Below are 42,047 nucleotides of genomic sequence, written 5' to 3' on the forward strand. Positions count from 1 at the left end.
CCCCGATCGCCATGGAAGAAGGTCTGCGCTTCGCTATCCGTGAAGGCGGCCGTACCGTCGGCGCCGGCGTCGTGGCAAAGATCCTCGACTAAGCAGTAATACTGGCGAACACGGCACCAACCGGCCGTGGTCGTCTGCCAGAGGGGTTGGCGGAATCGTCGACCCCGAAGTTGTTTTTAGGGGTATAGCTCAACTGGCAGAGCGTCGGTCTCCAAAACCGAAGGTTGGGGGTTCGATTCCCTCTGCCCCTGCCAAATCAATCAGCCGCGTCGCGAGAATGAATCGTGACGCGGCTTAGTCTCGTTTGCGAAACATGGCCAATCCCAATGTCGAAACCGTAGGCGCCTCGAGCGGCAAATGGCTGCTCGTCGTCGCGGGGCTCCTGGTGGTTGCGGGAGTGATCGGCTTCTACGTACTCGCGCAGCAGCCGTCGTACGTGCGTGGCGCGGCGCTGTTCGCCGGTCTCGCACTGGGCGTCGTCGTGGCGCTCGTGTCCGCCCCCGGCAAGGATTTCGTGGGGTTCGCCAAGGAATCGTATCGGGAAGTCAAAAAGGTCGTCTGGCCGACGCGCAAGGAAGCCGGTCAGATGACCGGGCTCGTGTTTGCCTTTGTAGTGATCATGGCGTTGTTCCTGTGGTCGGCCGACAAGCTCATCGAGTGGGTGATTTTCTCCCTCGTGCTGGGCTGGAAATAAGAGGTAACACATGACGGATAACGCTCAGCAGGAAACCACGGCAGCCGAATCGCCTTCGTCGAAGAAGCGCTGGTATGTGGTGCACGCCTACTCCGGCATGGAAAAGAGCGTGCAGCGCGCGCTGCAGGAGCGCATCGAGCGCGCCGAGATGCAGGACAAGTTCGGCCGCATTCTGGTGCCCTCCGAAGAAGTCGTGGAAATCAAGGGTGGTCACAAGTCCGTGACCGAACGCCGTTTCTTCCCGGGCTACGTGCTCGTGGAAATGGAAATGACCGACGAGACGTGGCATCTGGTGAAGAACACCAGCAAGGTCACCGGCTTCGTCGGGGGCGCGCGTAACCGCCCGAGCCCGATTTCGCAGCGCGAAGTCGACAAGATCATGACCCAGATGCAGGAAGGGGTCGAGAAGCCGCGTCCCAAGACGCTGTTCGAAGTGGGCGAAATGGTGCGCGTCAAGGACGGCCCGTTCACCGACTTCAACGGCAACGTCGAGGAAGTGAACTACGAGAAGTCGCGCCTGCGCGTCTCGGTCACGATCTTCGGTCGCGCAACGCCGGTCGAGCTCGAGTTCGGTCAGGTCGAGAAGGTTTAAGGATTTGACCGCCGCGGCGCGCGAGTGCCGGGGCGGACAGAGAGGGCAGGCTGAGAGGTCCGCCCAAAGAGGAGCGTGAGGCTGTGCCGACAGGCATGGCGATAGCGCGTTACGACTCAACAGGATCCGTTTTCCCGAGGAATCCGGATCTGGATTGGAGTAGAAATGGCCAAGAAGATCATTGGCTTTATCAAGCTGCAAATTCCGGCTGGTAAGGCAAATCCCTCCCCGCCCGTTGGTCCCGCACTGGGTCAGCGTGGTCTGAACATCATGGAGTTCTGCAAGGCGTTCAACGCCCAGACCCAGGGCATGGAACCTGGTCTGCCGGTGCCGGTGGTGATTACCGCCTTCGCCGACAAGAGCTTCACCTTCGTGATGAAGTCGCCGCCCGCGACCGTGCTGATCAAGAAGGCAGCAGGCATCGCCAAGGGTTCGCCGAAGCCCCATACCGACAAGGTTGGCAAGATCACCCGCGCCCAGGCTGAAGACATCGCCAAGGCCAAGAACGCTGACCTGACCGCCGCCGATCTGGACGCCGCCGTGCGTACCATCGCCGGTTCGGCTCGCTCGATGGGCATCACCGTGGAGGGTCTGTAAATGGCTAAGGTTTCCAAGCGCGTCGCCGCCAACAAGGCGAAGATCGAGCGTACCAAGTTCTACCCGATCGACGAGGCCCTGGGCCTGGTGAAGAGCTGCGCTTCGGCGAAGTTCGACGAGTCGATCGACGTGGCCGTGCAACTGGGCATCGACGCCAAGAAGTCGGACCAAGTGGTGCGTGGTTCCGTGGTGCTGCCCGCCGGTACCGGCAAGTCGGTGCGCGTGGCCGTGTTCGCCCAGGGCGAAAAGGCCGAGGCCGCCAAGGCTGCTGGCGCTGACATCGTCGGCATGGAAGACCTGGCCGAGCAAGTGAAGGCCGGTAACCTGAATTTCGACGTCGTGATCGCTTCGCCGGACACGATGCGTATCGTCGGTACGCTGGGCCAGATCCTCGGCCCGCGTGGCCTGATGCCGAACCCGAAGGTTGGCACCGTGACGCCGGACGTGGCCCAGGCTGTGAAGAACGCCAAGGCTGGTCAGGTGCAATTCCGTGTCGACAAGGCCGGTATCATCCACGCCACCATCGGTCGCCGTTCGTTCGAAGACACCGCGCTGAAGAGCAACCTGTCCGCACTGCTGGACGCGCTGGTCAAGGCCAAGCCGGCCACCAGCAAGGGTGTGTACCTGCGCAAGATCGCCGTGTCGTCCACGATGGGCGTTGGCGTTCGCGTCGAACAGACTTCGCTGTCGGCCTAAGCCCGACGGCACTCACCTGACCGGTTCCCGATAACGCCGGCCAGGGCAGGAATGAAGGATCCCGGCATCGCCGGGGTCGGTTTCGGCGCCGAAGGGCGACGAAGCAAGGCTTTGGGCAGTGGTGCCCGCCAACCGCGCAGCGGCAACGCAGCGCGACGGCAGGTACCGCTGGTTATCAAAGACCGCTGGTGTTCATGCCGCAGCAATCAGGCAGCGTGGACTTAATCGGTCGGCACATGGGGGCATCGCCCGATGGCAGCCGTCCCGCCAGCGCAGATGGCGCACCCGAAGGGATTGATGAATCCGGGCATGTCCCGGGTGATTCGGGCCAATCGGACGCCGTTCGTTTGGACTGATGCGATTGCAGAGGAGATTTCCCGAGCACCGCATCGTTTTGGAGCTTAACCGTGCCACTCAATATTGAAGATAAGAAGGCCGTCGTTGCTGAGGTTTCGGCGCAAGTCGCCAAGGCCCAGACCATCGTCGTGGCCGAATATCGCGGCATTGCGGTTGGCGATCTGACCAAGCTGCGTGCCAACGCTCGTCAGCAAGGCGTGTACCTGCGCGTTCTGAAGAACACGCTGGCTCGCCGCGCCGTCGAAGGTACGCCGTTTGCAGGCCTCGCAGAGCAAATGACCGGTCCGCTGATCTACGGGATTTCCGAAGATGCAGTGGCCTCGGCCAAGGTTCTGAACGACTTTGCCAAGACCAACGACAAGCTGGTCCTGCGCGCTGGGTCGTATGACGGCAAGGTGCTCGATGCTGTGGCCGTCAAGGCACTGGCTTCGATCCCGGGCCGCGAAGAACTGATTGCTCAGCTGCTTGGCGTCATGCAGGCACCGGTTTCGGGCTTCGCCCGTCTGCTGGCCGCCCTGGCTGCCAAGAAGAGCGAAGGCGCTCCCGCGGAAGAAGCGGAAGCCCCTGCTGCTTAAGCTGTCGCAGGCCTCGCAAAGACAGATCGCATTACCGATACCGAATCACATCTAGTAGGAGTATTCCAAATGGCAATCACTAAAGACGACATCCTCGAAGCCGTAGGCTCGATGTCCGTGATGGAACTGAACGACCTGGTCAAGGCGTTCGAAGAGAAGTTCGGCGTGTCCGCCGCTGCTATGGCCGTGGCTGCTGCCCCGGGCGCTGGCGGTGCTGCTGCTGCTGAAGAGCAGACCGAATTCAACGTGATCCTGGCCGAAGTTGGCGCCAACAAGGTCGGCGTGATTAAGGCTGTTCGCGAAATCACCGGCCTGGGCCTGAAGGAAGCCAAGGATCTGGTTGACGGCGCTCCGAAGGCTGTCAAGGAAGGCGTGGACAAGGCTGCTGCTGCCGACGCCAAGAAGAAGCTGGAAGACGCAGGCGCAAAGGTCGACGTCAAGTAAGTGGTACCGCGCGTGCCCTCGTGGCACGCGGATGGGGCTGGCAAAGGGAAATCCCGGCGCCAGCCTTTTTGCGCTTCTGTGGGTGTGTTTGATTGGGCACCCGGCGGATCGAAGTACCGGCCAGGGCGCAAATAAAGTGATGGATAGACTGCTTGGCGAGCGAAATCATTCGCTGCCTTAGCAGAAGCCAAACATCAGTGGCACACTAAGTGGTTGCTGATGTTTGTCTTCTGAACCGACTGCAGAAGACAAGTTTGGTCGGGTGTCCCCCGGGCGAGTACAGGCATTGCGCCGTGCAATGACCACACCGCCCGCAGCGTGCGGACACCGTCAGCCAGAGGTTGGTAGCGGCCAACCGCCAAATCCCCTCCCAGTCGCTGAACACCTCAGGTGCCGGCCAGGTCCAGCCTGCCCTGCGATGATTCGGAGATCCCATGGCGTACAGCTTCACCGAAAAGAAGCGCATTCGCAAATCCTTTGCGAAGCGCGCGACGGTTCATCAGGTTCCATTCCTGCTTGCCACCCAGATTGAATCCTACACCCAGTTCTTGCAAGCGGAAACGCCGACCGCGCGTCGCAAAACAGAGGGTCTGCAGGCCGCTTTCAGCGCGATTTTCCCAATCTCCTCCCATAACGGGCTTGCCCGTATGGAGTTTGTCTCGTATCACCTGTCCAACCCGCCGTTCGACGTCAAGGAGTGCCAGCAGCGTGGCCTGACGTTCCACTCGGCGCTGCGTGCCAAGGTTCGCCTGATCATCAACGATCGCGAGAACCCGGGCAAGGTCAAGGAAGTGAAGGAGCAGGAAGTCTACATGGGCGAAATTCCGCTCATGACGTCGACCGGTTCTTTCGTGATTAACGGCACCGAGCGTGTCATCGTTAGCCAGCTGCACCGTTCGCCGGGCGTGTTCTTCGAGCACGACAAGGGCAAGACGCACAGCTCGGGCAAGCTGCTGTTCTCGGCACGGATTATTCCGTACCGTGGCTCGTGGCTGGACTTCGAATTCGATCCGAAGGACATCCTGTACTTCCGTGTGGACCGCCGCCGCAAGATGCCGGTGACGATCCTGCTGAAGTCGATCGGCCTGACGCCGGAGCAAATCCTGGCGCACTTCTTCGTGTTCGACAACTTCACGCTGCAGTCGGAAGGCGCGCAGCTGGAATTCGTGCCCGAGCGCCTGCGTGGCGAAGTGGCGCGTTTCGACATCGCGGACAAGAACGGTCGCGTGGTCGTGGAGAAGGACAAGCGGATCAACGCCAAGCACATCCGTGACCTGGACTCCGCCGGTACCAAGCTGATCAGCGTGCCGGAAGACTATCTGCTCGGCCGCGTGCTGGCCAAGAACATCATCGACCCGGACACGGGCGAGGTGATCGCCAACGCCAACGACGAGCTGACCGAGACGCTGCTGGAAAACCTGCGCGAAGCCGGTGTCAAGCAGATCCAGACGCTGTACACGAACGACCTGGACCAGGGCCCGTACATGTCGCAGACGCTGCGCGTGGACGAGACCGTCGACCAGACCGCCGCGCGTATCGCGATCTACCGCATGATGCGCCCGGGCGAGCCGCCCACCGAGGAAGCCGTGGAAGCGCTGTTCCAGCGCCTGTTCTACAGCGAAGAGTCGTACGATCTGTCGCGCGTTGGCCGCATGAAGGTCAACAGCCGTCTGTCGCGCCCGAGCGGCGAGGGCAGCATGGTGCTGCAGGACGAAGACATCCTCGAGACGATCAAGATCCTGGTGAACCTGCGTAACGGCAAGGGCGAGGTCGATGACATCGATCACCTGGGTAATCGTCGCGTGCGTTGCGTGGGCGAACTGGCGGAAAACCAATTCCGCGCCGGTCTGTCGCGCGTGGAGCGTGCCGTCAAGGAACGTCTGGGCCAGGCCGAGACCGAGAACCTGATGCCGCACGACCTGATCAACTCGAAGCCGATTTCGTCGGCGATTCGCGAGTTCTTCGGTTCGTCGCAGCTGTCGCAGTTCATGGACCAGACCAACCCGCTCTCGGAAATCACCCACAAGCGCCGTGTTTCCGCACTGGGCCCGGGTGGTCTGACGCGCGAGCGCGCCGGCTTTGAAGTCCGTGACGTGCACCCGACCCACTATGGCCGCGTGTGCCCGATCGAAACGCCGGAAGGCCCGAACATCGGCCTGATCAACTCGCTGGCACTGTACGCCCGCCTGAACGAATACGGCTTCCTGGAAACGCCGTACCGCAAGGTGGTGGACAGCAAGCTGACCGACCAGGTGGACTACCTGTCGGCCATCGAGGAAGGCAAGTACGTGGTGGCCCAGGCCAACGCGACCGTGGATGCCGATGGCACCCTGATCGATGAACTGGTCTCGTCCCGCGAAGGCTCCGAGCGCGAAACGCGCATGGTGACTCCGGACCGCGTGCAGTACATCGACGTGGCGCCGTCGCAGATCGTGTCGGCCGCTGCCTCGCTGGTGCCGTTCCTGGAACACGATGACGCGAACCGTGCACTGATGGGCGCGAACATGCAGCGTCAGGCCGTGCCTTGCCTGCGTCCGGACAAGCCGCTCGTGGGTACCGGCATCGAACGTACCGTGGCCGTTGACTCGGGTACCGCCGTGCAGGCCATGCGTGGCGGCGTGGTGGACTACGTCGATGCCATGCGTATCGTGATCCGTGTGAACGACGACGAAGCCGTTGCTGGCGAAGTCGGCGTGGACATCTACAACCTGATCAAGTACACGCGTTCCAACCAGAACACCAACATCAACCAGCGTCCGATGGTGAAGGTTGGCGATATCGTCGCGCGTAACGACGTGATCGCCGACGGCGCCTCGACCGACCTGGGCGAGCTGGCACTGGGCCAGAACATGCTGGTGGCGTTCATGCCGTGGAACGGCTACAACTTCGAAGATTCGATCCTGATCTCCGAACGCGTGGTGGCCGAAGACCGCTACACCTCGATCCACATCGAGGAACTGTCGGTCGTCGCCCGTGACACGAAGCTGGGACCGGAAGAAATCACGCGCGACATCTCGAACCTCGCCGAAGCGCAACTCGCGCGTCTGGACGAGTCCGGCATCACCTACATCGGTGCCGAAGTCGAGGCTGGCGACGTGCTGGTGGGCAAGGTCACGCCGAAGGGCGAGACCCAGCTGACCCCGGAAGAGAAGCTGCTGCGCGCCATCTTCGGCGAGAAGGCATCGGACGTGAAGGACACCTCGCTGCGCGTGCCGTCGGGCATGAGCGGCATCGTGATCGACGTCCAGGTCTTCACCCGCGAAGGCGTGACGCGCGACAAGCGTGCCCAGTCGATCATCGACGACGAACTGAAGCGCTACCGCCTGGACCTGAACGACCAGCTGCGTATCGTGGAAGGCGATGCATTCCAGCGTCTGGAACGCCTGCTGCTCGACAAGCCCGTCAACGGCGGTCCGAAGAAGCTGGCGAAGGGTGCCAAGCTGACCCGCGAGTACCTGGCCGATCTGGACAAGTACCACTGGTTCGACATCCGTCCGGCCGACGAAGAAGTGGCGGCCCAGCTCGAGGCAGTGAAGGAAGCCATCGAGCAGAAGCGTCACGAATTCGACCTGGCCTTCGAAGAGAAGCGCAAGAAGCTCACGCAGGGCGACGAACTGCCGCCGGGCGTGATCAAGATGGTCAAGGTGTACCTGGCCGTGAAGCGTCGCCTGCAGCCTGGCGACAAGATGGCAGGTCGTCACGGCAACAAGGGTGTGGTGTCGAAGATCGTGCCGATCGAAGACATGCCGTACATGGCGGACGGTACCCCGGCCGACATCGTGCTGAACCCGCTGGGCGTGCCGTCGCGGATGAACGTGGGCCAGATTCTGGAAACCCACCTGGGCTGGGCCGCGCGCGGTCTGGGCCAGCGCATCGGTGACATGCTCAAGGCGCAGACCAAGGCACAGGAGCTGCGCAAGCTGCTGGCCCAGGTCTACAACGAGAGCGGCAAGCCGGAAGACCTGGACAGCCTGACCGACGCCGAAGTGCTGGAACTGGCTTCGAACCTGAAGAAGGGCGTGCCGTTCGCAACGCCGGTGTTTGACGGTGCGCATGAGGATGAAATCCGCCGCATGCTGGACCTGGCCTACCCGGACGAGATCGCCAAGGAGAAGGGCCTGACCCCGTCGAAGCAGCAGGTCACGCTGTACGACGGCCGCACCGGCGAAGCGTTCGAGCGTCCGGTCACGCTGGGTGTGATGCACATGCTGAAGCTGCACCACTTGGTCGATGACAAGATGCACGCGCGCTCCACGGGTCCGTACTCGCTCGTGACGCAGCAGCCGCTGGGCGGTAAGGCCCAGTTCGGTGGCCAGCGTTTCGGTGAGATGGAAGTGTGGGCACTGGAAGCCTACGGCGCGTCGTACGTGCTGCAGGAAATGCTGACGGTCAAGTCCGATGACGTGAACGGCCGTACCAAGGTGTACGAAAACATCGTCAAGGGCGAGCACTCGATCGACGCCGGCATGCCGGAATCGTTCAACGTGCTGGTGAAGGAAATCCGCTCGTTGGGTATCGACATCGATCTCGATCGTTACTGATCGGCGTGATGACGGCGTCCCGCTGCGGCGGGCGCCGGCCCGGTAGACCCGGCAGAGAAGATTTCCCACAGGATGAATGCCGTGGCCCCGAACAGACTTCGGTGCCGCGGCGAAACAAGGAGTTGCAATGAAAGCATTGCTCGATCTCTTTAAGCAGGTTCAGCAGGAAGAGCAGTTCGACGCGATCAAGATCGGCCTCGCCTCGCCCGAGAAGATCCGTTCGTGGTCGTACGGTGAAGTGAAGAAGCCGGAAACGATCAACTACCGGACGTTCAAGCCGGAACGCGATGGCCTGTTCTGCGCCAAGATCTTTGGCCCGATCAAGGACTACGAGTGCCTGTGCGGCAAGTACAAGCGCCTGAAGCACCGTGGCGTGATCTGCGAGAAGTGCGGCGTCGAAGTCACGCTGGCCAAGGTGCGTCGCGAGCGCATGGGCCACATCGAACTGGCTGCGCCGACTGCGCACATCTGGTTCCTGAAGTCGCTGCCGTCGCGTCTGGGCATGGTCCTGGACATGACGCTGCGCGACATCGAACGCGTGCTGTATTTCGAGGCATTCGTGGTGCTGGAACCGGGCATGACCCCGCTCAAGAAGAGCCAGATCATGTCCGAGGACGACTACATCGCGAAGTGCGATGAGTACGGCGAGGGCGAGTTCGTCGCCATGATGGGCGCCGAAGGCATCCGTGAACTGCTGCGCGGCATCGACATCGAGAAGCAGATCGAACAGATCCGCGCCGAGCTGCAGGCCACCGGTTCCGAAGCCAAGATCAAGAAGTTCGCCAAGCGCCTGAAGGTGCTCGAGGCGTTCCAGCGTTCGGGCATCAAGCCCGAGTGGATGATCCTGGAAGTGCTGCCGGTGCTGCCGCCGGAACTGCGTCCGCTGGTACCGCTGGATGGCGGCCGTTTCGCCACCTCGGACCTGAACGACCTGTATCGTCGCGTCATCAACCGGAACAACCGCCTGAAGCGCCTGCTGGAACTGAAGGCGCCCGAGATCATCGTGCGCAACGAAAAGCGCATGCTGCAGGAAGCGGTGGATTCGCTGCTGGACAACGGCCGTCGCGGCAAGGCGATGACCGGCGCCAACAAGCGTCCGCTGAAGTCCCTGGCCGAGATGATCAAGGGTAAGGGCGGTCGTTTCCGTCAGAACCTGCTGGGCAAGCGCGTCGACTACTCGGGCCGTTCGGTCATCGTGGTGGGCCCGACGCTGAAGCTGCACCAGTGCGGCCTGCCCAAGCTGATGGCGCTCGAGCTGTTCAAGCCGTTCATCTTCCACAAGCTGGAAACGATGGGCATCGCCACCACGATCAAGGCGGCGAAGAAGGAAGTGGAAAGCCAGACGCCGGTGGTGTGGGACATCCTCGAAGAGGTGATCCGCGAGCACCCGGTGATGCTGAACCGTGCGCCGACGCTGCACCGCCTGGGGATCCAGGCGTTCGAGCCGGTGCTGATCGAAGGCAAGGCCATCCAGCTGCACCCGCTGGTCTGCGCGGCATTCAACGCCGACTTCGACGGTGACCAGATGGCTGTTCACGTGCCGCTGTCGCTGGAAGCACAGATGGAAGCCCGCACGCTGATGCTGGCCTCCAACAACGTGCTGTTCCCGGCCAACGGCGATCCGTCGATCGTCCCGTCGCAAGACGTGGTGCTGGGTCTGTACTACACGACCCGCGACAAGATCAACGGCAAGGGTGAAGGCATGACGTTCGCTGACATCAGCGAAGTCATCCGCGCCTACGAGAACAAGGAAGTCGAACTCGCTTCGCGCGTGAACGTGCGGATCACCGAGTACGTGCTCGTCGACAAGGACGCCGTGGGCGATGCCCGCTTCGCGCCCAAGATCACGCTGCAGGCCACCACGGTCGGCCGCGCGATCCTGTCCGAGATCCTGCCGAAGGGCCTGCCGTTCTCGGTGCTGAACAAGCCGCTGAAGAAGAAGGAAATCTCGCGCCTGATCAACACCGCATTCCGCAAGTGCGGTCTGCGCGAGACCGTGATCTTCGCCGACAAGCTGCTGCAGTCGGGCTTCCGCCTGGCGACGCGCGCCGGTATCTCGATTGCCATCGACGACATGCTGGTGCCGCCGCAGAAGGAGAAGATCATCTCCGACGCCGCTGCCAAGGTGAAGGAATACGACAAGCAGTACATGTCGGGTCTGGTGACGGACCAGGAGCGTTACAACAACGTCGTGGACATCTGGGGCGCCGCCGGCGACCAGGTGGGCAAGGCGATGATGGAGCAGCTCCAGCACGAAGACGTGGTCGACCGCGAAGGCAATACGGTCAAGCAGGAATCGTTCAACTCCATCTACATGATGGCCGACTCGGGCGCGCGGGGTTCCGCAGCGCAGATCCGCCAGCTGGCCGGTATGCGTGGCCTGATGGCCAAGCCGGATGGCTCGATCATTGAAACGCCGATTACGGCGAACTTCCGTGAAGGCCTGAACGTTCTGCAGTACTTCATCTCGACCCACGGCGCGCGTAAGGGCCTGGCCGATACGGCACTGAAGACCGCGAACTCGGGTTACCTGACCCGTCGTCTGGTCGACGTGACGCAGGATCTGGTCGTGGTCGAAGACGATTGCGGCACCACCAACGGCGTGGCCATGAAGGCCCTGGTCGAAGGCGGTGAAGTGATCGAAGCGCTGCGCGACCGTATCCTCGGCCGTGTGACCGTGTCTGACGTGGTGAACCCGGAAACGCAGGAAACGGCGATCGAGACCGGCACGCTGCTGGACGAAGACCTCGTCGACCTGATCGACAACCTCGGCGTGGACGAAGTCAAGGTCCGCACCCCGCTGGCGTGCGACACGCGTTACGGCCTGTGCGGCAAGTGCTACGGCCGCGACCTGGGCCGCGGCGTGCTGGTGAACTCCGGCGAAGCGGTGGGCGTGATTGCCGCGCAGTCGATCGGTGAGCCGGGTACGCAGCTGACCATGCGGACGTTCCACATCGGTGGTGCGGCATCGCGTGCGGCAGTGGCCTCGAGCGTGGAAGCCAAGGCGACCGGTACGGTCCGCTTCACGGCGACCATGCGCTACGTGACGAACGCCAAGGGCGAACTGATCGTGATCTCGCGTTCGGGCGAGACGCTGATCACGGACGACCACGGCCGCGAGCGCGAGCGCCACAAGATCCCGTACGGCGCCACGCTGCTGGTGCAGGACGGCCAGGCCATCAAGGCTGGTACGCAGCTGGCCACGTGGGATGCGCTGACGCGCCCGATCGTGTCGGAATACACCGGCATGACGAAGTTCGAGAACGTCGAAGAGGGCGTGACCGTCGCCAAGCAGATGGACGAAGTCACCGGCCTGTCGACCCTCGTGGTGATCGATGCCAAGCGCCGTACGGCTGCCACCAAGGGCCTGCGCCCGCAGGTGAAGCTGCTCGACGCGAACGGCCAGGAAGTCAAGATTCCGGGCACGGACCACTCCGTGACCATCGGCTTCCAGGTTGGCGCGCTGATTACCGTGAAGGACGGCCAGCAGGTGCATGTGGGTGAAGTGCTCGCACGTATCCCGACCGAATCGCAGAAGACTCGCGACATTACCGGTGGTCTGCCGCGTGTGGCTGAACTGTTCGAAGCGCGTTCGCCGAAGGACGCCGCCGTGCTGGCGGAAGTCACCGGTACGACATCGTTCGGTAAGGACACCAAGGGCAAGCAGCGCCTGGTTATCACGGACCTGGACGGCAACGCCCATGAGTTCCTGATCGCCAAGGAAAAGCAGGTGCTGGTGCACGATGGCCAGGTGGTGAACAAGGGCGAAATGATCGTGGAAGGTCCGGCGGACCCGCACGACATCCTGCGCCTGAAGGGCATCGAGGAACTGGCGCACTACATCGTGGACGAAGTGCAGGACGTGTACCGTCTGCAGGGCGTGAAGATCAACGACAAGCACATCGAAGTGATTGTTCGTCAGATGCTGCGCCGCGTGCAGATCCAGGACGTGGGCGACACCCGGTTCATCCCGGGCGAGCAGGTGGAGCGTTCGGAACTGCTGGACGAAAACGACCGCATGATTGCGGACGGCAAGCGTCCGGCCACGCACGAGAACCTGCTGCTGGGTATCACGAAGGCGTCGCTGTCCACGGACAGCTTCATCTCGGCGGCATCGTTCCAGGAAACGACGCGCGTGCTGACCGAGGCCGCGATCATGGGCAAGACCGACGACCTGCGTGGTCTGAAGGAAAACGTGATCGTGGGTCGTCTGATCCCCGCCGGTACCGGCCTGGCCTACCACCGTGCCCGCAAGGCACGCGAGGCGGCCGAGCGCGAACGCGCCCAGGCGATCTCGGACGAAGAGCAATCGCTCTTCATCGAGCCGCCCGTGGTGCAGGCCACCGAGGGCGACAGCGACGCGGTCTGATCGCGATCGTTGCTGCACTGGAAGTGAAAAACCCGGCTTTCGAGCCGGGTTTTTTTTCGTCTGCGCGATCCGCAGCCATTGACTGCTCACGACAGGGCCAGCACGGCGGCCTCCATGCCTTGGGGCAGATGCAGGGTTAGTACGGACAACGCGGGAGCGACGCGCCGGCACAGATTCGTCAATACCTCCCCGGGTCCTGATTCCACGATGTGCGTGACGCCGTCGGCCTCGAGGTGCCGAACCATTACCGTCCAGCGCACCGGGGCAGTCAGTTGCGCCACCAGCGCCGGCTTGATCGACGCCTCCGTGGCGACTTCAAGGCTATTGCCGTGCAGCACGCGCAACGAAGGGGCCGTGACGCGGATGTCGTCGAGGCACCGGGCGAGCGCCTCCGCCGCTGGCTGCATCAGCGAGCTATGGAACGGGCCACTGACTGGCAGCACGAACACCATCTTTGCGCCGGCCTCCCGGGCGGCCATCTTGAGACGCTCGATGGCCGGCATATGGCCGGCCACCACCACTTGCCCGGGCGCATTGAAATTCACCGGCTCAAGTACGCCGCCACCTCCGGCGCAGGCGGAACAGAGTCGTTCCACTGTCAGGTCATCGAGACCGATGACCGCTGCCATGCCCCCAACGCCGGGCGCCACCGCCGCCATCATCGCCAGCGCCCGTTGGCGCGCGATGTGCAGGGCATCCGGCAGCGCCAGGGCACCGGCGGCAACCAGCGCTGAAATTTCCCCAACACTGTGTCCGATCGCCCATGGCACGGCTACTGGAGACTGGGCCTGCCAGGTGCGATAGATCGCGATCGACGCCGCCACCACCAATGGCTGCGTGTTGACCGTGCGGGCGAGTTCCGCTGGATCGGCATGCTGGCTAAGGTGCCAGAGGTCCAGATCAAGCACATCCGAGGCTTCGTCGATCGTCTCGACGAACACACGCTCACCCCGCCACGCGGAAAGCATGCCGACGGATTGCGACCCCTGACCAGGAAACACGCAGGCGGGAACGATGCGAATCATTGCCGACGCCCCTTTAGCGCGCCGTCTCGACAGCATCGGTCGCTGCGAGCCAGCACCAGGCGGCCGCGCAGTGAAGGAGCCCGATAGCCAGAGATGCGAACGAGGATTGGATGTCGAACGTGGACAGGGGTTGCCGGAGCACCCATCCCACTACGATGAGGCCGCCCCGCAGCGTATAGATTGCTGCAATGCCGATCACCGCAATGCGCATCTGGGGGAGCGTCGGCAGCAACCCGGCCGCCGCCGCATAGTAGGCAGCAAAGACGAAGAACACCCCCGTGATGCCCGCTGTCAGCAATCCCGGCACCCAGGAGCCGCGCTCCGCCATGCCTGCGAGGGCCTCGCCGGCGCCGAAGGCACGGTACGCCTGCGGCCCTTTGGCGATGATGTAGATATGCAGGAAGGCGACAAGCGCGCTGCAAGCTGCGGCGGAAGTGGCGAGAATTGGCGTGATCATCATGACCTCGGATAGGGTTGGGATCAAAAGCGTAGGGCTAAAAGTTGTGGGTCAGATTGACCTGCAACATGCTGTCGCGACACAGCGCCTCAAAAACGCTGTCGCCGTTGCAACTCGCCTTACGGGCTACCAGACGCAGCCGCGCGGATTTGCCGAACCGACGGCTGAACTCGAGTTTGTGCATCAGGATGCGGGTCGCACGGTCGTGCAGCACGCCGTATTGCAGTTCCGCATCACCGGACTCGTTGAGGCGAATACGCACGCCGGCGAAGGGGCCGTGTGTGAACGGCGTGAACGGCGCGCTGGCGTCGCGGTGGTCGCGCAGGTATTCGAACAGCAGTGAAAGGTCGCCGTCGGGCCTGGCGAATGTGTATTCCGCACCGACGATGTAGGCACCGAAAGGCGCACCCTGCCCCCAACGAAAGATCGCCTCGCCCTTCCACAGCATGCTGCCAGCGGGCAACACACCGGTCACCCCCAACTGTCGGATGCGCTGGTAGGCCGTCGTCAAGTCGGAGGCGATGGTGGGCTCGCGTGACAAGCCATCGAAGTAGTAGGCACCGACGTCGGCATCCGCGATGGTCCCCGACCAGCGTACGGCGATATCGTTGGTCCGCTGCCAGGGCGCCAGGCCGTGGGAGGGGGCCTCCGGTGCCAGCGGCCCCATGCGTTGCCGGCTTCGAAGGCCCAGTTGGGGGCGGGGCCGGAACCACGGCATCCAGTACACGGCGAGACGTCCGTACGCCTCGCTGAAGCGGGTGTAAGACAGCATCGGCTGGCCGAGCTTGGCCTCCAGATCGATGTCCGCGCGGGTATCGATCTGGTTGATGATGTTGACCGGATGGCGTGACTCCATCACGCTCCAGTCCAATGTCTCCATCCCGGCTTGCCAGAGGTTGTCGCCGCGCTCGGCACGGACGGTGGCTTCGCGAAAATCGAAGTAACGCATGTCCGGATCGGAAACGTCCAGGCGGACGTAAGGGGTCAGCCGGCCGGTGACGCCCGGGTACATGGGGTGTGTGACAATCCAGCCGAGATTGAGGACCAAGGCCGCGGCATGTTGGTGCTGTGCCTGAAATGCGGGGGGGCGATTGAACAGCCAGACTTCCGGACCGATACTCCCGCTTGTCTCGACGACTGGCATCGCGTGGCCAGTGCCCGCATGCCAGACGAGACACAGGGTAGCGAGCCAACGGACGCATCCCCGTTTAGCGAACATACTCCAGCCGCTGCGGCTCGAAATCCCGCTTGTCGACGCCGCCATCCCGGAACTTGTAGCCGGACATACTGATGCGGGTCGACTTGCCGGTCTGATGGTTCACCATGTTCATCCACCCTGGCTTTAGCAACTGCTGTCCGTAGGCGGCAAAGTCGCCGCTCTCCAGCGTTTTCTGCAAGGCCCCGCGACGGTCGTACAGTTCCGCTTTCAATGTCACGTACCGCTCGCGGTCGATCCACAGCACCTGCTTCGTATAGCCGGAGCCCTCGTAGCGGGGCGTGCGCTCGACCTTGAAGCACGGTGTCCCGCCGGTGTCTTCGTCGCCCAGATAGCGGTGGCTGAACTTGCGTGGCAACTGCGAGGTCAGGTCTTCGAACGAGAACTCGCTGCCCATGAACGAGCCCGACTTGCTGTCCGAGGCGATGCGCCGCGTGCGCTTCAGGGCCGGCAGGTATAGCCACTGATCGTCGGGCTTATCGGCATGCGCAAAACTCAGGAAAGCCGTGTGCCGGATGTCGGCCGGAGACTCGAACAGCATCAGGTGCTTGTCACCGTCGCCGTCCGTCTCGAGCACGGCGCCACGCATCTTGCGCACGCTTTGCTGGCCATGCCGGTCACGCAGGATCATTTCCATATCCATGCGATAGCTGCTGAACCCGCGTTCGCGCGCGTACATCTCCGCGACGATGGCTTCGCCGCGGGTGGCGTCTTCCGCCGCCGCAGCCACGGGCGATACCGCGATCAGACAGAACACAAGCGCCACAAGGCGCATCCGGAGCTTCATCATGTCAAATGCCTTTCAACGGTTGGGAGTGGGGGGCGGAAGCCGGCTTCGGGGTGTCCCGGTCGATGGCAAATAGCAATGGCGGCAGCAGCACAAGGTCCACGATGGCGGCAATCGCGATCGTCAGCACGGACATGATTCCCATGTCGGCGTTCAGGTCGAAGTGCGAGAAGATCAGTACGCCGAAGCCGGCCACCAGGACCGAAGTGGTGAACAGCACCGCCATGCCGGAAATGCTGTACGCGTTCTCCACCGCCGCCCGAGGTGACAGACCCAGCACCGTGCGGGCGCGGTGGTACTTGAAGACGCTGTGAATCGTGTCGTCGACGATGATCCCGTAGGTCAGCACCCCCACCACCGCCACCGACAGGCCGACTTGCCCGACAAACGCTCCCCAAAGCCCGAAAGCCATCAAGGACGGCAGGACGTTCGGAAGCAGGCTGGCGAAGCCCAGTCGGACACTGCGCAGCACCAGCCCGATGACGACGGAAACGAGCAGGATCTGCAGCACATACCCCTGCAGCGTACCGGCGACATTCATCTCGCCGATATGCGAGAACATGATGGACGGCCCAGCGCCCGACGCCTGCATGCCGGCCGGCAGGTTTGCGCGCATCCACGCCTGCACGCGCTGGTCGAAGGCCACCAATGCCGTGGACGTGATGTCGCGCAGGACCACGGTCAGCTTGCTGGCCGAGCGGTCGATCCGAATCTGATCGTTCAGATCCAGCCCGGGTGGCAGGGACAGCTCGTACACGAGTAATACCTGGGCCGCCGCCATGTCATCATCAGGCACGCGATATGCGGTCGACGCATCGCCATGCAGCGTGCGGTGAACGCGCTTGACCACGTCGGCGAGCGAGCTGACCTGGAAGACTTCGGGCTGCGCGCGTAGCCAGTCGGCAAGCCTGTCCAGATCCCGCAGGTACGCGGCCGAACCCACCGTACCCCCGACACCTGACGGCACCGCGTAGTACACGGTATGGACGCCGGATAGATGCGACTGGATGAAGTCCGTATCGCGGCGGAACTCGACGGCCGGACTGAAATAGTCGACGAAATTGTCCTCGAGTTGATTGCGCGTGACGAACCAGGCGGCAGCGAGGTTGAGCAGCGCCACCCCGATGAACACCGGCTTTCGCCACGCCACCACGGCGCCCGCCATGCGGCCGATGGCATGCCCCTGCCGCAGCATCCGCTGCTGCCCGGAGATCGGCAGCACGGCCAGGCACGCCGGGAGGAACGACGCTGACAACAGCAGCACCACGATGGCACCAATGCCCAGCATCACGCCGAAGTTGGCGACCGGTGGAACGTCCGACAGGCACATGCTGAAGAAGCCGAGCGCGTCCGTGCCACAGGCCACCAGCATGATGGGGGCGTTTGCTGCCACGGCATCCCGTACGGCCTCATGCCGTGACGCGCCGGCCCCCATCCGCCGGATCGTGTAGACAATTACGTGCAAGCAATTCGCGACGGCGATGGTGGTGAGGATGGTCGGCGTAGAGACGGAGATGGCCGTGAGCTTGACGCCAAGCCAGCCGACCATGCCGAGCGCGGCGAAGATCGCCAACGTCATCGTCAGCAACGCAGCCGCCACGCCGCACGCACTGCGCAACGCCACGAACATGACGACGAGAATCAGCGCGTACATCAGTGGCGTCAGCGTGGCCAGGTCGGCCTTCGCTTCCTCGTCGAAGGCGTTGTCGAGCAATATGCCGCCCGTGGCCATAACGCGGATATCGGGGTCCAGCGCGCGCGCCTGATCCATCAGGGCGCGCAGTGCATGCACGGCCTCCGGCAAGGCTGTCTCCGTTGGCGCGGGGAGTGTGAAGCTGATACTGATTCCCGCCACAGACCCATCGGGCGAGACCAACCGCTTTACCAATAGCGGCTCGCTGAGTGCGATGGCGCGGATGGCCGCGATCGCTTCGGGTGTCTGGCCCGTCCCCGGCTGGTATAGGGGGCGCACCCGGAGGTCATCGTCGTGGGCTTCGGCATGCTGATGGTTCGTGAGACTGTCCACGCGTCGCACATGGGGCAGCTGCCATGCCAGTTCGGTGAAGCGCGCCATTGCATCCAGCGCGCGAGGCGTAAACACCGTCCCGTCTCGGGGGACAAAGGCCACCAGCGCCTGGTTGTCGTCTGCATAGGCGTCTTGGAGTGCCTGATTGGCGAGCAGTTGCGGATCGTCCGAACGGAAGAAATCGCGATAGTCACTGCTGAAGGCGATGCGCTCGAGTCCCGCACTGGCCGCCACGCAAAGTAGCACCGTCGCGACGATCACCATCCATCGCCGCCTGACCAGCCATGCTGCATAGCGTATGGCCAAGGCGTGATGGGACGCGTCCGGGTCGCGCAGGCGGGGTTCAGTCGACGAAGAAGCCATCGCGTTTCATCTCGGTGAGTGATTGGCGGAACGCCTCGCAGACCTGTTCCAGATCGGCGGGCATGTGGGCGTCGCTCAGGGCGAGAAAGTGCAGCTCCGGCATATAGACGCCATGCGTGCGCATGTAATAGGCCAGTGCGATGCTGGCCTTGTAGTCGCTGCCGCCCTGGATCTCGCGATAGAAGCGCGTTTCCCGATGCGAAAAGCTCACCGTGAAGATCGAGCGCATGGACTTGATGCGGGCCGGCACTTGCAGCGCGCGGGCGATGCTTGTCAGCTGCTCGAGCAGCCATTCACTCTTCGCATGCAGCGTCTGATAGACCTCGGGATGGTCGCGGAGATATGTCAGCATCGCGGCGCCAGACGCGGCGCTCAATGAGTTGCCGCTCATGGTGCCGCCCAGGAAGACCCGCGTCTCGTAGTCGCGGAAGGGGTCGGCAGTACTGCGGGCGATCTCCATCAGCTTCCGGCTCCCCACCACGGCGCCGCACGGCATGCCGCCGCCAATGATCTTGCCCAGTACCGTCAGGTCCGGCGTGACGTTCGCCAGGGTTTGGGCGCCGCCGTAGCAGACGCGGAAGCCGCTCACGACCTCATCGAACACCAGCGGGATGTCGAGCTCGGAGCAGGCCGCACGCAATTGTTGGAGGAATTCGGTGTCGAGCCTCCCCACGGAAAACGGCAGGGGTTCGAGAATGACGCAGTCGATTTCCTCGGCACGCTCGCGCAGCACGCGCAGACTTTCTGGATGGCCGTACTGGAGGACAACGGTGTTGTTCACCGTTTCGTCCGGGGTGCCGGGACAGCCTGCCACCGGCTCGGGCCGCTCTACCGGTCCGCGTTGCTGAAACCACGAGCTGACCATGGCCTGGTCGGAGAAGCCGTGGTACTGGCCCTCGCATTTCGCCACCTTTCCGCGTTGCCGGTAGGCGCGGCAAATGCGCAGCGCCTGGATGACGGCCTCCGTTCCCGAATTCGAGAGGCAGGCGTAACCGCTACCCGGGAACGCATCCACCAGCAGCCGGGTAAGTTCAACCTCCGACGGGTTGCCGACAGCGTTCAGGCAACCGTCCGCCATGGCCGCCTGCTGTGCGGCGACAATTGCCGGATGCGCGTAGCCGAGGATGTGCGGCCCGTAGCCACCGGTGAGATCGATATAGCGATTGCCGTCGACGTCTTCGATCTGGCATCCCTGGGCCCGGCGCGCGAACATCGGATAGGTGCAGGGGAAGAAGTAACGGTTCATGTGGATGGACGCGATCATGAACCGCTGCGCGTCGTCACGCATCGCCAGTGTCTTTGGCGTTGCCCGGTGGAAATGGCCGTCGAAGCGCTGGCGCACATCGTCATTCATGTAGGGCGAGTATTTGTCCGAGAACCGTCGGGAATTGGCCCAGACGTCGATGTCCGGATCGATCTGCTTGCCGAAGCCCTCGCAGGTGGTTAACGTCAATTCGACCTTGGTGAAGTTCGGGGTGTAGTTGGCACCGTGGCGGCGCAGTGCCTGGCTGATGTCCCAGAAGAACTCGTCGGTCTTCCACTGATCCGCGATCTCGTAGAAGTGCCGCAGGATCACCGCCTTGACGTCCTCGAAGAACTGGCGATGGTCACGCACAGCCTCCTTGTCTACGACGAAGTGACTCAGGAAGCGGGTGGTGGCGAGGTCCCATTCATGCCGGATCGACGCGAAGAAGAACGACGCCAATCCCCATTTCTCTGCCTCCGTCACGTAGACCGTGATGCCGAAGTCGAGAAAGATGATCCTGCCGTCCGCCGTGAAACGCACGTTGCCGGGATGGGGGTCGCCATGGGCGACGCCATGCATGTAGAGCATGGTGTAGATGGCATCCTGGAAGCGGCGCGCCAGTTGCGCCCGGGGGATGCCCACTCGTTCGAAGTCCCGGCCCGGAATGCCCTCCATATATTCCATGGTCAGCACGCTCCGGCGGGTCAGTGCGGTGTGCACCCGTGGGATGATGACAAAGGGGTGATTGGCGAAATTCCGCGCGAGCGCCGTCATGTTGCGCGCCTCCACCTCCATGTCGACCTGTGGCAGCAGTAACTCGCGCAACTCGGCCACGCGTACCGGCATGTTGAAATGGCGCAACGAGGGCACCATGGCATGTGCCAGTGCCGCGAGCCGGGCAATCGATCGCAGGCTCTTGCGCAGGCGGCGCGAGACGCCAGGCTTGACCAGCTTCACCGCCGCGCGCTCGCCACCCTCGAGCCGCACTTCATGGACTTGCGCAATGGACGCGCTGGCAAGCGGAACATAGTTGAAGGATTCGAAGACGGATTCATACCCGCTGCCGAACGCCTCGGCGAGGAGCTTTCGCACGGCCGGCTCGTCAGCTGCCGGGACATCGTCCTGCAGCCGTTGCAGCGCGGCGATGGTGTCAGGCCCGAACAGGTCGGAGCGGGTCGAGAGGATCTGCCCGATCTTGATGTACAGCGGGCCCGAGGCGATGCAGAAGCGGGCGATGCATTCGCCAAGCAGGCTGGCCCGGTCGGCGGGAGGGCGGCGTGCGGCGCGAAGCCGGTACGAGGCGGCGAACCAGGCCATCGAAGGCAGCAGGGTCATGGCGTAGAGCATGGTCGGGCTCCGATCTAGTAGATGAACGTCGAGGATGCGAATGACATGCCGGCGCTGCCGATCCAGAATCCGATCCGGTCGCCGCGTGCCAGCGACCCATCGCCCGCGTGCAGGGCAATGGCGGCGGGAATGGAGCACGCGCCCACGTTGCCGTAGTCCGGAAAGATGTGGCGGATGCAGTGCCCGAACCCGGCCTCGTCCGCCCAGCCCTGGAATGCGGGGACAGAGCCGCCGGTATGCGGAAAAAGCAGGCGGATGCTGTCGCGATAGGGCGCAAGCAGTTTCAGCGAGTCCGTCATGTGCTGGCTATAGCCGAAGACCAGCGAGCTGAAGGATGTGAAGGCGCCAAGGCCATTGAGGCCGATGCGCTCGCTGGGCCGGGCGCGCCCGAGGTGGCCCGGCAGCGGAATGGTGCAGAGATCGACGCCCCGCTTCGTCGACAGGTAGTGAAAGACCCAGGGTTGTTCTGTATCGGCGCGCAGCAGCGTGGCGGTTGCCCCGTCCCCCCCGCAGTAAGCGGAGAAACAGTGCGCGATGTCGCGCAGGGAACCCAGCGTGAAGTTGCTCGGATACGAGACGCCGCCCGGTACGTAGTACGACTCGGCATTGACGATTAGTGCGGTGCGGTAACGTCCGGACAGGAAATGGCTCTGCGCCACGTCGCACGCGCGCGTCCACGCCATGCAGGCGTCGACGATGTCGAAGCAGTCCACGCTGTCCATGCCCAGCGCGTCCGCAACGAAGTACGCATCGCCGGGCTCGATGAAGCCCCGGGTGTTGCCCGCGTAGATCAGCAGATCCACGTCATCCGGGCCGCAGCCGGCCTGCGCCATCGCCTGTTCGGCGGCACGGACCATGTGGTCCAGCGGCCGCTCGCCCTCGTCGAACCAGTAGCGCGTCTTCACCTGCGTCTCATTGAGCTTCCAGCGGATGTAGGTAAGCGCGTGCTCGACGTTGCCGTCGAATCCGGGTGTGCTGTGACGGCGGATCTCATCCAGCACGGCCTCGTTGTCCATCCTGCGGGATGCCGGAAGAAAGGAAATGCCATCGATGCGCATGGTTGGGGCCTCCTGGTGAGCGCGGTCGGGAAAAGGGGGTCATGTCGGCGCGTGACGCGGGTCGATCATCGCGACCAGGCTGCCGACGCGAATCACTGGCGTGGGGCCAATACGGACTTCACCACCGAACACCACCGCATTGGGCAGTAGCCGGTCTATCCGGGCGTCCAGCGTCAGCACGGAGTCGAAGGGCACGTCGTGGATCAGTTCGATGCCGGTCATGGCGCCGAGTACCACCTCCCTCGGTGCCCCGCCGGCCTGGCCAAGGAAGAAGAGCGCGATGCCGGCTTGCCCGAGGGATTCGATAGCCAACCCCGCCGGGTACACGGCCGGTGCCTGTGCGGCGAACAGCGGTGATTGGCGGGTAGCGAGTTTGCACGCGCAGATCTGGGCGCCGGCGGTGTAGCTCTGGACCGCATCGACCAACAGGAAGGGGTAGCGATGCGGCAGCAGTGCCGCGACCTGGCGGTGTGTCAGGACCGGTGGCGCCTGAGACGGCGCCACGGCAGGATGTTCGATGGCGGCACACGGCGCGCCACAGGCGAAGTTGGCCCGCGCACAAGGCTTGCCGCGAACACTCGCGGTGGCTGCCAGGGAGAGTCCGTCCGGCCCGGACGTCCGGACAGTTGCCTCGAGGTTGACGACGTCACCGGGCAGGATCGCGTCGAGGTACTGAACCCGCGCCATCGTCCGGACGCGCATGGGATGCCCCGCCGTGCGCGTGGCGAGGCGTTCCGCCAGGACGAGCAACTGGTCCAGCAGCAGGACGCCGGGATAGATCGGGGCACCGGGATAGTGCCCCAGCGCGAAAAGGTCCGTGCCGCTGACCAGCAGCGCTTCGCCCAGTGTGGCGGAAGGGGAGGAGGGTGGCATCGTCACCAGTACCAGACGTTGTTGAAGTGATGAATGAGGGTCGGCATGTCCGCCTCGTCGACGGACTCGACGCCGTCGATGAGGTCCGCAGGAGAAAGACGCAGGCGGTGCAGGTCGGGTCGCCATGCGTACACCGGGACGTTGGCGGCGACCAACGCGGCGACGCCGGACTCGTGGTGGGAAAGTCCGTCTATCGTCAGGCCACCCAACGTCAACAACGGCGCCGGCTGGTCGCGTCGCGCGAACAACACGGTATCGGCCTTGAGCAGGAGGGCATGGTCGGCCCCCATCTGCCGCATGACCCGGCTCAGCCATACGATGTGCCCGTACTGCTCCTCCAGACTGCCGCGATAGGCTTGCTCGACAATGGCGAGTGAACTGCGGGAGCGGCGCCTGCCCCGGCCGGCGGTGGCCGTCATGACTTGACTCCGAGGACCATCGCGCTGTCTGCAGCGCTGAGGTAGTGCTGGAAGCTGAAGGGAATCTTCACCATCGCCTCGGGGATCTGCTGGGTGTTGCCGCGCTCTTCCATGCAATAGCGGCATACCAGCCACTCAAGCTGGTCGCCGTAGCGACGCTTCAGCGTCTGGACCAATGTGGCGGTTGTCGTGCCCGCCGGTGCGTCCGGCGCGAAGAGGTCCGGTGGGCGGCACAGCGAGATCTGCGACAGCCCGGTTGCGTGGCCGCAGTTCCACACAGTGACGTGACGGCCCTGCCGCAAGGCCGCATCCACCATCCGGAACAGGGAGGTCACGGTCTCGGACCGGAACGGTGTGCCCATCATGCCGAAGAAGACGGAGCCCGGCGCGGCGTCCGGGGGGAGAGATGCGGTCATGTCAGGAGTGCCAGATGGTCTTGGTCGACGGCTCGCAGATAGCGCGCACGAGGGTGTCTGCATCGATGACGGTGGCAACGCCACGGCTGACCGTCGCCGCCACGCCGCGCAGGGCCAGCGAGACATCGTCCACCGTGATGCGCAATTGCCCGCCATGCCGGCGGCTGAGTGTGCGGATCGTGTCCGGGTCCTGCTGCAGCCAGGTCGCGCCGTCCTGCATCAGGTGCAACTGCACCGAATCGCCGGCTTTCAGCAGCGCCTCGGCCAGGCGGATGCACTCCGTGCCGCCGGGGTTTGCGGGGGAGTGCGTCTCGATGAGCAGGACGGTAACGGTAGGGGTTGCTTCCATGACGAATGCTCCTAGCCGCAGCCGCCGGCATGGTCGAGGATTGCCGCCGGCGGGCTGTCCTCGCTGCACAACGGGTCGGACAGATCGATGGCAGGCATGCCCGTGGCGGCGGCCATGAAGTCCCGGAGGCGATCGACGCCCCAGAACTTCTCCCTGCCGACAGTGAAGAACGGCACGCCGAACACGCCCGTGTGGATGCAGTCCTGCAGCCGGGTCAGTCCGACCTCCCGGACGGCTGCATCCGTGTGGGCCGACGAGAGCGCGTTGGGGTCCATCCCCAGCGCACTGCCCAGCCGTGCGATGACGTCGGGATCGCAGATGTCCGCGCCTTCCTGCCAGCGCGCCAGCGTGACCCGCTCGAGGAAGGCCAGCCCCTGCCCGTGCATGTCGGCGACGATCCATGCGAGGTGCGGCACCTCCCAGCGCGGCGCGCGATCCAGTGGCCACATCGGCCGGAGCCCGCGCCGCGCCGCAAGGCGCCGCACATCGGCGAGGATGTAGAGATGCTTCTCGCGCGACATCGGGTGATACAGGAACGTGCTGCCGACCATGCTCAGTTGCGCCTGGTAGTCCGCGTCCGGCTCCCAGAAAGGCACCAGTTGGACGGCGGCGAGAAGATCGGGCCGTGTCTGCCTGAGATCGTGCAAGGCCAGCCACGAGTAGGGGCTGCGCAGCGAGAAATAGAAGACGGGATGTGCTGCCTGCATGCCGCCTCCTTCAGTCCGCGCACTGCCTGCCGCGCAGGGCGGCCGAGACCTCGGCGTCGAAGGTCACGAGCGACCAGTCACGGCGGTTCTCGACCACCGCGTAGCCGTGGGTGATCAGGCCAGTCGCCGTATGAACCAGTCCGCCATGCCGTTCGACATAGCAATCCATGCGCGACCGATAGGTGGTGTCCTTGAAAATATCCTCGACGGTGAAGACGGTGTGGATGGTCTCCTCCATCATCGCTTCGTCGAGGATCTGGAGGCTCGCCTGCGGTACGACGGGAATCCACTTCTTGTTCTCCAGCAATGTGCGGATAGAGATTCCACGCTCGGCGACAAAGAGATCCAGCACCTCCTCCATCAGTCTCAGGTAGCCCGAATGCTGGAGGCGATCGTTGAAGTGGCAGTAGAAATAGGGCACCCGCCATTGCCAGACGAAGCGGTTGCCTTCATCGGCAGCCAGCGCGCGACGCACGTCCAGCGGCGGGTTACCGGCCTGGCGCGCCGTGGCCAGGCCGGCATCGGGAATGGAGCGCTGCGGCCCTCGCCGGATCCGGGTACAGGTGTATGGCGCGAGGCGCGGCTCCCCGCTGGCTGGCTGTGGGGTTACGACGCTGTCGTCCAGGCGGAACAGCACGTCCACGTAACCGGTGACGGCCTTCAATGGTTTGCCGTCGCGCGGCACCGTCAGTGTCACGGCGACGCGCAGCACCCCGTCCGGTGCCTTCGGCGACGGCACGACCTCGATATCTACCGTATCGTCAATGTGAAGCGCATGGAGGATCCGTACGCTCGAATCGACGATCTCGAGACAGAGACCTTTCTGCTCATAGAGTTCGCGCGGTCCGAAGCCGTGCGCGCGGAAATGATCGACAACGGCTTCCTCGATGCAATACATGACGTGCTTGAAGCCGATCCAGGTGCAGATGTTGCAGCCTTCGAAGCGGGGCCGGACCTTGGTGTGGGTGCGGTCGAAGCCAGTCGTGTCGGAGTGATGCAAGGTCATGGCGTGGATTCCGTGGAGTGGAAGGAAGGGGTGGCGCCAGCACAAGTCTGGCGAGGCGTGGCCGGCATTGGATCGCCGCGCACCTGCAGGAACTGCGCGATGGCGCCGACAGCGTCGTGCCGGAGATCGTTCAGCAGAAAATGGCCGGCATCGCGAAAGACACGGAGCCGGCCTGCCGGCAGGGTGTCGACCATCGCGCGGACGTCGGGCAATCGCGCAAACTGGTCATCGCCGCCGGCCAACACGAGAAGTGGCTGGCGCACCTCGTGCAGGGGAAGGAAGGGCATCCCGGAGTACAGGCGCCAGAACTCGGTCCAGACGTAGCAACCGAAGTGCTCGCAGGCAGTGCGTGTCATGCGCTGCAGGACGTCCGGCGCCAGCGGGCGCGCGGTGCGGGCGCGGATGCTCTGTTGGACAAAATCCGGGAATGCGTTGACGTGCTGCTGGAACAGGGACCAGGTCACCTCCCGGTGTAACGCCTTGTAGAACGGCGAGACCAGCGCGGCGGGCGCGGTGGCCCCGGGTGTGGCCGGGTGCTGGGCAAGCAGCGTCAGCACGGTGTTGGCGCCGAACGAGTGGGCAATCCAGACGTCCGGGCACAGTTGAAAGCGCTCAAGCGCAGCGGATAACCACCGCTCGGGTGGCAGCACCCGGCCCCAGAGGCCAGACTGCAACCCGTTCCAGGGCAGGTCCAGCACGACGCACCGATGCGTGGCGGCCAGGCGCGGCAGCAGCGGTTCCCAGACGCTGCCTGCTTCCATCATCCCGTGGACCAGCACGGCCAGCGGGGCGCCGACGGGCCCACACACCCGCGCCTGAAGCGTGTAGCCGCCCAGTGATGCCAGCAGCGTCGTCATTGCCCGACGCCGCCCGCTTCAATGACGATGGCTCCGGCGCGGCGGTCCCCCCAGCTGCCACCGCCGAGGACGACCGCCCCGCGAGCCGACTCCGGCTCCGCGGCGCGTGCCTGTTCGCAATGATGGATCAGCGCATACAGCGTGCCGGCCCCATAGGCCGGGCCGGACAATATGCCGAGATCGCGCTGCGCGCCCTCGCGCTGATGGAGTGCGGTGACCGCGTGGGCGGCAAAGCTGTCGCCGGCGACGTAACAAGGCTTGCTCGCATGATCGGTCAGCAGGGCGTCCAGGGCGGGCGAACGTGCCGCATCGGCATGGCAATAGGCGTAGCCGGCCAGGGCACCATGGTGGCGTGCGCCACGGGCGTTGGCATCATCGGTCCGCTCGAGCACCAAGGCGCCTGCGCCTTCCGGCAAGGCGGGCAGCCCGCCGCCTTCGGCAAGCCGGCGGCCGGCCAGCAGGCTGCGCGCCGCCGGGCCATCCACTTCCACCGCGACAACCACCATGCGCCGGGCGCGGCCGTTGCGGATGGCATTGGCGGCCAGCACGATGGCATCGAGCGACGACGAAGCCCCGGTACAGACGGTGAGGTTGAGCGCACGCAGTCCGAAGCGAATGGCGATGGCGGCCGAGACGACATTGCTGGAGGCGTTGGGTAGATCCATTGCGCTGGTGGCATTGACGTGCTGGCGATGGATGGTCTCCGCTGCCTGGCAGACCGTATCCAGATTGCACGTGTTGGTAGCGACCACCACACCGAACCCGTCATCGTGCAAGGACACGGTGTCCGCCTTCACGAAGCCGGCGTCGGCCAGCGCCTTGGATGCTGCGCAGAGGGCCAGCAACGTGGAGCGCTCCTTGTAGCGAAGCCCCTTCCTGCCCAGCAGTCGCTCGGGCGTGAAATGCGGCGCGGCGGGACCGGCCCGCAACCCCTCCGCGAGGCTGTCGTGGGCGGAGAAGGCCGGGATCTCCCATCCATGACCCGAGATGAGGATGGCCTGCGTGCGGGGATTCATGATTCGCACTCCAGGATGGCCACGGCATTGACGCCGCCGAAGCCGAACGCATTCACCTGGGCCAGCCGCGCATTGACCGGGGTGGCCTCGTTGACGATATTCATGGCGCGCGCCTCCGGCATCAGGTGCTCGAGCCCGACGGTGGGCGGCAGCATGCCGCACTCGATGGCTTCGATCGCCGTGACCACGCCAACCAGCCCCGACGCCCCCGAGGTATGCCCAGTCATCGATTTCATCGCACAGATACGTGGATGCGAGACGTGCTGCCGCATCACGCGCTGCATGGCCTCGGCCTCGGCCTTGTCGTTGAGCGGCGTACCGGTGCCGTGGGCCATGATGATGTCGATGTCCTCCGGCGCCAGACCGGCGCGTTGGTAGGCATCCTCGATGGCACGGGCGATGCCCGCCGGATCCGGGGCCGTCTCGTGCGCCGCATCGCAGCTCGTGCCGACGGCCCGCAACGTTGCCAGCACCGGCGCGCCGCGCGCGTTGGCGCTCGCGCGGGATTCCAGTACGACGGCGGCGGCGCCATCGCCCATCAGTACGCCGCGCCGGTCTCGATCGAATGGCCGGACTGCGTCGGGGTGCGAGGGATTCACGCGATCCAGCAAGCCGAACATGCTCTTCGTGATGGTGTCGCAGCCGCCGACGATCGCGAAGTCGAAGGCGCCGTCGCGCAGGAAGTCCTCGGCAACCGCGAGTGCGAAGCTGGAGGCGGAGCAGGCATTGGCGAGCGTGATGACCGGAAAGCTGGTGTGCAGCCTTCGGTTCAGTGCGCGCTCGAAATGCAACTGGTCGATCGTCATCGGCGTGCCGACCGTCCAGAACAGTTCCAGCGTGCGTAGCTCCCGCAGGCCGGTTCCCACCACGACGACGCAACGGGCGTCCGGCGGCAGTGCGGCCTCCCGCACGGCGGCCTGTACCGCATCGCAGAGCAGTTCGGTGGCGCGCAGCGCCCGGTCGATGCCGCCGGGGCGGTCGTCAATCTCATAGGCGTTGCGCACGTTGAAATGGTCGGCGGTAAATGCTTGCAGGCGCTTGCGGCCGGAGTGCCCTGAGCACAGGCTCTCGAAACACGTGCATTTGTCTTCGCCGAGGCTGGTCTTCATGGCCGAGCCGGTGATCGCATATGTCATGGAAGTTCCTTAGCCGCAGGCGCGCGGCGCACGATGAGGCAGCCCGCGTGCCCGTCGTCGGTGGTGGCCAGGACCATGCCCGCCGCACCGGCGGGGGCCTGTTCGAGACAGGCAAGCAGATGGCAGAGCGCGAGCACGAAGGTGGCGCTGTAGGTGTCGCCGAACCGATCGACGAGCGCCGTCTGGTGGACGGTCATGCTGGCGCCGGGCAGCCGCGCGATGGCGCGCCGTTCGATGTCGGCAATGCGAGGCTCGGCCGCGCCGCACAGGCAACAAGCGACCACCTCGGACGCATCGAGGCCGGCTTGCGTCAGGGCTTCGCCGATGCAGGCCAGTGCGCCCTCCACCGCGTGGTCCAGCGCCAGATCCCCGGCCGGGCCGTCGACGGGTTCGCTGTAGCGCCCGTAACGCAAGGCCAGGATGGCCACCCCTTCATGCTGCGGCGTGGTGCGCTCGAGCGAGAACATCGCGCAGCCTTCGCCCAGGGGCACGGCTTGCCGCTTGCCCAGCTGGATCAGGCCGCGATGTGCCCAGGCCGTCTGCACGCAAAGCTCCTCGACGGCACCTGTCAGAAGCCGGTCCGCATAGCCCCGGCGCAGCATCTGCGAGGCGTACTGCAGCGCGAGCAGTCCGGACAGCCGCCCTCCCGAGATGGTTGCGTTCACCGCGCGCGCCTTGAAGCGAATGGCGCACTGGCCCGCCGCGCAGTTCATCACGGTGTTCGGGAAGTGGGCGGGATTGACCAGGAATGGCCGCTCCTGGACCAGCGAGTCGCGCGTGAAATCGCTGGTGCTGCGGATACTGCCGGTACTGGTGCCCAGCACGAACCCGGTTCGTTCGGCTTGCTCCCCTTCATAAGGCGGCTGGTCGCCATGCAGCAGGCGCGCCGTGCAAAGCGCGAGCGCCGTGGTGCGGTCGATGGAACGGGTTCCCTTGGCGCCAATCAGTGCGGAGACGTCGAAGTGTGCCGGGCGATAGGCGACGTCCTGCGGATACGGGTCGGTCGATTGCGGCAGTTCAGTCACCGGGGGTGCCGTTGGGTCAGCCGTGCGCAACGCATCCGCCCCCACCCCCAGGGCCGATATCGCCTGCCAGCCAACAATCGAGATGCCATGGGCGGTCATGCGCTGCTCCTCATTGGGGGTACCTCGCGTACACGGTGATGGCGTTGTTGCCGCCGAAGGCAAAGCCGTTGTTCTGCACCACGCGCAGGTCGGCGGCGCGCGAGTGGTTGGGTACGCAATCGAGCGGGCAGCGGGGGTCCGTCTCACCATGGTTGATGGTCGGCGGCAGGAATCCGTCCCGGACGGCCACCGCGCAGGCGATGCTGGCCAGTGCGCTGGCGGCGCCCATGGTGTGTCCGATCATCGACTTGATGGAGGAAACCGGCGGCTTGGTGGCGCCGAACACCTCGGCGATGGCACCGGATTCCGTGATGTCGTTGGCGATGGTGCCGGTGCCGTGGGCGCAGATGTACTGGATCTGCGCCGCGCTGACGCCCGCGTTACGGTGTGCGAGCCGGATGCAGCGCACGATGCTGTCCCGATTCGGCGCCACCATGTGGTCCGCGTCGCAGGTCAGTCCGTAGCCCAGGACCTCGGCGTAGATCCGCGCGCCACGGGCCAGGGCGCTGTCGAGCGACTCGAGCAGAAGCAGACCGGCCCCTTCGCCCGTCAGGATGCCCTTGCGGTCCTTGTCGAATGGCTGGCAGACCTGCGGCGCGATGGTGCCCAGCCGGTAGAAGCCGGCGAATGTCTTGCGGCATACCGAGTCCGCGCCGCCGCACAGCATGGCGTCCGCATCCCCGAGCCCGATGCAGTCATAGGCATAGCCGATGGCGTAGTTGCCGGCCGAGCATGCCGTGGGGAGGGTGATGGCGCCGCCGCGCAAGCCCAGCGCGCGCGCCACCGCGAATGAGATGTGGTGCGAAGGCACCTGCTGGAGCAGCGCGGGGTCAATGCCGGCATAGCCATGGCGTACCGCCTGCTCGGTGAGCTGGTCGATCACCTGCGATTCGCCGTCGGTCGTCCCGATGGACACGCCGCAGCGGGCCTGTTTGAGCTGGGCTGTATCGATCCCGCTGTCACGTATCGCCATGCCGGCCGCCGCGACCGCGAACTGTGCACTGCGGCCCAGTGTGCTCGGATCGATCCCGGCGGTCCAGGTGGCGGGGTCGAAATTCCGGACTTCGCATCCGCGATGGCTGGCGAAGCCCGACGTGTCGAAGGAGCGAATCTCGGACACGCCGCACGCCCCGGCACGGAGCGCGTCGGTGAACGCCTTCACGCCAAGACCTATGCTGCTCACGGCACCAATGCCGGTCACGACGACACGTCGCATGATGATGGCTCCGGTGCGTGACTCAGGACTTGACCGAGGCGGCTTCATCCACCACCTGGCAGACGCCCTCCAGGTTCACCATGCGAGCCAGCCCGTCCTGCGAGATGGTCACGCCGAAAGCCTTCTCCAGGCTGGCGAGGATTTCGATGGCGCGCAGCGAATCCGCGTCATGGTCTTCCTTGAAGCGGCTGGTCATGGTCATGTCGGTCGGCTCGATCTCAAGGATTTCGGAAACGATCTGCTTGATGGCGGCGATGCGGTCGGGGGAAGTCATGATGGATGTGCTCCTTCTTGGGTGGAAAGCGGTCGGCATTGGGAAACAAATGCCATGTAGCGGTGCTCGTGTATGGCGACGAGGATGAAGGGGGAGTCGTCACGCAGCGTCGGCAGGGCGCACAGCAGCGGTGCCAGGGCGCCTGCGTCGTCGCACGTGAGGATGTCTGGGGGCGGAAGGCCTTTGGGCCAGCTGAGCGGCGTGCGGGCCGGGACAACAAGCCGCGTCGGTCCGGGAAAGCCGGAGGCGGTGCGCGTCAGCGCGTGGACCAGCCGCCGCGGCAGTTGTCCGGTCGTTTCGACCCGGCCCCAACCGAGGGGCCGCAGGCAATGACCGTTCTCCGTCGCGCGCCTGCCCAGCCGGAGCGCGACGGCGCCCGGCAGGATGGCTGCGCCGGCACCCTCGGGGATCGCCTCTTCGGCGGCAATGACCAGCGATTGGTCGGCGCGACCGGCCTGGATCGCCTGGATGCCCAGCATCAGGGCTTCGAAGCCGGCCAGGAACGGCGACGTGACGGTGCTGCATAGCGCGCGGGCCTGACAGTCGATGGCGACGTGGGCGGCGGCAATATTGGCCGAGATATTGGGTGCGCTGACGGTGCTGACGGCATCCAGTCCGCCGTGGGCCACGGCCTGATCGAACAGGTGCCGGACTGAGACATCCGCGACACTTGTACCGAAACAAAGCGCGAGCCGCTCAGGGGCGACGCGGCCATCCGTGCATGGATCGGGACACCGGCGCGCCGCGGCCAGCGCGTAGCGCGTGGTGTCGTTGAGGTAGCGGTGCCGCGTACCCGGCAGCCACAGGGCCGGATCGAACCAGTCCGGGTCGACGATCGCAAGCGTGCCAGGCGAGCACGGGAGAAGATCTTCCCCGATGCCGGGCGCCACGGCCGCGCAGGTCAGGAGATTGACGGCGCTCATGGCGTCCCTTCCTGCAAGACCAGGGACACGTTGTTCCCACCGAATCCACAGGCATTGATGAGTGCCCGAAGCGGCCGTCTTGCCCGCAGTGGCGTTTCACGGCTGGGCAGCCGGATGCGCGTGGCCGGATCAGGGCGCTCGCAGTAGGCTGCCGGCACCTTCCGATGTGCCAGTGCAAGCGCGGCCGCGAGCAGGGAGAACATGCCGGACGCGCCTGCGGTGTGTCCGATATGCGCCTTGGCGGACAGCACCGGTGGCATGACGACGCTTGGGCCAAGCACTGCCGCCAGAATGTTGCCTTCGATGCGGTCGTTGGGGGGCGTGCCGGTGCCGTGTGGCACGATGACGTCGATGCCGTCGATGCCGACATTCGCATCGCGCAGCGCCTCGCGCAAGGCCCGGGAGATGTCCCGGCCGCCGGGTTCTGGGGCGGTCGGGTGGAAGGCGTCGCAGCTCACGCCGATGCCTCGGATGCGTCCGGCGGATCCGGCGTGCGCGGCAGCTTCGCTGTCGGCCACGAGTACCAGCGCGGCGGCGCCTTCGCCAAGCACGGTGCCCAGGCGGCGGACGTCGAAGGGCATGCACCGCTGCGGATCGAGCGCCGTCATGCGTTGAAAGCCCGCTTGGGTGACGTGGGAAAGCAGGTCGGCGCCGATCACGATCATCGCGTCGGCCATGCCGGCCCGGATGATGTCCACCGCATGGACCAGGGCATGAAGGCCAGCCGAGCAGGCGTTGGCGGCGACGAAAGCCGGTCCGGACACCTGGATGGGCAGCACGTGCGGCAGCGTGTCGATGGCGCGGTACGGGTGGCTCGCGGCATACGGCGCCACGGCGCCTTCTAGGCGGTGCCGTTCGGCACGGCGGCTGTCCCCGGCCGCCGTGCCAAGCACCAGACCGGTGTGCAGGGTGTCGAGTGCATGGCCGCGTCTGCGGGCGTCATCGAGGGCTTGCAGGGCAACATCTGCGATCAGGCTGTCGAAGTCGGCATGCACATGAGAGGCCGACGCGGGCAGGCAATGGCCATGGCGCCACGTCCGCCCATCGGTACTCCGCGGGACGATGGCGTTCGGTGACGGCGCCTCGGGTGCGCGTTGCAGGGCACGCCAGAAGGCTTCGACATCCGGACCTGCGGCGGAGCAGGCGCCAAATCCGGCCAGCAGGACATCGCGCCGCTGTGTCATCGCTGGCCTCCAGCGGCGCCGAGTGTCGTCGCGCCAATGGAGAAGGCCATCAGATCGTCGAACAGGGCGACAGTGCGTCCCCCGACGCTGGTCTGTCCCGCCAGGTGGGCCACGTTGCGCCCACATTCCAGGAGATGGACGTCGTGGCGAAGCTGGTCCCCCGGCAGGGCTCGGCCAAGCAGATGGATGCCGCGAAACTCGCCGAACACGGTCAGCGAGGCGGCGCCGCCAGCGTCCGCAAAGAAGCCGCGCCGGGATAGCAGCAGCCCCGCGCCCTGGGCGAAGGACTCCACCAGCAGCGCCAACGGATATGCCAGTTGCGCCTCGTCCATGCCGCGATGCGCGGCGCCGAAGCAAGGCTCATTGAGCGTGATGTTCTTGTAGGCGACTGCGCGAGCAGTGCCATCCAGCGCCACACGATCGATCAGCCGCATGGGATGACCATGCGGTAGCACCTTGAGGGCGACGGTCGGATCGCGCGGCAAATCCGCCGCGGATACTTCCGGGGCGCCTGCATGGCGTGGCACCGGGCCAGTGCCGAGGATGCCGTGGGCCACCGCGCTACCAGGCTTGGTAAAGCGGATCTGCACCGCATCGAGGTCATCCCAGGCGACCTGCAATGTGCAGGTGTCCCCCGGCAGGACCGGGTTCTGGAAGCGCAGGCGCGTCACACTGGTGACGCGGCGCCCCGTCTGGCCGCTCTGCGCGAGCGCATGGTTGGCGGCATGCTGCGCCATCTCCAGCAGGAATGCCCCGGGCAGGATGGGGTACGTCGGAAAGTGGCCCTGAAAGCTGTCGTCGTCGTCCGCAAAACGCCAGTCGAATTCCCATTCGCGGAGGCCGGGCCGGCGACAGTCCGAGAAGCCCCGGACGCTGCGGGCCATGATGAGAGGCGGGAGGATGTCGTCCACGATATCGCCCTGGCGCCTTAGAGGACGAGCCCGCCGTCGATCTGAAAGACCTGGCCCGTGACGTAGGCCGCGTCGGCGGAGGCCAGGAAGCGGACCAACGCCGCGACTTCCTCGGGCCTGCCAAAGCGGCGCAGCGGCACGCGGGCCAGTGCGGCCGACGCGACGCTGTCGGAAAGGCCTGCCGTCATGTCGGATTCGATGAAACCCGGCGCCACGGCATTGACGCGCACGCCGTAGGGCGCAACCTCCTTGGCCAGCGCCCGGGTGAAGCCGATCATGCCGGCCTTCGATGCCGAATAGTTGGTCTGGGTAGCGTTACCGTAGACGCCCGCAATGGACGCCACGTTGACGATGACGCCGGTGCGCCGCTTCATGAAGTGGAAGGCGGCGGACCGGCTCAAGTGGAAGGTGCCGGTGAGATTGGTGTCGATGACCGCGGCCCATGCATCGGGTCGCATTGTCGCCAGCGGCGCATCGCGGGTGATGCCGGCGTTGTTCACCAGCACGTCGACCTGGCCGAGATGTTCGATGGTCTCGGCAAAGAAGCGCTCGCAGGCGCCCGCGTCGGCAACGTTGCATTGCAGGGCCAGCGAGGGGATGCCTGCGGCGCGCAGCTGGGCGAGTGTCTCGAGGCCGGCATCGCCTGATGCGTGATGGCAGTAGGAGATTGCGTAGCCAGCGTCGGCCAGTGCCAGGCATATCGCCCGGCCGATCCCGCGTGAGCCGCCGCTGACCAGTGCAACCGGGCGCTGCGGCGATGCCATCGATGTCATCTGCCATTCCTCGCAATGTCGATGGCGCATTGCAACAGACATGGCGAAGTGCAGTAACTACCAAATCTGATAGGCGCGTGGGCTACGTTTGCGCCAAGTCAACTCACCCGTTGAGCCACCCCTGCAAGGCAGCGCACACGGCTGCCGCCGTCTTGTTCCTGGCCTGCAGCTTGAGCATTGCATTGCGAATGTGGAAGTTGACGGTGTTGCCGGAGACCATCAGCAATGCGGCGATTTCCGACGAGGTCTTGCCCTGGGCAGTCAGTTTCAGGACTTCGAGCTCGCGCTCGGTCAGGGGCGACTGTCCTTGCCCGGTCGGGCGCGCCATGCGTTGCTGGTCCAGCACGAGATGAACCACGAAGGCGAACCAGCGCATGCGAATTTCGCGACGGCCAAGCTTGCCGTTGACCGGCGGGGTTGGCGACGGGGCGGAGGGTAGGGGCCCACCGCGCATGGCCAGGGTGAAGTCCTCCTCCGACAGACCGTGGCACAGGCCCAGCAGCCTTGCCTCGCTCCACAGCTGGCTCGCCGAGAATGTCATGCTGCGGTTCCCCATATCGAAGCCGAGCATCGCGGCGGTCGTCTCGATGCTCTCGAGTACTTCACGCTCCGAGGCTGCCGGCTTGCTGATGCGATTGAGTCGATCCTGCCAATTGCCCATTGCATCGCCCCTTGTTGAGAGTCTGGCAATGCCCATGGAACTCTGCAACCGTCGAGAACGCAATCGCCGTTATCCGAAATAGCGATCTCGGCAGCATCGGCGCCGAGCCCGGGCGCCTTAGTGGTAAGGTTACGGCTTTCCCGAATTCCGCTGTCCATGTCGCGCGCACTGGCGATCCTCAAAGAAGTCTTCGGCTACCACGCCTTTCGCGGCCGGCAGGCAGAGATCATCGACCATGTGGCCGAGGGCGGCGACTGTCTGGTGCTAATGCCCACGGGCGGCGGCAAGTCGCTCTGCTACCAGATTCCGGCGCTACTGCGCCAGCAGGCGGGGCAGGGGGTCGGTATCGTCGTCTCGCCGCTGATTGCGCTGATGCAGGATCAGGTGGCGGCGCTGACCGAGGCTGGTGTGCGCGCCGCGGTGCTTAATTCCACGCTGACCAGCAGCGAAGCCTCCGCCGTGGAGCGCGACCTGCTCGCGGGGCGGCTGGAAATCCTCTATGTGGCGCCCGAGCGGCTGATGACGCCGCGCTTCCTCGACCTGCTCGAACGTACCCGCGTCGGGCTGTTCGCGATCGACGAGGCGCATTGTGTGTCGCAATGGGGCCACGACTTCCGGCCCGAGTACATCCAGCTGTCGGTGCTGCACGAGCGCTTCCCGCAGGTGCCGCGTATTGCACTCACGGCCACGGCGGACACGCAGACGCGCGAAGAGATCGTCGAGCGGCTGGCGCTGGACGACGCGCGCGTGTTCATCTCCAGCTTCGACCGGCCGAACATCCGCTACCGCATCGTCGAGAAAGACAACGCGCGCAACCAGCTGCTCGCCTTTATCAAGGCCGAACACATGAATGGCCACGGCGGGCACGACAGCGGCATCATCTATTGCCTGTCGCGCAAGAAGGTCGAGGATACCGCCGCCTGGCTGGCCGGCCACGGCATCCAGGCGCTGGGGTATCACGCCGGCATGGATGCCCAAGTGCGGCAGCGTCACCAGGCACGCTTCCGGGAAGAGGAGGGCATCGTGATGGTGGCGACGATTGCCTTCGGCATGGGCATTGACAAGCCGGACGTCCGGTTCGTCGCCCATATGGACCTGCCCAAGAGCATGGAAGGCTATTACCAGGAAACCGGTCGCGCTGGCCGCGACGGCCTGCCCGCCAATGCCTGGATGGCCTACGGCCTGGGCGACGTGGTGCAGCAGAAGCGGATGATCGACGAGTCCGAAGCGGACGATGCCCACAAGCGCGTGTCGTCCTCCAAGCTCGACGCCCTGCTGGGTTTGTGCGAGACGGCCGGATGCCGGCGCGTGCGCATCCTGGCGTATTTCGACGAAAACGCTGAGCCGTGCGGCAATTGCGACACTTGCCTTGAGCCGCCAGCGACCTGGGACGGCACGCGCGAGGCGCAGATGGCCCTGTCCTGCGTCTACCGCACGGCCCAGGCGAGCCGCGTCCACTTCGGCGCGACCCATCTGATCGATATCCTGCGCGGCAACGCCAACGAGAAGATCCGGCAGTGGGGCCATGACAAGGTCTCGACCTTCGGCATCGGCAAGGACCGGTCGGTCTCGGAGTGGCATGCGATCTTCCGCCAGCTGATTGCCCACGGGCTGCTGGTGATCGACCATGGCGGCCATGGCGCGTTGCTGCTGGGCGAGTCGGCCCGGGCCGTGCTCAAGGGCGAGCAGCCGATCACGCTGCGCCGGCAGGTCAGCAAACCGGCCAAGTCCGGCGACCGCGCCGCACGTGGCACGCGTACCGACCATACCGCGACGATGGACCCCGACGCGCTGGCCCACTGGGAGGCGCTGCGCAGTTGGCGCACGGCGGCGGCGCGCGAGCACGGCGTGCCGGCCTACGTCATCTTCCATGACGCGACGCTGGCCGAACTGGCCCGCAGCGCGCCCGAATCGCTCGGCGAACTGGCTGAAGTGCCCGGTATCGGTGCATCGAAGCTCGAGCGCTACGGCGAGGAAATCCTCGAGACGCTGCGCGCGGTCCGAGTCTGACCGGGGCGCCCACCCAAGGCGTATACAGAGCGGGTATACCGCTTGACCATTGTCAACACCCCTGCTAGGATGCCAGATTCGAGTTTTTGGCTTTGGATTTCGCTCGTCCGTCGGACGCGCGCCCGCGGAGTGATCCTTGCGGCGCAGCCGGCAGGATAGCCAAGCGGGATCCGGGCGAGCTCGCGCTCTTTGGCAAGTCTGTCACTTCACAGCCCTTCCTTTCGAGCGCCCGCTCTCCATTCCCGTCCGAAACCCGTAGTTGCCCCTCAGGCCGAATTCATTGATATGGAGCCGGCGGAGGGGTGTTTTTGTAAAACCAAGCTGGATTGAACAATGCCAACTATCAACCAACTGGTTCGCAAGCCGCGTGTCTCTGAAGTCGTCAAGAGCAAGAGCCCTGCGCTTGAGAACTGCCCGCAGCGTCGCGGCGTGTGCACCCGTGTGTACACCACGACGCCGAAGAAGCCGAACTCGGCACTGCGTAAGGTCGCCAAGGTGCGCCTGACCAACGGTTTCGAGGTCATCTCGTACATCGGCGGTGAAGGCCACAACCTGCAGGAACACTCGGTCGTGCTGATCCGCGGCGGCCGTGTGAAGGATCTGCCGGGTGTGCGTTACCACATCGTCCGTGGCTCGCTCGACTTGCAAGGCGTGAAGGACCGCAAGCAAGCTCGTTCGAAGTACGGCGCGAAGCGTCCGAAGGCTGCCTGATCGTTTTCAGGGCAGCTGGGCAAGCGATTGCCCGCAGCAGCAACAAGAAGATGGCCTGTGGCGCGAGTCATGGTGCTGTCACCAGGCGGCGGTACAACGGAGAGTTATGCGCCGTGCCGTCGAGTAAGTGGTCACCCGGCGAATTTGCCATGCAGGCAAGCTAGTTGGTGGCCGGAGAGTCGCGATAAGTAACGCGCTCTCAACTGAATCTAAAGGAAAGAAGATGCCACGTCGTCGTGAAGTCCCCAAGCGGGAAGTTCTGCCTGATCCGAAGTTCGGTAACGTTGAAGTTGCCAAGTTCATGAACGTGCTGATGCTGGACGGCAAGAAGTCGGTTGCCGAACGCATTGTGTACGGCGCGTTCGACCAGATCGAAAAGAAGGCAGGCAAGGCCCCCATCGAAGTGTTTTCCGTTGCCATCAACAACGTGAAGCCGGTGGTGGAAGTGAAGAGCCGTCGCGTGGGCGGCGCCAACTATCAGGTTCCGGTCGAAGTCCGTCCGTCGCGTCGTTTGGCATTGGCGATGCGTTGGCTGCGCGAGGCCGCGAAGAAACGCAGCGAGAAGTCGATGGCGCTGCGCCTGGCAGGTGAGCTGCTGGAAGCATCGGAAGGCCGTGGCGGCGCGATGAAGAAGCGCGATGAAGTGCACCGCATGGCCGAAGCCAACAAGGCGTTCTCGCACTTCCGCTTCTAAAGCGAGCGAGACACGTTGTTGGTTGCCGGGCGGGCTGTGTTGCTACACATCTCGCCCGTTTGTGTTAGGGGCGCGGGCGATGAGATGCCGGCGCCTCACGGACGAATAGAGGATTAAAGTGGCTCGTAAGACTCCCATTGAGCGCTACCGCAATATCGGTATTTCGGCTCACATTGACGCGGGTAAAACCACCACGACCGAGCGGATCCTGTTCTACACCGGTGTGAACCACAAGATCGGTGAAGTGCACGATGGCGCGGCCACCATGGACTGGATGGAGCAGGAGCAGGAGCGTGGCATCACGATCACCTCCGCTGCCACCACCGCTTTCTGGAAGGGCATGGCCGGGAACTATCCCGAGCACCGCTTCAACATCATCGACACCCCGGGCCACGTGGACTTCACCATCGAGGTGGAGCGCTCCATGCGCGTGCTGGACGGTGCCTGCATGGTCTACTGCGCAGTGGGTGGCGTGCAGCCCCAGTCGGAAACCGTGTGGCGCCAGGCTAACAAGTACGGCGTGCCGCGTCTGGCCTTCGTGAACAAGATGGACCGTACCGGCGCCAACTTCTTCAAGGTCTACGACCAGCTGAAGAACCGCCTGAAGGCCAACCCGGTGCCCGTCGTGGTGCCGATCGGTGCTGAAGACGGCTTCCAGGGCGTCGTCGATCTGCTGGAAATGAAGGCGATCATTTGGGACGAAGCCAGCCAGGGCGTGAAGTTCGAATACCAGGACATCCCGGCCGAGCTGCAAGCTATCGCTGAAGAATGGCGCGAGAAGATGGTCGAGTCCGCCGCCGAAGCCAGCGAAGAGCTGATGGAAAAGTACCTGGGCGGCGAAGAGCTGACCCGTGCCGAGATCGTCAAGGCGCTGCGTGACCGTACCATCGCCTGCGAAATCCAGCCGATGCTGTGCGGCACCGCGTTCAAGAACAAGGGTGTGCAGCGTATGCTGGACGCCGTGATCGACTTCCTGCCGTCGCCGGTCGATATTCCGCCGGTCACCGGCGTGGACGAACGCGACGACGAAAAGAAGCTCGAGCGCAAGGCTGACGACAGCGAGAAGTTCTCGGCGCTGGCGTTCAAGATCATGACCGACCCGTTCGTTGGCCAGCTGATCTTCTTCCGCGTGTACTCGGGCAAGATCAATTCGGGCGACACCGTGTACAACCCGGTGAAGCAGAAGAAGGAGCGTCTGGGCCGTATTCTGCAGATGCACGCGAACCAGCGCGAAGAAATCAAGGAAGTGCTGGCCGGCGACATCGCCGCTGCGGTGGGCCTGAAGGACGCCACCACGGGCGATACGCTGTGCGATCCGGCTGCCCCGATCGTGCTCGAGCGCATGATCTTCCCGGAGCCGGTGATCTCGCAGGCTGTCGAGCCGAAGACCAAGGCTGACCAGGAAAAGATGGGCATCGCCCTGAACCGCCTGGCCGCTGAAGATCCGTCGTTCCGCGTGCGTACCGATGAAGAATCGGGCCAGACCATCATTTCGGGCATGGGCGAGCTCCACCTGGAAATTCTGGTCGACCGCATGAAGCGCGAATTCGGCGTGGAAGCCAACATCGGCGCGCCGCAGGTGGCTTACCGCGAAACCATTCGCAAGAAGGCCGAAGACGTCGAAGGCAAGTTCGTCAAGCAGTCGGGCGGCCGCGGCCAGTACGGTCACGCCGTGATCACGCTGGAACCGCAAGAGCCGGGCAAGGGCTTCGAGTTCATCGACGCCATCAAGGGCGGTGTGATTCCTCGCGAATACATCCCGGCAGTCGAGAAGGGTATCGTCGACACGCTGTCGGCCGGTATTCTGGCTGGCTTCCCGGTGGTGGACGTGAAGGTTACGCTGACGTTCGGTTCGTACCACGATGTGGACTCGAACGAAAACGCGTTCCGCATGGCCGGCTCGATGGCTTTCAAGGAAGCCATGCGCAAGGCCAGCCCGGTTCTGCTCGAGCCGATGATGGCCGTGGAAGTGGAAACGCCGGAAGACTACACGGGTACGGTGATGGGCGATCTGTCGTCCCGTCGCGGCATCGTGCAGGGCATGGACGACATGATTGGCGGCGGCAAGATCATCAAGGCCGAAGTCCCGCTGTCGGAAATGTTCGGTTATTCCACGTCGCTGCGCTCGGCCACGCAAGGTCGCGCCACGTACACCATGGAATTCAAGCATTACGCCGAGGCACCCAAGAACATCGCCGAAGCCGTGATCACGGCCAAGGGCAAGTAATTGGAAGTTTGCCGCCGCGCCTGCCGGTGCGGCGGCGCGATGAAACAACAAGATTGCATTCCATTAGGAGCTGAAAAATGGCAAAGGAAAAGTTCGAGCGGACCAAGCCGCACGTGAACGTAGGTACGATTGGTCACGTTGACCACGGCAAGACGACGCTGACGGCAGCA

General features: G+C 64.5%; 37 protein-coding genes, 1 tRNA gene and 1 pseudogene. 15 read left to right on the plus strand and 24 right to left on the minus strand.

Annotation, left to right across the window (positions count from 1 at the left end; genetic code table 11):
• The 10 genes and pseudogenes from BM115_RS26340 to rpoC all read left to right on the plus strand — a co-directional run.
• A pseudogene (locus tag BM115_RS26340) lies at positions 1–92 on the plus strand (elongation factor Tu); the annotation flags it as partial.
• Between the two features lie 86 nt (positions 93–178).
• Positions 179–254: transfer RNA gene (locus BM115_RS26345), tRNA-Trp, on the plus strand.
• 59 nt (positions 255–313) lie between these two features.
• On the plus strand, positions 314–694 hold the full coding sequence (secE, locus tag BM115_RS26350; RefSeq protein WP_092301702.1) for a preprotein translocase subunit SecE: 381 nt from the start codon (positions 314–316) through the stop codon (positions 692–694).
• Between the two features lie 10 nt (positions 695–704).
• A complete protein-coding gene (gene nusG / locus BM115_RS26355; RefSeq protein ID WP_017511590.1) occupies positions 705–1,286 on the plus strand; it encodes a transcription termination/antitermination protein NusG in 582 nt (193 codons plus the stop codon).
• A 165-nt stretch (positions 1,287–1,451) separates the two neighbouring features.
• The gene (gene rplK, locus BM115_RS26360) at positions 1,452–1,883 is read left to right on the plus strand and encodes a 50S ribosomal protein L11 (RefSeq protein WP_092301705.1); all 432 of its coding nucleotides are present in this window, start codon (positions 1,452–1,454) and stop codon (positions 1,881–1,883) included.
• Entirely contained in the window at positions 1,884–2,579 is a 696-nt protein-coding gene (rplA, locus tag BM115_RS26365) for a 50S ribosomal protein L1 (protein ID WP_092301708.1), read from the plus strand.
• Between the two features lie 407 nt (positions 2,580–2,986).
• Positions 2,987–3,511, plus strand: a complete 525-nt coding sequence (rplJ, locus tag BM115_RS26370; RefSeq protein ID WP_092301711.1) for a 50S ribosomal protein L10 — start codon at positions 2,987–2,989, stop codon at positions 3,509–3,511.
• Positions 3,512–3,580: 69 nt separating this feature from the next.
• Positions 3,581–3,955 (plus strand): 50S ribosomal protein L7/L12, encoded by a 375-nt coding sequence (rplL, locus tag BM115_RS26375; RefSeq protein WP_092301713.1) that lies wholly within the window; start codon positions 3,581–3,583, stop codon positions 3,953–3,955.
• Between the two features lie 434 nt (positions 3,956–4,389).
• Positions 4,390–8,496, plus strand: coding sequence for a DNA-directed RNA polymerase subunit beta (rpoB, locus tag BM115_RS26380; RefSeq protein ID WP_092301715.1), 4,107 nt, complete (start codon positions 4,390–4,392; stop codon positions 8,494–8,496).
• Positions 8,497–8,623: 127 nt separating this feature from the next.
• Positions 8,624–12,865, plus strand: a complete 4,242-nt coding sequence (gene rpoC, locus BM115_RS26385; protein WP_092301717.1) for a DNA-directed RNA polymerase subunit beta' — start codon at positions 8,624–8,626, stop codon at positions 12,863–12,865.
• A gap of 86 nt (positions 12,866–12,951) precedes the next feature.
• On the opposite strand, the gene fabD is transcribed toward rpoC, so the two are convergent.
• From fabD to BM115_RS26505, 24 genes are all read right to left on the minus strand, one after another.
• Positions 12,952–13,890: an ACP S-malonyltransferase gene (gene fabD / locus BM115_RS26390; protein ID WP_177220024.1), complete on the minus strand. Its 939-nt coding sequence runs from the start codon at positions 13,888–13,890 to the stop codon at positions 12,952–12,954.
• Between the two features lie 13 nt (positions 13,891–13,903).
• Positions 13,904–14,350, minus strand: coding sequence for a hypothetical protein (locus tag BM115_RS26395; protein ID WP_092301721.1), 447 nt, complete (start codon positions 14,348–14,350; stop codon positions 13,904–13,906).
• 34 nt (positions 14,351–14,384) lie between these two features.
• The gene (locus tag BM115_RS26400; protein WP_143093948.1) at positions 14,385–15,491 is read right to left on the minus strand and encodes a hypothetical protein; all 1,107 of its coding nucleotides are present in this window, start codon (positions 15,489–15,491) and stop codon (positions 14,385–14,387) included.
• Between the two features lie 64 nt (positions 15,492–15,555).
• Positions 15,556–16,353: an outer membrane lipoprotein-sorting protein gene (locus BM115_RS26405; protein WP_092301725.1), complete on the minus strand. Its 798-nt coding sequence runs from the start codon at positions 16,351–16,353 to the stop codon at positions 15,556–15,558.
• Between the two features lies 1 nt (position 16,354).
• A complete protein-coding gene (locus tag BM115_RS26410; RefSeq protein WP_177220025.1) occupies positions 16,355–18,640 on the minus strand; it encodes an efflux RND transporter permease subunit in 2,286 nt (761 codons plus the stop codon).
• 79 nt (positions 18,641–18,719) lie between these two features.
• Entirely contained in the window at positions 18,720–21,332 is a 2,613-nt protein-coding gene (locus tag BM115_RS26415) for an aminotransferase class III-fold pyridoxal phosphate-dependent enzyme (RefSeq protein WP_092301731.1), read from the minus strand.
• Between the two features lie 14 nt (positions 21,333–21,346).
• Positions 21,347–22,390: a beta-ketoacyl-[acyl-carrier-protein] synthase family protein gene (locus BM115_RS26420; RefSeq protein WP_092301734.1), complete on the minus strand. Its 1,044-nt coding sequence runs from the start codon at positions 22,388–22,390 to the stop codon at positions 21,347–21,349.
• Positions 22,391–22,429: 39 nt separating this feature from the next.
• Positions 22,430–23,263: an ApeI family dehydratase gene (locus BM115_RS26425; RefSeq protein ID WP_092301737.1), complete on the minus strand. Its 834-nt coding sequence runs from the start codon at positions 23,261–23,263 to the stop codon at positions 22,430–22,432.
• A gap of 2 nt (positions 23,264–23,265) precedes the next feature.
• Positions 23,266–23,682, minus strand: coding sequence for a hypothetical protein (locus tag BM115_RS26430; RefSeq protein ID WP_092301740.1), 417 nt, complete (start codon positions 23,680–23,682; stop codon positions 23,266–23,268).
• Positions 23,679–24,098, minus strand: a complete 420-nt coding sequence (locus tag BM115_RS26435) for a hypothetical protein (protein ID WP_092301743.1) — start codon at positions 24,096–24,098, stop codon at positions 23,679–23,681. The genes BM115_RS26430 and BM115_RS26435 overlap by 4 nt, the downstream gene beginning before the upstream one ends.
• A 1-nt stretch (position 24,099) precedes the next feature.
• The gene (locus tag BM115_RS26440) at positions 24,100–24,447 is read right to left on the minus strand and encodes a DsrE family protein (protein ID WP_092301746.1); all 348 of its coding nucleotides are present in this window, start codon (positions 24,445–24,447) and stop codon (positions 24,100–24,102) included.
• An 11-nt stretch (positions 24,448–24,458) separates the two neighbouring features.
• On the minus strand, positions 24,459–25,154 hold the full coding sequence (locus BM115_RS26445; RefSeq protein ID WP_092301749.1) for a DsbA family protein: 696 nt from the start codon (positions 25,152–25,154) through the stop codon (positions 24,459–24,461).
• A 10-nt stretch (positions 25,155–25,164) separates the two neighbouring features.
• A complete protein-coding gene (locus BM115_RS26450; RefSeq protein WP_092301751.1) occupies positions 25,165–26,160 on the minus strand; it encodes a hotdog family protein in 996 nt (331 codons plus the stop codon).
• The gene (locus tag BM115_RS26455) at positions 26,157–27,017 is read right to left on the minus strand and encodes an alpha/beta fold hydrolase (protein WP_092301754.1); all 861 of its coding nucleotides are present in this window, start codon (positions 27,015–27,017) and stop codon (positions 26,157–26,159) included. The genes BM115_RS26450 and BM115_RS26455 overlap by 4 nt, the downstream gene beginning before the upstream one ends.
• Positions 27,014–28,033 carry a beta-ketoacyl synthase N-terminal-like domain-containing protein gene (locus BM115_RS26460; protein ID WP_092301757.1) on the minus strand — a complete coding sequence of 340 codons (1,020 nt, stop codon included), beginning with the start codon at positions 28,031–28,033 and terminating at the stop codon, positions 27,014–27,016. Before BM115_RS26460 ends, BM115_RS26455 begins: the two co-directional genes overlap by 4 nt.
• On the minus strand, positions 28,030–29,169 hold the full coding sequence (locus BM115_RS26465; protein WP_092301760.1) for a beta-ketoacyl-[acyl-carrier-protein] synthase family protein: 1,140 nt from the start codon (positions 29,167–29,169) through the stop codon (positions 28,030–28,032). The genes BM115_RS26460 and BM115_RS26465 overlap by 4 nt, the downstream gene beginning before the upstream one ends.
• Positions 29,166–30,293 carry a beta-ketoacyl synthase N-terminal-like domain-containing protein gene (locus BM115_RS26470; protein WP_092301763.1) on the minus strand — a complete coding sequence of 376 codons (1,128 nt, stop codon included), beginning with the start codon at positions 30,291–30,293 and terminating at the stop codon, positions 29,166–29,168. Before BM115_RS26470 ends, BM115_RS26465 begins: the two co-directional genes overlap by 4 nt.
• A 10-nt stretch (positions 30,294–30,303) precedes the next feature.
• Positions 30,304–31,509, minus strand: a complete 1,206-nt coding sequence (locus BM115_RS26475) for a beta-ketoacyl-[acyl-carrier-protein] synthase family protein (protein ID WP_177220026.1) — start codon at positions 31,507–31,509, stop codon at positions 30,304–30,306.
• 22 nt (positions 31,510–31,531) lie between these two features.
• Complete coding sequence (locus BM115_RS26480) at positions 31,532–31,783, minus strand: acyl carrier protein (protein ID WP_092301769.1); 252 nt, start codon at positions 31,781–31,783, stop codon at positions 31,532–31,534.
• The gene (locus BM115_RS26485; protein ID WP_092301772.1) at positions 31,780–32,706 is read right to left on the minus strand and encodes a beta-ketoacyl synthase N-terminal-like domain-containing protein; all 927 of its coding nucleotides are present in this window, start codon (positions 32,704–32,706) and stop codon (positions 31,780–31,782) included. Before BM115_RS26485 ends, BM115_RS26480 begins: the two co-directional genes overlap by 4 nt.
• Entirely contained in the window at positions 32,703–33,890 is a 1,188-nt protein-coding gene (locus BM115_RS26490) for a beta-ketoacyl synthase N-terminal-like domain-containing protein (RefSeq protein ID WP_177220027.1), read from the minus strand. The genes BM115_RS26485 and BM115_RS26490 overlap by 4 nt, the downstream gene beginning before the upstream one ends.
• Positions 33,887–34,801, minus strand: a complete 915-nt coding sequence (locus tag BM115_RS26495; protein WP_143093949.1) for an ApeI family dehydratase — start codon at positions 34,799–34,801, stop codon at positions 33,887–33,889. Before BM115_RS26495 ends, BM115_RS26490 begins: the two co-directional genes overlap by 4 nt.
• A gap of 17 nt (positions 34,802–34,818) precedes the next feature.
• On the minus strand, positions 34,819–35,574 hold the full coding sequence (gene fabG / locus BM115_RS26500) for a 3-oxoacyl-[acyl-carrier-protein] reductase (protein WP_218158060.1): 756 nt from the start codon (positions 35,572–35,574) through the stop codon (positions 34,819–34,821).
• Between the two features lie 103 nt (positions 35,575–35,677).
• Complete coding sequence (locus tag BM115_RS26505; RefSeq protein WP_092301781.1) at positions 35,678–36,271, minus strand: helix-turn-helix transcriptional regulator; 594 nt, start codon at positions 36,269–36,271, stop codon at positions 35,678–35,680.
• 120 nt (positions 36,272–36,391) lie between these two features.
• Here BM115_RS26505 and recQ point away from each other — a divergent pair, with 120 nt between their 5' ends.
• The 5 genes from recQ to BM115_RS26530 form a co-directional block, all read left to right on the plus strand.
• On the plus strand, positions 36,392–38,245 hold the full coding sequence (gene recQ / locus BM115_RS26510) for a DNA helicase RecQ (protein ID WP_092301784.1): 1,854 nt from the start codon (positions 36,392–36,394) through the stop codon (positions 38,243–38,245).
• Between the two features lie 333 nt (positions 38,246–38,578).
• Positions 38,579–38,956, plus strand: coding sequence for a 30S ribosomal protein S12 (gene rpsL, locus BM115_RS26515; RefSeq protein WP_010810460.1), 378 nt, complete (start codon positions 38,579–38,581; stop codon positions 38,954–38,956).
• A gap of 223 nt (positions 38,957–39,179) precedes the next feature.
• Positions 39,180–39,650, plus strand: a complete 471-nt coding sequence (gene rpsG, locus BM115_RS26520) for a 30S ribosomal protein S7 (protein ID WP_092301786.1) — start codon at positions 39,180–39,182, stop codon at positions 39,648–39,650.
• A gap of 118 nt (positions 39,651–39,768) precedes the next feature.
• Positions 39,769–41,877: an elongation factor G gene (fusA, locus tag BM115_RS26525; RefSeq protein WP_092301789.1), complete on the plus strand. Its 2,109-nt coding sequence runs from the start codon at positions 39,769–39,771 to the stop codon at positions 41,875–41,877.
• Between the two features lie 77 nt (positions 41,878–41,954).
• Positions 41,955–42,047, plus strand: a 93-nt coding sequence (locus BM115_RS26530) for a GTP-binding protein (RefSeq protein WP_018003793.1), incomplete at its 3' end; no start/stop codon positions are given.

This window comes from Cupriavidus sp. OV096 (genome assembly GCF_900115455.1).
In the GTDB taxonomy this organism is placed as follows: Bacteria; Pseudomonadota; Gammaproteobacteria; order Burkholderiales; family Burkholderiaceae; genus Cupriavidus.

Coding starts and splice junctions, on each gene's coding strand:
- secE (WP_092301702.1), top strand. CDS start 314: ATGGCCAATCCCAATGTCGAAACCGTAGGCGCCTCGAGCGGCAAATGG.
- nusG (WP_017511590.1), top strand. CDS start 705: ATGACGGATAACGCTCAGCAGGAAACCACGGCAGCCGAATCGCCTTCG.
- rplK (WP_092301705.1), top strand. CDS start 1,452: ATGGCCAAGAAGATCATTGGCTTTATCAAGCTGCAAATTCCGGCTGGT.
- rplA (WP_092301708.1), top strand. CDS start 1,884: ATGGCTAAGGTTTCCAAGCGCGTCGCCGCCAACAAGGCGAAGATCGAG.
- rplL (WP_092301713.1), top strand. CDS start 3,581: ATGGCAATCACTAAAGACGACATCCTCGAAGCCGTAGGCTCGATGTCC.
- rpoB (WP_092301715.1), top strand. CDS start 4,390: ATGGCGTACAGCTTCACCGAAAAGAAGCGCATTCGCAAATCCTTTGCG.
- rpoC (WP_092301717.1), top strand. CDS start 8,624: ATGAAAGCATTGCTCGATCTCTTTAAGCAGGTTCAGCAGGAAGAGCAG.
- fabD (WP_177220024.1), bottom strand. CDS start 13,890: ATGATTCGCATCGTTCCCGCCTGCGTGTTTCCTGGTCAGGGGTCGCAA.
- BM115_RS26395 (WP_092301721.1), bottom strand. CDS start 14,350: ATGATGATCACGCCAATTCTCGCCACTTCCGCCGCAGCTTGCAGCGCG.
- BM115_RS26400 (WP_143093948.1), bottom strand. CDS start 15,491: ATGCCAGTCGTCGAGACAAGCGGGAGTATCGGTCCGGAAGTCTGGCTG.
- BM115_RS26405 (WP_092301725.1), bottom strand. CDS start 16,353: ATGATGAAGCTCCGGATGCGCCTTGTGGCGCTTGTGTTCTGTCTGATC.
- BM115_RS26410 (WP_177220025.1), bottom strand. CDS start 18,640: ATGGTGATCGTCGCGACGGTGCTACTTTGCGTGGCGGCCAGTGCGGGA.
- BM115_RS26415 (WP_092301731.1), bottom strand. CDS start 21,332: ATGCTCTACGCCATGACCCTGCTGCCTTCGATGGCCTGGTTCGCCGCC.
- BM115_RS26420 (WP_092301734.1), bottom strand. CDS start 22,390: ATGCGCATCGATGGCATTTCCTTTCTTCCGGCATCCCGCAGGATGGAC.
- BM115_RS26425 (WP_092301737.1), bottom strand. CDS start 23,263: ATGCCACCCTCCTCCCCTTCCGCCACACTGGGCGAAGCGCTGCTGGTC.
- BM115_RS26430 (WP_092301740.1), bottom strand. CDS start 23,682: ATGACGGCCACCGCCGGCCGGGGCAGGCGCCGCTCCCGCAGTTCACTC.
- BM115_RS26435 (WP_092301743.1), bottom strand. CDS start 24,098: ATGACCGCATCTCTCCCCCCGGACGCCGCGCCGGGCTCCGTCTTCTTC.
- BM115_RS26440 (WP_092301746.1), bottom strand. CDS start 24,447: ATGGAAGCAACCCCTACCGTTACCGTCCTGCTCATCGAGACGCACTCC.
- BM115_RS26445 (WP_092301749.1), bottom strand. CDS start 25,154: ATGCAGGCAGCACATCCCGTCTTCTATTTCTCGCTGCGCAGCCCCTAC.
- BM115_RS26450 (WP_092301751.1), bottom strand. CDS start 26,160: ATGACCTTGCATCACTCCGACACGACTGGCTTCGACCGCACCCACACC.
- BM115_RS26455 (WP_092301754.1), bottom strand. CDS start 27,017: ATGACGACGCTGCTGGCATCACTGGGCGGCTACACGCTTCAGGCGCGG.
- BM115_RS26460 (WP_092301757.1), bottom strand. CDS start 28,033: ATGAATCCCCGCACGCAGGCCATCCTCATCTCGGGTCATGGATGGGAG.
- BM115_RS26465 (WP_092301760.1), bottom strand. CDS start 29,169: ATGACATATGCGATCACCGGCTCGGCCATGAAGACCAGCCTCGGCGAA.
- BM115_RS26470 (WP_092301763.1), bottom strand. CDS start 30,293: ATGACCGCCCATGGCATCTCGATTGTTGGCTGGCAGGCGATATCGGCC.
- BM115_RS26475 (WP_177220026.1), bottom strand. CDS start 31,509: ATGCGACGTGTCGTCGTGACCGGCATTGGTGCCGTGAGCAGCATAGGT.
- BM115_RS26480 (WP_092301769.1), bottom strand. CDS start 31,783: ATGACTTCCCCCGACCGCATCGCCGCCATCAAGCAGATCGTTTCCGAA.
- BM115_RS26485 (WP_092301772.1), bottom strand. CDS start 32,706: ATGAGCGCCGTCAATCTCCTGACCTGCGCGGCCGTGGCGCCCGGCATC.
- BM115_RS26490 (WP_177220027.1), bottom strand. CDS start 33,890: ATGACACAGCGGCGCGATGTCCTGCTGGCCGGATTTGGCGCCTGCTCC.
- fabG (WP_218158060.1), bottom strand. CDS start 35,574: ATGACATCGATGGCATCGCCGCAGCGCCCGGTTGCACTGGTCAGCGGC.
- BM115_RS26505 (WP_092301781.1), bottom strand. CDS start 36,271: ATGGGCATTGCCAGACTCTCAACAAGGGGCGATGCAATGGGCAATTGG.
- recQ (WP_092301784.1), top strand. CDS start 36,392: ATGTCGCGCGCACTGGCGATCCTCAAAGAAGTCTTCGGCTACCACGCC.
- rpsL (WP_010810460.1), top strand. CDS start 38,579: ATGCCAACTATCAACCAACTGGTTCGCAAGCCGCGTGTCTCTGAAGTC.
- rpsG (WP_092301786.1), top strand. CDS start 39,180: ATGCCACGTCGTCGTGAAGTCCCCAAGCGGGAAGTTCTGCCTGATCCG.